Source organism: Pusillimonas noertemannii (assembly GCF_003096595.1).
GTDB classification, from domain to species: Bacteria; Pseudomonadota; Gammaproteobacteria; order Burkholderiales; family Burkholderiaceae_B; genus Pusillimonas; species Pusillimonas noertemannii.
Map to the genome: position 1 here is coordinate 56,794 of NZ_QEKO01000005.1, position 57,040 is coordinate 113,833.

49 protein-coding genes and 2 tRNA genes (1 of these 51 cut by a window edge) are annotated in these 57,040 nt (G+C 63.8%); 23 read left to right on the forward strand and 28 right to left on the reverse strand.

Translation table 11 applies throughout. The features are described 5' to 3' along the window. Positions 1 to 213 carry the beginning of an ABC transporter substrate-binding protein gene (locus tag C7440_RS15545; RefSeq protein WP_116519179.1) on the reverse strand. It extends 957 nt beyond the left edge of the window, so the window shows 213 of its 1,170 coding nt (coding positions 1-213); it begins with the start codon at positions 211 to 213; its stop codon lies off the left edge, out of view. Between the two features lie 189 nt (positions 214 to 402). Beyond that, on the reverse strand, positions 403 to 2,037 hold the full coding sequence (locus C7440_RS15550; protein WP_116519180.1) for an FAD-dependent oxidoreductase: 1,635 nt from the start codon (positions 2,035 to 2,037) through the stop codon (positions 403 to 405). 207 nt (positions 2,038 to 2,244) lie between these two features. Between C7440_RS15550 and C7440_RS15555 the strand changes: the two genes are divergently transcribed. Continuing rightward, the gene (locus tag C7440_RS15555) at positions 2,245 to 3,165 is read left to right on the forward strand and encodes a LysR family transcriptional regulator (RefSeq protein WP_243410945.1); all 921 of its coding nucleotides are present in this window, start codon (positions 2,245 to 2,247) and stop codon (positions 3,163 to 3,165) included. Between the two features lie 185 nt (positions 3,166 to 3,350). Here the strand turns inward: C7440_RS15555 and C7440_RS15560 are convergent, their stop codons facing one another. Further along, a complete protein-coding gene (locus C7440_RS15560) occupies positions 3,351 to 4,010 on the reverse strand; it encodes a 3-oxoacid CoA-transferase subunit B (protein WP_017522427.1) in 660 nt (219 codons plus the stop codon). A 10-nt stretch (positions 4,011 to 4,020) separates the two neighbouring features. Beyond that, the gene (locus tag C7440_RS15565; protein ID WP_017522426.1) at positions 4,021 to 4,719 is read right to left on the reverse strand and encodes a 3-oxoacid CoA-transferase subunit A; all 699 of its coding nucleotides are present in this window, start codon (positions 4,717 to 4,719) and stop codon (positions 4,021 to 4,023) included. 192 nt (positions 4,720 to 4,911) lie between these two features. Between C7440_RS15565 and C7440_RS15570 the strand changes: the two genes are divergently transcribed. Beyond that, positions 4,912 to 5,739 (forward strand): IclR family transcriptional regulator domain-containing protein, encoded by an 828-nt coding sequence (locus C7440_RS15570; RefSeq protein ID WP_243410946.1) that lies wholly within the window; start codon positions 4,912 to 4,914, stop codon positions 5,737 to 5,739. Positions 5,740 to 6,008: 269 nt separating this feature from the next. On the opposite strand, the gene C7440_RS15575 is transcribed toward C7440_RS15570, so the two are convergent. The 7 genes from C7440_RS15575 to pcaH form a co-directional block, all read right to left on the reverse strand. After that, entirely contained in the window at positions 6,009 to 6,635 is a 627-nt protein-coding gene (locus C7440_RS15575) for a BPSL1445 family SYLF domain-containing lipoprotein (RefSeq protein WP_165832616.1), read from the reverse strand. 95 nt (positions 6,636 to 6,730) lie between these two features. Continuing rightward, a complete protein-coding gene (locus tag C7440_RS15580; protein ID WP_116519183.1) occupies positions 6,731 to 6,925 on the reverse strand; it encodes a hypothetical protein in 195 nt (64 codons plus the stop codon). A gap of 219 nt (positions 6,926 to 7,144) precedes the next feature. After that, entirely contained in the window at positions 7,145 to 8,434 is a 1,290-nt protein-coding gene (locus C7440_RS15585; protein WP_116519184.1) for a saccharopine dehydrogenase family protein, read from the reverse strand. A gap of 36 nt (positions 8,435 to 8,470) precedes the next feature. Continuing rightward, positions 8,471 to 9,568 carry a carboxynorspermidine decarboxylase gene (locus C7440_RS15590; protein WP_116519185.1) on the reverse strand — a complete coding sequence of 366 codons (1,098 nt, stop codon included), beginning with the start codon at positions 9,566 to 9,568 and terminating at the stop codon, positions 8,471 to 8,473. A 14-nt stretch (positions 9,569 to 9,582) separates the two neighbouring features. Beyond that, positions 9,583 to 9,936, reverse strand: coding sequence for a helix-turn-helix domain-containing protein (locus C7440_RS15595; RefSeq protein WP_116519186.1), 354 nt, complete (start codon positions 9,934 to 9,936; stop codon positions 9,583 to 9,585). A gap of 295 nt (positions 9,937 to 10,231) precedes the next feature. Beyond that, positions 10,232 to 10,870, reverse strand: coding sequence for a protocatechuate 3,4-dioxygenase subunit alpha (pcaG, locus tag C7440_RS15600; RefSeq protein ID WP_180064397.1), 639 nt, complete (start codon positions 10,868 to 10,870; stop codon positions 10,232 to 10,234). Then, positions 10,870 to 11,610: a protocatechuate 3,4-dioxygenase subunit beta gene (gene pcaH / locus C7440_RS15605; protein ID WP_116519188.1), complete on the reverse strand. Its 741-nt coding sequence runs from the start codon at positions 11,608 to 11,610 to the stop codon at positions 10,870 to 10,872. Before pcaH ends, pcaG begins: the two co-directional genes overlap by 1 nt. Positions 11,611 to 11,771: 161 nt before the next feature. On the opposite strand from pcaH, the gene pcaQ reads away from it, so the two are divergent. The 3 genes from pcaQ to C7440_RS15620 all read left to right on the forward strand — a co-directional run bounded on the left by pcaQ (position 11,772) and on the right by C7440_RS15620 (position 15,401). Next, positions 11,772 to 12,737, forward strand: a complete 966-nt coding sequence (gene pcaQ / locus C7440_RS15610) for a pca operon transcription factor PcaQ (protein ID WP_116519189.1) — start codon at positions 11,772 to 11,774, stop codon at positions 12,735 to 12,737. A 127-nt stretch (positions 12,738 to 12,864) separates the two neighbouring features. Beyond that, positions 12,865 to 14,034 (forward strand): ABC transporter substrate-binding protein, encoded by a 1,170-nt coding sequence (locus C7440_RS15615; RefSeq protein ID WP_116519190.1) that lies wholly within the window; start codon positions 12,865 to 12,867, stop codon positions 14,032 to 14,034. 194 nt (positions 14,035 to 14,228) lie between these two features. Then, positions 14,229 to 15,401 carry an ABC transporter substrate-binding protein gene (locus C7440_RS15620; RefSeq protein WP_165832617.1) on the forward strand — a complete coding sequence of 391 codons (1,173 nt, stop codon included), beginning with the start codon at positions 14,229 to 14,231 and terminating at the stop codon, positions 15,399 to 15,401. Between the two features lie 180 nt (positions 15,402 to 15,581). Here the strand turns inward: C7440_RS15620 and C7440_RS15625 are convergent, their stop codons facing one another. Continuing rightward, on the reverse strand, positions 15,582 to 17,195 hold the full coding sequence (locus C7440_RS15625; RefSeq protein WP_017522414.1) for a glycoside hydrolase 5 family protein: 1,614 nt from the start codon (positions 17,193 to 17,195) through the stop codon (positions 15,582 to 15,584). On the opposite strand from C7440_RS15625, the gene C7440_RS19755 reads away from it, so the two are divergent. Then, a complete protein-coding gene (locus C7440_RS19755) occupies positions 17,194 to 17,427 on the forward strand; it encodes a hypothetical protein (RefSeq protein WP_133244302.1) in 234 nt (77 codons plus the stop codon). The two genes, C7440_RS15625 and C7440_RS19755, sit on opposite strands and share 2 nt — an antisense overlap. Before the next feature lie 105 nt (positions 17,428 to 17,532). Here the strand turns inward: C7440_RS19755 and pcaCD are convergent, their stop codons facing one another. From pcaCD to C7440_RS15640, 3 genes are all read right to left on the reverse strand, one after another. Then, a complete protein-coding gene (pcaCD, locus tag C7440_RS15630) occupies positions 17,533 to 18,801 on the reverse strand; it encodes a bifunctional 4-carboxymuconolactone decarboxylase/3-oxoadipate enol-lactonase PcaCD (RefSeq protein WP_116519192.1) in 1,269 nt (422 codons plus the stop codon). A gap of 170 nt (positions 18,802 to 18,971) precedes the next feature. After that, positions 18,972 to 20,363, reverse strand: coding sequence for a lyase family protein (locus tag C7440_RS15635; RefSeq protein WP_116519193.1), 1,392 nt, complete (start codon positions 20,361 to 20,363; stop codon positions 18,972 to 18,974). Positions 20,364 to 20,478: 115 nt separating this feature from the next. After that, positions 20,479 to 22,224 (reverse strand): methyl-accepting chemotaxis protein, encoded by a 1,746-nt coding sequence (locus C7440_RS15640; RefSeq protein WP_017522410.1) that lies wholly within the window; start codon positions 22,222 to 22,224, stop codon positions 20,479 to 20,481. Between the two features lie 144 nt (positions 22,225 to 22,368). Between C7440_RS15640 and C7440_RS15645 the strand changes: the two genes are divergently transcribed. Together C7440_RS15645 and C7440_RS15650 are read left to right on the forward strand one after the other, a co-directional pair. Further along, on the forward strand, positions 22,369 to 24,957 hold the full coding sequence (locus C7440_RS15645; protein ID WP_165832618.1) for a GDYXXLXY domain-containing protein: 2,589 nt from the start codon (positions 22,369 to 22,371) through the stop codon (positions 24,955 to 24,957). An 83-nt stretch (positions 24,958 to 25,040) separates the two neighbouring features. Beyond that, entirely contained in the window at positions 25,041 to 25,583 is a 543-nt protein-coding gene (locus C7440_RS15650; protein WP_116519195.1) for a peroxiredoxin, read from the forward strand. 19 nt (positions 25,584 to 25,602) lie between these two features. Here C7440_RS15650 and C7440_RS15655 read toward each other — a convergent pair whose 3' ends face one another. The 3 genes from C7440_RS15655 to C7440_RS15665 form a co-directional block, all read right to left on the reverse strand. Then, positions 25,603 to 28,083 (reverse strand): TonB-dependent siderophore receptor, encoded by a 2,481-nt coding sequence (locus C7440_RS15655; RefSeq protein WP_116519196.1) that lies wholly within the window; start codon positions 28,081 to 28,083, stop codon positions 25,603 to 25,605. 226 nt (positions 28,084 to 28,309) lie between these two features. Continuing rightward, a complete protein-coding gene (locus C7440_RS15660; RefSeq protein ID WP_116519197.1) occupies positions 28,310 to 29,311 on the reverse strand; it encodes a FecR domain-containing protein in 1,002 nt (333 codons plus the stop codon). After that, complete coding sequence (locus C7440_RS15665; RefSeq protein WP_116519198.1) at positions 29,304 to 29,816, reverse strand: sigma-70 family RNA polymerase sigma factor; 513 nt, start codon at positions 29,814 to 29,816, stop codon at positions 29,304 to 29,306. Before C7440_RS15665 ends, C7440_RS15660 begins: the two co-directional genes overlap by 8 nt. Positions 29,817 to 30,172: 356 nt before the next feature. Between C7440_RS15665 and C7440_RS15670 the strand changes: the two genes are divergently transcribed. The 7 genes from C7440_RS15670 to C7440_RS15700 all read left to right on the forward strand — a co-directional run bounded on the left by C7440_RS15670 (position 30,173) and on the right by C7440_RS15700 (position 36,606). Further along, the gene (locus tag C7440_RS15670) at positions 30,173 to 31,372 is read left to right on the forward strand and encodes a PepSY-associated TM helix domain-containing protein (RefSeq protein WP_165832619.1); all 1,200 of its coding nucleotides are present in this window, start codon (positions 30,173 to 30,175) and stop codon (positions 31,370 to 31,372) included. Next, positions 31,369 to 31,920, forward strand: coding sequence for a thiamine pyrophosphate-binding protein (locus C7440_RS15675; RefSeq protein ID WP_116519200.1), 552 nt, complete (start codon positions 31,369 to 31,371; stop codon positions 31,918 to 31,920). Before C7440_RS15670 ends, C7440_RS15675 begins: the two co-directional genes overlap by 4 nt. Beyond that, a complete protein-coding gene (locus tag C7440_RS15680) occupies positions 31,920 to 32,336 on the forward strand; it encodes a hypothetical protein (protein ID WP_243410947.1) in 417 nt (138 codons plus the stop codon). Before C7440_RS15675 ends, C7440_RS15680 begins: the two co-directional genes overlap by 1 nt. 254 nt (positions 32,337 to 32,590) lie before the next feature. Then, entirely contained in the window at positions 32,591 to 34,405 is a 1,815-nt protein-coding gene (locus tag C7440_RS15685) for a DUF3772 domain-containing protein (RefSeq protein WP_165832620.1), read from the forward strand. After that, the gene (locus C7440_RS20245) at positions 34,406 to 34,903 is read left to right on the forward strand and encodes a mechanosensitive ion channel family protein (RefSeq protein WP_116519202.1); all 498 of its coding nucleotides are present in this window, start codon (positions 34,406 to 34,408) and stop codon (positions 34,901 to 34,903) included. It begins immediately after the preceding gene. 118 nt (positions 34,904 to 35,021) lie between these two features. Beyond that, positions 35,022 to 35,528, forward strand: coding sequence for a sigma-70 family RNA polymerase sigma factor (locus tag C7440_RS15695; protein ID WP_116519203.1), 507 nt, complete (start codon positions 35,022 to 35,024; stop codon positions 35,526 to 35,528). Between the two features lie 85 nt (positions 35,529 to 35,613). Next, positions 35,614 to 36,606: a FecR family protein gene (locus C7440_RS15700; RefSeq protein ID WP_116519204.1), complete on the forward strand. Its 993-nt coding sequence runs from the start codon at positions 35,614 to 35,616 to the stop codon at positions 36,604 to 36,606. A 142-nt stretch (positions 36,607 to 36,748) separates the two neighbouring features. On the opposite strand, the gene C7440_RS15705 is transcribed toward C7440_RS15700, so the two are convergent. The 4 genes from C7440_RS15705 to C7440_RS15720 form a co-directional block, all read right to left on the reverse strand. Then, the gene (locus C7440_RS15705; RefSeq protein WP_116519205.1) at positions 36,749 to 37,621 is read right to left on the reverse strand and encodes a pirin family protein; all 873 of its coding nucleotides are present in this window, start codon (positions 37,619 to 37,621) and stop codon (positions 36,749 to 36,751) included. Between the two features lie 251 nt (positions 37,622 to 37,872). Beyond that, positions 37,873 to 39,240: an MFS transporter gene (locus C7440_RS15710; RefSeq protein ID WP_116519206.1), complete on the reverse strand. Its 1,368-nt coding sequence runs from the start codon at positions 39,238 to 39,240 to the stop codon at positions 37,873 to 37,875. A 67-nt stretch (positions 39,241 to 39,307) separates the two neighbouring features. Beyond that, positions 39,308 to 40,441 (reverse strand): cobalamin-independent methionine synthase II family protein, encoded by a 1,134-nt coding sequence (locus C7440_RS15715; RefSeq protein WP_116519207.1) that lies wholly within the window; start codon positions 40,439 to 40,441, stop codon positions 39,308 to 39,310. Positions 40,442 to 40,566: 125 nt separating this feature from the next. Next, complete coding sequence (locus tag C7440_RS15720; RefSeq protein WP_116519208.1) at positions 40,567 to 41,589, reverse strand: MBL fold metallo-hydrolase; 1,023 nt, start codon at positions 41,587 to 41,589, stop codon at positions 40,567 to 40,569. Positions 41,590 to 41,890: 301 nt separating this feature from the next. On the opposite strand from C7440_RS15720, the gene C7440_RS15725 reads away from it, so the two are divergent. The 5 genes from C7440_RS15725 (at position 41,891) to C7440_RS15745 (ending at position 48,124) form a co-directional block, all read left to right on the forward strand. Next, positions 41,891 to 43,813 (forward strand): serine hydrolase domain-containing protein, encoded by a 1,923-nt coding sequence (locus C7440_RS15725; RefSeq protein ID WP_116519209.1) that lies wholly within the window; start codon positions 41,891 to 41,893, stop codon positions 43,811 to 43,813. A 145-nt stretch (positions 43,814 to 43,958) separates the two neighbouring features. Continuing rightward, positions 43,959 to 44,213, forward strand: coding sequence for a Rossmann-fold NAD(P)-binding domain-containing protein (locus tag C7440_RS15730; protein WP_180064398.1), 255 nt, complete (start codon positions 43,959 to 43,961; stop codon positions 44,211 to 44,213). A 298-nt stretch (positions 44,214 to 44,511) separates the two neighbouring features. After that, positions 44,512 to 46,956 (forward strand): TonB-dependent siderophore receptor, encoded by a 2,445-nt coding sequence (locus C7440_RS15735; RefSeq protein ID WP_243410948.1) that lies wholly within the window; start codon positions 44,512 to 44,514, stop codon positions 46,954 to 46,956. A 620-nt stretch (positions 46,957 to 47,576) separates the two neighbouring features. Then, positions 47,577 to 47,825 carry a type II toxin-antitoxin system CcdA family antitoxin gene (locus C7440_RS15740; RefSeq protein WP_116519261.1) on the forward strand — a complete coding sequence of 83 codons (249 nt, stop codon included), beginning with the start codon at positions 47,577 to 47,579 and terminating at the stop codon, positions 47,823 to 47,825. Further along, complete coding sequence (locus C7440_RS15745; RefSeq protein ID WP_116519211.1) at positions 47,825 to 48,124, forward strand: CcdB family protein; 300 nt, start codon at positions 47,825 to 47,827, stop codon at positions 48,122 to 48,124. Before C7440_RS15740 ends, C7440_RS15745 begins: the two co-directional genes overlap by 1 nt. Before the next feature lie 160 nt (positions 48,125 to 48,284). Here the strand turns inward: C7440_RS15745 and C7440_RS15750 are convergent. Beyond that, a tRNA-Met gene (locus C7440_RS15750) sits at positions 48,285 to 48,361 on the reverse strand. 65 nt (positions 48,362 to 48,426) lie between these two features. Here C7440_RS15750 and C7440_RS15755 point away from each other — a divergent pair. After that, positions 48,427 to 49,419 carry an LLM class flavin-dependent oxidoreductase gene (locus tag C7440_RS15755; RefSeq protein ID WP_116519212.1) on the forward strand — a complete coding sequence of 331 codons (993 nt, stop codon included), beginning with the start codon at positions 48,427 to 48,429 and terminating at the stop codon, positions 49,417 to 49,419. Positions 49,420 to 49,578: 159 nt separating this feature from the next. Here C7440_RS15755 and C7440_RS15760 read toward each other — a convergent pair whose 3' ends face one another. The 4 genes from C7440_RS15760 to C7440_RS15775 form a co-directional block, all read right to left on the reverse strand. Continuing rightward, on the reverse strand, positions 49,579 to 50,007 hold the full coding sequence (locus tag C7440_RS15760) for a PACE efflux transporter (protein WP_116519213.1): 429 nt from the start codon (positions 50,005 to 50,007) through the stop codon (positions 49,579 to 49,581). 489 nt (positions 50,008 to 50,496) lie between these two features. Beyond that, on the reverse strand, positions 50,497 to 52,230 hold the full coding sequence (locus C7440_RS15765) for an FMN-binding glutamate synthase family protein (RefSeq protein WP_017523738.1): 1,734 nt from the start codon (positions 52,228 to 52,230) through the stop codon (positions 50,497 to 50,499). 122 nt (positions 52,231 to 52,352) lie between these two features. After that, positions 52,353 to 52,541: a DUF3008 family protein gene (locus C7440_RS15770; RefSeq protein WP_017523737.1), complete on the reverse strand. Its 189-nt coding sequence runs from the start codon at positions 52,539 to 52,541 to the stop codon at positions 52,353 to 52,355. Between the two features lie 66 nt (positions 52,542 to 52,607). Continuing rightward, on the reverse strand, positions 52,608 to 53,501 hold the full coding sequence (locus C7440_RS15775; RefSeq protein ID WP_116519262.1) for an MBL fold metallo-hydrolase: 894 nt from the start codon (positions 53,499 to 53,501) through the stop codon (positions 52,608 to 52,610). A gap of 201 nt (positions 53,502 to 53,702) precedes the next feature. Here C7440_RS15775 and C7440_RS15780 point away from each other — a divergent pair, with 201 nt between their 5' ends. Beyond that, positions 53,703 to 54,125, forward strand: coding sequence for a GNAT family N-acetyltransferase (locus tag C7440_RS15780; RefSeq protein WP_017523735.1), 423 nt, complete (start codon positions 53,703 to 53,705; stop codon positions 54,123 to 54,125). Between the two features lie 129 nt (positions 54,126 to 54,254). On the opposite strand, the gene C7440_RS15785 is transcribed toward C7440_RS15780, so the two are convergent. Then, a tRNA-Leu gene (locus C7440_RS15785) sits at positions 54,255 to 54,339 on the reverse strand. A 223-nt stretch (positions 54,340 to 54,562) separates the two neighbouring features. Here C7440_RS15785 and rnr point away from each other — a divergent pair. Next, a complete protein-coding gene (rnr, locus tag C7440_RS15790) occupies positions 54,563 to 57,034 on the forward strand; it encodes a ribonuclease R (protein ID WP_017523734.1) in 2,472 nt (823 codons plus the stop codon). The last annotated feature ends 6 nt before the right edge of the window (positions 57,035 to 57,040 follow it).

A 57,040-nucleotide genomic window follows, 5' to 3' on the forward strand; every position in this document is an offset into this window, starting at 1 on the left:
GTCCTTGAGCACGATCTCGACCTTGCGGCCCTCGAAGCTGTCGCCGTTCTGCTGCAGGTAAAGGCGTACGCCGTGTTCTATCTGCTTGCCGTAGCCCGAGAACACGCCCGACATGGGCAGCACGAGGCCGATGCGCAGCGGTTCGGCGGCAGAGGCGGTGGTGCTTGCCATGGCGCCCAGGGCCAGGGCGGCCAACAGGTGATGCAGTTTCATTGGAGGTCTCCTTGTCGTTGATTCGAGGCTTTGCCGAGGCAAGCCTTGTTGGTTCAAAGCTTCCTTGGTTCTCGAAGCTTTCCTGGTTCAAAGTGCGGGGGTCGTTGTGGCGGGGCGGCGGACGATTCAGCGCTTGGGTCTTCCAGCCGCTGCGCGTTCAAGGCTGGAGCGGCCCGGGCACATATTTGCTCACGTCGCCCCGGCGCCCCGTGCCAGGTCGAGGACGGCGGCAAAGCTTTCGTCCAGGCGGTTGCCGCGCCAGGCGATGTGCTGGTCCGGACGAACCAGCACATAGTCGGCGCCATACAGTTCGCGGGCCTGAACGTCGTCCAGGGCCAGGTCGTGCAGCGGCATGAGGGCGCTTGGCGGCGCGACATCGGTCGCCGAGGCGCCCAGGCGCAACAGGGTGAAACCCTGGCCGAAGCGGTCGAACAGCGACGAGCCGTCGTCCAGCCATACATGCGGCGCGCGATGCCCCGGGCGGCCGCAGGGCAGATAGAGATTGGCCGTATCGGGCGGCGGGCTGCCGGCTTCGGTCGCGACGATGGGCGAGTCTTCATAGCGCGTGCCCAGATGCACGCCGGGTATGGAAAACTCTTTGTAGGCGTGAAAATTCAAGTAACCGCCCAGGGCCTGCCGCGCCGCCTCGCCCGCGGGCGTGTCGTCCTCGATGTCGGCGGGAATGCGCACATGGCCTATGCTGTCGGCGAACTGGCGCGCGAAGCCGGTGTTGCGAAAGGCGGCGGGGCGGCGCTCGGCTTCATAACTGTCGAGCAGGCCGGGGCCGGCGTGGCCCTTGACGGCCGCCTCCAGCTTCCAGGCCAGGTTGGCGGCGTCTTCGATGCCGGTGTTGTAGCCCAGGCCGCCCGTGGGGGTGAACAGGTGGGCCGCGTCGCCGGCCAAGAATACACGGCCGCTGCGCATTTTTTCCGCTACCAGGGCAAAGCCCGCCGTCCACGCCGAATTGCTGATCAGCTCGAAGGGCAGGTCGGCGCCCACCGCCGTGGCGATGCGCCGGCCCACGTCGTCGTCATTGGGCTCTTCGCCTTCCTGCAGCTGGATGTTGATGATGAAGCTGCCGCGGCCGTCGACCGACACGATCAGCGAGCGCTGTTCCGGGTTCAGCGTCCAGTACTGCCAGGCGCGCTCGCCCTTCATGCGCTCGTACAGGGCCGGGGCATTGAAGTAGGCCGCCGCCATGCGTCCGCCCATGAAGCCGCGTTTTTCGCCGGCCGTACCGGCGTAGTGCAGGCCCATCAGCGAACGCACGGTGCTGCGCGGCCCGTCGCAGCCAACCAGGTAGCGGGCGCGGCAGCGCTGGCTCGCGCCGTCGGCCAACGCTATTTCCGCCTCCACGCCTTCTTCGTCCTGGCTTAGCTTTTGAACAGTGGAGAGGTATTGCACCCGGGCGCCGGCATGGCTTTCAGCCGCCCGGCGCAGCACGGGCTCAATATAAAGCTGCGAGCAGCGGTGCGGCAGTTCGGGCGTGGGCCACAGGAACTCCAGCTCGCGCAGGCGGTTTACCGCAAACGAAGACGAGGGCTGACGCAGGCGGGCCAGTTCGTGCGCGCCCAGGCGGGTGAAGTAGGCCACGTCGGTGGGGTGGTCGGGCGGCAGGCCCAGCGCGCGTATCTCTGCCGAGATGCCCAGCCGGCGGTAGTGCTCCATGGTGCGCGCGCTGTTGGCATTGGCGGCTGGATGCGTGCTGGTGCCTGGCTTGTCGTCGAACACGCGCACCGACAGGCCTCGCATGCCCAATTCGGCCGCCAGGAACAGGCCCACCGGCCCGCCTCCGGCGATGATGACGTCGCAATCGAAATTCATGTTCGCTCCACCTTGTATTTTTGGATGCCGGCCAGCCGTCATTCACAGGCCCGGCGCCAGGCGGGAGGGGTGACTCCGGCCCAAGCCGCATCGGATGCCGGAGCCTGTAGATCCGGCATCCATAGTGTGTTCTTGAACCAACTATGTGTCTATATAATGGAATGCATTAAGACTATGTTGACCATGCATAGTATGGGGAGAGACAAAATGTCCGACATGCCGCACGACCTGAACTTTCTGTACCTCGTCGACGCCCTGTACCGCGAAGGCAGCGTCTCGGCCGCCGCGCGCCGGCTCGACCTGACCCAGCCCGCCGCCAGCCATGCCCTGAACCGGCTGCGGGCGCGCTTCGGCGACCCGCTCTTCGTGCGTTCGGGCGCGGGCATGACGCCCACCCCCACCGGAGAGCGCATGGCCCGGGGCGCCGCACGGGCCCTGGCTCTTATCCAATCCGACGTGCTTGAAGAGCCCCGCTTCGATCCGGGGCAGTCCGAGCGGCGTTTCACCGTCGGCATGACCGACATGGGCGGCACCGCCATTCTTCCCAAGGTCATGCAGATGCTCGACCGCCAGGCGCCCGGCATTACCCTGCAACCCAAGGTGGCTGCTTCGTCAGAGATCGGGCAGATGCTGGAAAGCGGGGCGATCGACGTGGCCTGGGGCTATTTCGGTCAGCTGGGCCCAGGCCTGTACCAGCAAAGCCTTTTCAGGCGGGCACTTATCGGCATACGCCGCAAGTCGGGCCGCAAGTCGGCGATGACGCTGAAGACTTTTGTGAACACGCCGCACGTGCTGGCCAATGCCACCGAAGTCACCAACGAGCTGCTGCGCCAGCGCCTGAAAGAGCGCGGCCATTCTTTGAAGGTGGCGCTCGAGTGCCCCTATATTCTCGCCGTGCCGGCCATCGTGGCGGGCACGGATTACATCGCCACCGTGCCCGACGAGCTGGCCGGCGTATTCCAGCGCCTGGCCGAGATCGAGACCTTCCAGCTGCCGCTGCCCATGCCCGACATCACCGTCAGGCAGCATTGGCACGCGCGCTTCAACGACGATGCAGGCCATCGGTGGTTCCGCAACAAGGTATTCGAGTGTGTATCGGACGATGCGGGGAAGGGCCCGCGCAACTGAGTGTCGAGCGCTTGCAGCGCGAGCGCGCAGCCGCTCACAGCATGGGCGGAAGGGAAATGTGCCCCTTCATGAAAAACACCCCAAAGGTTGGATCGACGTCCAACTTTTGGGGTGCGGTTCATGGCCGGATTCGTCTCGGGCCATTGAGGCGCCATGCGGGAACGGCGTGGCGTGGATAGTGGGCCCTAGCGCGCGTCGGTCAGTGCGACCGGCGTAAGCTTTTGCAGTTCTTCAAAACTAAGGCCCGGCACGATGTCGATGACCTGGGTGCCTTCGGGGGTAAGGTCGAAGACCGCGACGTCGGTGTACACGCGGCTGACGCAGGCCACGCCCGTGAGGGGGTAGGTGCATTCGGCCACCAGCTTGGATTCGCCGGTTTTGGTGAGCAGGTCCATCATGACGTAGGTTTTCTTGGCGCCGATGGCCAGGTCCATGGCGCCGCCCACGGCGGGAATGGCGTTGGGCGCGCCCGTGCTCCAGTTGGCCAGGTCGCCGTTGGCCGCAACCTGGAAGGCGCCCAGCACGCAGACGTCGAGATGGCCGCCGCGCATCATGGCGAAGCTGTCGGCGTGATGGAAGTAGCAGCCGCCGGGCAGCAGCGTGACCGGCTGTTTGCCGGCGTTGATGAGATCGTAGTCTTCTTCGCCCTTGGCCGGCGCGGGGCCCATGCCGATGACGCCGTTCTCGCTTTGCAGGATGACTTCGCGGTCGGCGGGCAGGTGGTTGGCCACCTTGGTGGGCAGGCCGATGCCCAGGTTGACGACGGCGCCGTCGGGAATGTCGACGGCGACGCGCGCGGCGATCTGGTCGCGCGTCCAGGCGGGAGTGGTTTTCTGTTCGCTCATGACGCTGTCCTTAATCCTGTTTGAAACCCGCAGGGCCGGTGGCGCTGCGCGGCACTTTGACGATGTGCTTGACGAACAGGCCCGGCGTGACGACGGCTTCGGGGTCGATCTGGCCCAGCTCGACGATCTCGTGCACCGATGCGATGGTGCACTTGGCGGCGGTGGCCATGATGGGGCCGAAGTTGCGGGCTGTTTTGCGGTACAGGAGGTTGCCCCAGCGGTCGCCGGTTTCGGCCTTGATAAGGGCGAAGTCGGCGAAGATGGGGTGCTCGAGCACGTAGTGGCGGCCGTTGATCTCGCGCACTTCTTTGCCCTTGGCCAGTTCGGTGCCGTAGCCGGTAGGCGTGAAGAAGGCGCCTATGCCCGCGCCGGCGGCGCGGATGCGCTCGGCCAGGTTGCCTTGCGGCACAAGCTCGAGTTCGATCTTGCCGGCATGGTATAGCTCGTCGAACACATAGGAATCAGCCTGGCGCGGGAAGGAGCAGATGATCTTGCGCACGCGCCCGGTCTTGAGCAGCGCGGCCAGGCCTATTTCGGCATTGCCCGCATTGTTGTTGACGATGACCAGGTCTTTGGCGCCATGGGCGATGAGGCCGTCGATAAGTTCGGCCGGTTGGCCTGCGCCGCCGAAGCCGCCGATCATGATGGTGGCGCCATCATGAACGCTGGCCAGCGCCTGTTCGACCGAGGGAGAGATTTTATTGATCATATTTCCAATACGAACATTTCGTTGAAAACGGGTAGGGTAGTTCTTATAATGAACTTTTATTCGTTTGTAGAACTTAATGCACCTAGCATAATGACGCCCTGCCTGCTTGTCAATGACAGCGGCGGCGCTGTGCCCATATTGCACGAAAAGCCTTTTGCCCACCTTCGCGCAATGTTTTCTTGAAGGACCCCCATGAGTTCAAGTGAATCCGCATTGAAGCCGCCGACTTCCGCCCCGGCACAGGCCGAAGAGGCTCCCAAGCCCGGCGACAGCTATGTACGCTCTTTTGCGCGGGGCCTCGAGGTGCTGCGCAGCTTCGGCGCCGACGCGCCCGCCCAGACGCTTTCCGAGGTGGCCGAGCGCACCGGCCTTACCCGCGCCGGCGCCCGGCGCATATTGCTGACTTTGCTGAGCCTGGGCTATGTGTCGGCCGAGGGCCGCTTGTTCCGCCTTACGCCCAAGGTGCTGGAGCTGGGCTTCGCCTATCTCAGTTCGCTGCCGGTATGGTCGCAGGCCCAGCCCGTTATGGAAGCCCTGGTCGAAGAACTGCGCCAGTCCAGTTCGGTGGCCGTGCTCGACGGCGATGAAATCGTCTACGTGCTGCGAGTGCCTGCCCATCGCATCATGTCCATCAACCTGGGCGTGGGCAGCCGGCTGCCCGCCGATTGCACCGCCATGGGCCGAGTCCTGCTGGCCGGCCTGCCTGACGAAGCCTTGGTTCAGCGCATCGAGGCCATGCAATTGGTCGCTCATACGCCGGCCACCATTGTCGATCCCGATGCGCTCATCGATGAAATCCGCCAGGTGCGGGTGCAGGGCTGGAGCCTGGTCTCGGAAGAGCTTGAGCCGGGCCTGGTTTCCGTCGCCGCGCCCATCCGCAGCCAGAACGGCCGCGTGGTCGCCGCGCTGAACGTCAGCGGTCACGCCCGCGCCATCACCCCCGAACATCTGCTGAAGGTCTGCCTGCCCCGCCTGCTTGCCGCGGCGGCAAAGATCAACATGCTTACAAGCGCTCGTTAAGGCCCTAACAACTAGATGCGAGGGTGAGAGGCGGTATGCACTTTGCAGTTCGTCCAGCGTGCGCCGAATTTCTCTGGTTTGGTCGGGGGCTTTCGGCGACAGCCTGTTCGAATCCCGAGCCGCGTAGCGGCGAGGTTGAGTTCTGCCGCCGCCCGACCAAACCAGAGAAATTCGGGAAGCCCGAAGGGCCGCATGGTGCGGACTGCAAAGTGCATACCGCCTCTCACCCGGCTAAAGAGCCCCGATTCCGCCGCCGCCAGCCTCGTCGCTTACTTGGCCTTTTCGATGGGCGTGGCCTTGCCCCTGTCATCGATGCGATTGACCTTGGTCCCTTCCAGCGACACCCCCGCCATCAGCCCCGCATTGGTCATTACGAATCCCACCACGGGGTCACGCAGCGTATTCAGGTCCACCGAACCGTTGGCGCTGAGGTTCGCCACCGCGACCGTGGCGTCCACGCCCGCCGTCCAGCCATTGCTCGCCAGGAACTTGTCCAGCGCCTCTTGCGTCTTGAACACGAAGATGATCGCCTTCGATTGCGCGCCCGCCTGCAGGCCGATCGAGCCGCTGGACGTGCTGTAGTAGCCCTTGTTCTGTCCGCCCACCCGCAACACGCCATCGCCATGCTCTGCGCCGACGATGAAGCCGCCGCCTATCACGCGCGGAAAAATCAGCACCCCCTTCGCCTGTGCAACCAGCTCGCGCGAGTTCGGCGCCACTTCATAAAGCCGCTTCAGGGCGGCATCGGCCCGCTCGTTGATGCTGTCGCGCCGCTCGACTCCGCTTTGCTCCGAGCGCGGTACCGTGGTGGTGCAGGCTGTAAGCGCGAGCGCGCCCGTGGTCATCGCCGCCGCCACAAAAAGGCTGCGGGATATAGAGGCAGTTCTTGTTTTCATCGCTTCTTCTCCGGGTTGAGGGAATACAGCGCGGTAGCAAGCGGCATTCCCGCCGGCGCCGCGCAAGCCGCCCCGGCGGGCGGCCTTGCACTCTGTTATTTCTGCGCCGTCTTGGCCGCGTCCTGGATGTCGTCCCCGACCTTCTGAATCTCCTGTCCCGCCTGGCTGATGGCCTTGTCGATTTCCTTGCCGGCCTTTTCGGCGGGGCCTTCCTGTTCGCATCCTGCCAGCGCCAGGGCGGTAAATGCCATGGCGGCGAACTTGGTGATCGAGCGATTATTCCTGAACATGGTTTCCCCTTTCTTGATGTTGGTTCTGGTCGCCGGGGCCTTGTAATGTTAATTGGCCTTAGGTGACGCAGGCATTTTCTGCCAGATCGGGCCCATATTCAACGTCCGCAACAATTGGTCGCGCTTGTCGCTTATTTACTCATTTTTATTATGCGGGTCGCGATGCCGGCCAGGGCGCCTCGCGGCGGCGGGCGTCCAGGCGCCGCCGTAAGGGTTCGCTTATCGGGAATTGACGACCTTGTCGGTGGAAGAGCGTTCCACCACCTGTTGCTGCGGGTCGACGACGTAGTCCTGCCCGTCGTGGCGGGCGCGCGTGACCAGGCCCATGCGGTTCATCAGGGCGATGAAGGGCGCGGGGTCGAGTTCTTCGACGTTGACCATGCCGCCCACGTCCCAGGTGCCGTTGGCGATGAGCAGGGCCGCGGCCACGGCGGGCACGCCCGCGGTGTATGAGATGGCCTGGCTGCCCACCTCGGCAAATGACTCTTCATGGTCGCACACGTTGTAGATGAGCACTTCGCGCGGTTCGCCGTGCTTGCTGCCCTTGACGAGGTCGCCGATGCAGGTCTTGCCGGTATAGCCGGGCGCGAGCGAGGCGGGGTCGGGCAACACGGCCTTGACCACCTCGAGCGGCACCACCTCTTGGCCGCGGGCGGTGCGCACGGGCTGCTCGGAAAGCAGGCCCAGGTTCTTCAGCACCGTGAACACATTGATGTAGTGGTCGCCGAAGCCCATCCAGAAGCGGATGTTGGGCACGCCCAGGTTCTGCGACATGGAGTGCAACTCGTCGTGGCCCGTAAGATAGGTGGTGCTTTTGCCGGTGACCGGAAGGTCCCACTCTTTGCGATGCTCGAACATCTGGTTGGCCTTCCAGCTGTTGTTCTCCCAGGACCATACGGTAGAGACGAACTCGCGGAAGTTGATTTCCGGATCGAAGTTGGTCGCAAAATAGCGCCCGTGGCTGCCGGCATTGACATCGATGATGTCGATGGAATCGACGCTGTCGAAATAGCTGTCGATGGCATAACGCGCATAGGCGTTGACTACGCCGGGGTCGAAGCCCACGCCCAGCACGGCGGTGACGCGGGCCTCTTTGCAGGCCTGGCGGCGCTTCCACTCGTAGTTGGCATACCAGGGCGGCGCCTCGCACACCTTGGCGGGGTCTTCATGGATGGCGGTGTCCATGTAGGCGGCGCCGGTTTCGATGCAGGCCTGCAGCACCGACATGTTCAGGAAGGGCGAGCCCACGTTGATGACGATCTGGCTGCGGGTGGCGCGGATCAGGAACTTGGTGGCCTCGACGTCCATGGCGTCCAACTGGTGGGCCTGCAGCAGGCCGGGCTTGCGCAGGCTGCCTTTCTCGTGCACCGACTCGATGATGGCCTGGCACTTGGACAGGGTGCGCGATGCGATGTGGATGTCGCCCAGCTGGACATTGTTCTGGGCGCACTTGTGGGCAACGACATGGGCGACCCCGCCGGCACCGATGATGAGGACATTGCGTTTCATGGATGTGCTCTCTTTTTTCAAGTCAGGTTGATGTCGTCAGGAAAGGCTGCCGACATAGTCGTCAAAGGAAAACGCCCGTACCAGGCGCACGCTGCCATCGGCCTTGCGGATGGCGATTGCCGGCATGTCGATGCCGTTGAACCAGTTCTTCTTGACCATGGTGTAGCCGCCCGCATCGCCGATGGAGATGCGGTCGCCCACTTGCAGCGGCTGCTCGAACAAGCCTTCGCCGAAGATGTCGCCGGCCAGGCAGGTCTTGCCGCAGATCTCATAGGCATGCTCGCCGCGGCCCTGGCCTATGGGAGCGGTTTCGCGGTAGATGAGCAGGTCGAGCATGTGGGCTTCGGTCGAGCTGTCGACCACGGCCAGGTTCTTGCCGCGGAAGCCGACGTCGAGCACGCTGACCTCGAGCGTGGTGGTGTGGCGCACGGCCGCTTCGCCAGGCTCGAGATACACCTGCACGCCATAGTCTTGCGCAAAGCGCTTCAGGCGGTCGCAAAGCGCGTCGACCGCATAGCCGGGCTCGGTGAAGCTGATGCCGCCCCCCAGGCTGACCCACTTGAGCCGGCGCAGGATGTCGCCGTAGCGCTGCTCGACCTGGCCCAGCAGGGCGTCGAAGCTTTCGAAGCGGTCGTTCTCGCAGTTGTTGTGGATCATCACGCCGTCGAGGCGGTCAATAATCGACAGGATGCGCTCGGGGTCGGTTTCGCCCAGGCGGCTGAAGGGGCGGGCGGGGTCGGCCAGATCGAAGCCCGCGCAGCTTACGCCGGGGTTCAGGCGCAGGCCCTTGGGCTTGCCGCCCGCGCGCGATTCGAAGCGCAGGAACTGGTTGAGCGAATTGAAGATGATCTTGTCGCTGTGGGCCACGACCTCATCGATCTCGTGGTCGGAGAAGGCCACGCTGTAGGCGTGGGTTTCTTTACCGAATTTCTGGCGCCCCAGCTTCACTTCATACAGCGACGAAGAAGTGGTGCCGTCCATGTGGGGGCTCATCAGGTCGAATGCCGACCATGTGGCAAAGCACTTGAGCGCAAGCAGCAGCTTGGCGCCGGAGCGTTCGCGGATGCGGTCCATGACCTGCATGTTGCGCATCAGGGCTGATTCATCGATCAGGTAGTAAGGCGTTGGAATCATTGATTGTTGAAAAGTCAGGGTGAGTCGAGGCCGGCCGGCTTGCGGCCTCGTTTCTTGGGATCCATGTGCATTTCGCCGCGATGGTCGATGACCATGGGCGGCTGGTCGGGAAAGGTGGCTACCAGTGTGAGCTGGCCGCCGATGCATTCGACGTAGTGGCGCAGGGTGGACAGCAGCATGTCGCTGCGCTTTTCCAGGCGCGAGATGGTGTCCTGGCCCACGCCCAGCGCCGCCGCCAGCTCTTCCTGCGTCTGGCCGGCGCGCTTGCGCAGTTCTTTCAGCGTGGTGAGCGCCATGGGCTCGGCTAGCGCCAGCCCATTGTCATGGGGCGCCTGGGTTGCGGCCGCGTCTTTGTGCTTCTTTGCCATATAGAGTGGGTCTCGTTTTGGACAAGGGGGAGATTATGTCTTAAAGGCCATATGGTGTCAAATGCATATTTGTCTTGCGATGCGGAAGGGCAAATCATGCTTTTACAGGAGTCCGGCCCATGCTCTGGTTCGGAAGCAGCAGGCAGGGCGAAGAGGCGAGGAGGGTGGAGGGAAGTGAAGGAGGCGGCAGCGATGTAAAGAGAAACGCCCGCCGCGTCGGGTGGACGCGGCGGGCGCGGGGTGAGCGGTTGGGGCCTGTCGGACAGGCCCGGAGCCGCCCGGCGTCTTCAGCGGATCAGACGTCGAAGAACACGGTTTCGTCCGGGCCCTGGATATGGACGTCGAACTGGTAGACCACCTGGCCGTCTTTCTCGGTGCGCTCGGCAATGAGGGTCTTGCGGCGCTCGACCCATTCGATGCCGTTCAGGATGGGGTCCTTGGCATTGGCTTCCTGCTCGTCGGAGAAGTACACGCGGGTGTGCAGGCCGATGTTGATGCCGCGCGCCACGATCCACACATTGATGTGCGGCGCCATGAGCTTGCCGTGCCGGCCCACCACCGCGCCGGGCTTGACGGTGTCGAAGCTGTACACGCCGGTCTGGAAGTCGGACGTGCCGCGTCCCCAGCCGCGGAAGCTGGGATCGATGGGCTTGTCTTCCTGCTTGTCGGCGGGATGGTTGTAGCGGCCCGCCGCGTTGGCCTGCCAGATCTCGAGCAGCACGTCGCGGATCAGCGCGCCGCTGCCGTCGAACACCCGGCCCTCGAGGCGGATGCGCTCGCCCTTGGTTTCAGGCGTGACCAGCACGTTGCCGAAGTTGTTTTCGAAGATGTCGAAGCCGGCCTGCTTGGGGGCCAGGCCGATGTGCACGTATGGACCCGCGGTTTGCGAAGCGGTTTCCTTCAGGTAGAAGGGCTTGTTGAGTTCCCTGAACATTATTTCGCTCCTTGGATGGTGTTTTCGAACAGGGTCGCGCGGCTGCCGCGCACCACGATGTCGAAGCGGTAGGCCCGGCTGTCGAGCGCGACGTAGGCGCCGCGGTCGAGCTGGGCGATCAGGCTGCGCACCGCTTCTTCACTGGGAATGGAGCGCACGATGGGACAGTCGGGGATCATCGGATCGCCCTCGAAGTACATCTGCGTGATGAGGCGCTGCGCAAAGCCCGAGGCGGAGATCGAATAGTGGATGTGGGCCGGACGCCAGTCGTTGATCTGGTTGCGCCAGGGGTAGGGGCCGGGTTTGATGGTGCGGTAGAAGTAGTAGCCGTTTTCGTCGGTCAGGACGCGGCCACAGCCACCGAAGTTGGGGTCGATGGGGGCGATGTAGGTGTCGTTCTTGTGGCGGTAGCGGCCGGATGCGTTGGCCTGCCAGACTTCGACCAGGGCGTTGGGCACCGGACGGCCGTTTTCGTCGAGCACGTAGCCGTGGACCAGGATGCGCTCGCCGATGGGCAGGCCTTCTTGGGCGTAGTTCAGGATAAGGTCGTTGTCCAGCGGGCCGAGCTCGTCGGGAGAGAAGCGGGGGCCGGTGATTTCGGACAGCGAGTTCTCGATCGAGATGAGCGACTTCTGGGGCGAACGCAGCACGCTGGTCTTATAGCCCGGCGTATAGGCGGGCGGGTGCCAGCTGCGGTCGCGCTGCAGGAACTCGCCGAATTGTTCGGTAGGGGTGGTCATGGGAATCTCCTTGTGGTCTTTGCTGCGTCGTGCAACGACTCAGTGCCGCCATGGTAAGCGTTGGTAATAATCATGTAAATTGAATTAAACGCCAATATTTGATAACTTGAGATTATTGAATATATCCGGGGCCGCTCTCTGGAAAGAGGCGGGCAAAAGCCATGGCGTCGATCGACACGCAGCAGTTCAACAGCCGCATTCGCCTGCGGCACATCCAGTGCTTTGTCGCGGTGGCGCAAGAGCAGCACTTGCGCAAGGCGGCCGAGCGCCTTCACCTGAGCCAGCCGGCCGTGTCCAAGACACTGGCCGAACTCGAAGAGTTGATGGGCACACGCCTGATGGAGCGAGGCCGCTTCGGCGCCCGGCTTACGCGCGACGGGCAGTCCTTTCTGGCTCACGCGCTGTCGGTGCTGGAAGCCCTTGAAGGCGCGCGCCGCGCCATGCTCGACGAAGCCACCGGCACGCTCGAGGTCGTTCGCGTGGGGGCTCTGCCCACCGTCGCCCCCGACCTGCTGCCGCTGGCGCTGGCCGAATTCCGGCATGTCTGGCCCGAGGCCAAGGTCGACATCCAGATTGCGGCCAATGCGCCCCTGCTCGACAAGCTGCGTTCGGGCGAGGTGGATTTCGTGCTGGGCCGCATGGCCGACCCCGAGGCCATGGTGGGCCTGTCGTTCGAGCTGCTGTACGTAGAGCCGCTGGTGGCGGTGGCGGCCGCCGGCCATCCTCTGTTCCAAGAGGCCGACGCGGGCTTGCACCGCATTCTCGAGTTTCCCCTCATCGTGTCCACGCGGGGCACGGTGCCCCGCCATAACACCGAGAGCTTCTTGCGCTCCCGCGGCCTGGACCTGCCGTCGAACTGCCTTGAAACGCTCTCTGTATCGGTGGCGCGGCTGGTGGCCATACGGTCCGACTCTGTGTGGTTCACCCCCATGGGGGCGGTGCGCGAAGACCTGGCCCAGGGCCTGCTGCGCCGCCTGCCGCTGGTTACGGGCGGCACCGAAGAGCCCGTCGGCCTGCTGCACCGAAGCGAAGCCCAGCCCGGGCGCTGCGCTGCTTCGTTGATGAAGATCCTGCGCGAAACGGCCGAACTCAGGCGAGGCTCCGGCGGGGCCTGGACCCTTGTTTGACAAACTGCCCCCGGCCTTCTAACCTACCGCGTATGTGTTCTTTACATGAATAAAAGTTCGCATAACGAACAATTTAATGGGCCGAAAGGGCGTTGCCCCCAGGCTGTTTTACCGCGGGAGTTTCTCAATGCGTATCCGTAAAACCTTTCTGGCCGTCGCCCTGGCGCTCGGCGCAACCGGCGCCGCGCAGGCCGCCGATGACCTCAAGATCGGCATGGTGCTGCCCATGTCGGGCCCCTTCGCCGCCTATGGCGAACAAATTCTGGCAGGCGCGCGCCTGTACCTGCAGCAGCACGATGAAAAGCTGGGCGACCGCAAGGTAGAACTCGTCGTCAAGGACGACACCGGCGTTGCGCCGGCCGTCAGCCGCCGCGTTGCACAGGAACTGGTCAACCGCGACAAGGTCGATGTGCTGGCGGGCTTCGGCCTTACCCCTTCGGCCTTTGCCGTGGGCCCTCTGGCCACGCAGGCCAAGGTACCCATGGTCGTCATGAATGCGGCCACTTCGTCGGTGACCGAGAAGTCGCCCTATATCGTGCGCACCTCGATGGCGCTGCCCCAGATCACCGCGCCCATCGCCACATGGGCGGTTGAAAACGGCATCAAGCGGGTCTACACGGTGGTGGCCGACTACGGCCCCGGCCACGACGCCGAGAAGCAGTTCATCGAAACCTTTACCGAGGCGGGCGGCGAGATCGTGGGCCAGGTCCGCACTCCGGTCGCCAACCCCGACTTTGCCCCGTTCTTGCAGCGAGTCAAAGACACCAAGCCCGACGCGGTCTTCCTTTTCGTGCCTGCAGGCGAGCAGGGCGTGTCCTTCCTCAAGGGCTACCAAGAGCGTGGGCTGGCCGACGAAGGCATCAAGCTCATCTCCACCGGCGACCTGACCGATGAAGACGTGCTCGACGCCATGGGCCAGTCGGTAGGCGTGATGACCTCGTTCCATTATTCCGAGGCGCACGATTCCGAGCTGAACAAGCAATACGTGCAAAGCTACTACAAGGCCTACCCCGGCAAGCGTCCCAACTTCATGTCGGTGGCCGGCTATGACGGCATGCACCTGATAGACGCCGTGCTCAAGAAGACGGGCGGCGATGCCAGCGGCGACACCTTCATCGAAGCCGCCAAGGGCCTTGCGTGGGAAAGCCCGCGTGGCCAGGTCGCCATCGACCCTGAAACCCGCGACATCGTGCAAGACATCTACATCCGCGAAGTGAAGGAAGTGGACGGCAAGCTGCAAAACGTCGAGTTCGACCGCATTCCCGAGTTCAAGGATCCGGTCAAGGCTAAAAACTAGGCATTTCCTGTCGTAGGAATGGGCCTCGGCGTTTCGGCGCCGAGGCCTTTTTTTTGGCGCCGAGGCCTATTTTTTGTTGGCGTAAACCCTAGAGTTTGCCTTTAAGCATTGACAAAAAGTAACCCGCTTTTTAGCCTTGCAATGTACATTACCGATCATTCGTAAATATCTCGATAATCCCCGGAGGAGTCCCGATGCGTTTCACTAAAGTCCTATTAACCGCTGCCATGTCGCTGGGCATTGCCGCTTCCGCGCATGCGGCCGACGACCTGAAGATCGGCTTCGTGCTGCCGATGTCGGGACCGCATGCTTCATACGGCTTGCAGATCCTCAACGGCGCAAAGCTGTACATGCAGCAGCATGGCGATACGGTGGCGGGCCGCAAGGTTCAAATCCTGGTCAAGGACGATACCGGCGTGGCGCCCGAAATCAGCCGCCGCGCGGCTCAAGAACTGGTCAACCGCGAGCACGTCGACGTGCTGGCTGGCTTCGGCCTTACGCCTTCGGCCTTTGCCGTGGCTCCGCTGTCGGCTTCGGCCAAGATGCCCATGGTCGTCATGAACGCGGCCACTTCCTCGGTTACCGAAAAGTCGCCCTACCTTGTGCGCACTTCCATGACGCTGCCGCAGAACTCGGCCCCCATGGCCACCTGGGCGCTGGCAAACGGCATCAAGCGCGTCCACACGCTGGCTGCCGACTACGGCCCGGGCCATGACGCCGAGAAGCAGTTCATCAAGACCTTCACCGCAGGCGGCGGCGAAATCATCGGCGAGGTGCGCACGCCTGTCCAGAACCCCGACTTCTCTCCCTACCTGCAGCGCATCAAAGACGCCAAGCCCGACGCTATCTTCATGTTCGTGCCTTCGGGCGAGCAGGGCGTGTCCTTCCTCAAGAGCTACGCTTCGCGTGGCCTGGCCGAAGAAGGCATCAAGCTCATCGCCACGGGCGACCTGACCGACGAAGACGTGCTCGACGCCATGGGCGATCCGGCTCTGGGCCTGATCACTTCCTTCCATTATTCCGACGCCCACGATTCGGAGCTCAACAAGCAGTACACCGAAGCCTATGCCAAGGCCTATCCCGGCGTGCGTCCCAACTTCATGTCCATGGGCGGCTACGACGGCATGCACCTCATCTACGAAGTGCTCAAGAAGACCAACGGCGATGCTTCCGGCGACGCTTTCATCGCGGCGGCCAAGGGCATGTCCTGGGAAAGCCCGCGCGGCCCGATCACCATCGATCCTGAAACGCGCGACATCATCCAGGACATCTACATTCGCAAGGTCGAGCGCCGCAACGGCCGCCTCGAGAACGTGGAGTTCGACGTGATCAAGCAGGTCAAGGATCCAGGCAAGGCTGATAAGTAAGCCGTGCAGGCTTGAAGCCCAAACAAAAAAACCGCACGTTTTTTCTGACGTGCGGTTTTTTATGCGCTCTGTGGCGGCCTGGCGGTATTAAACCCTCGCCGCCGGTTCATTTTTCAGGAGAACCCGCAGTGCGGGAACTGAGTTCGGGGCTGTGACAGCCGTTCGGTGCGGGGACTGAGTTCAAGGCTGTGACAGCGCCGCTTCGCGGATCTGCTCGGCGTTTTTATAGATATCCTTCAGAACATCCAGCAGCTCGGTCTTGGGCGTCAGTTTGTCGACTTGTACGTTGGAGCCTTTTTTCCATGCGGCATCGGCATAGACCTGCTCGGCGGAGCGGTCTCCGAGTGCGATGGAATACAGGCCAAAGCCTTCTTCATCCCAATGCTGCTGAGGGAAATAGTCCACCCGGGCGCCGCCTTCCTGCTTGATGTCGGAGCCGCCGCCTTGCTTCCACCATTCGTCGCTCCATTCGAAATAGAACATGCCGGCCACGACAGGATGCTTGAACGCCTGCGGAATGACTTTGCCGACGACTTCCGCGGTTTTCTTGATGCTGGCTTCGGTGGAACGGATGGGGGGCAGGTCGCCGCCGCCGTCGCGGACGGTGGTGGGCAGGCCGTACTCGGTTAGAAGAATCGGGCGAGCCGTGTCGGATTGAGCGGATTGCTTCCAGGGGTCGAGCGTGGTGGCCAGCTGTTCTACCTGGAACGCGTTGATGCCGTAGAAATCGATCGCCTTGGCATATTGCCTGCGGTAGTCGAGGGTTTTGGAGGCGAACTGCGGGTCGTCGAAATACGCCCAGCCCACCAGCTTGTCGGGAGCGATGCGCTTGGCCCGTTCGGCATAGTTCTGGACCTGGCCCCAGAAGTGCTGGGCCTTGGCGGCATTGTCGGCGTAGCGGTCGGCGCCTCCGCCGATTTCGTTGAATATGGTAAATCCCAGCACCGCAGGGTGGTTTTGCATCTGCGTGACCGTAGCGGTGAAGTTGTTGTCCCAGTACTCGATTTCTTTGGCGTTGGCGGTGTTGTCGAAGTAGTTTTTATCGAATATCACCTCGGGCATGGGGATGCCGACGATGACGTAGATGGGATCGACGCCGTTGTTCCACGCTTCGTCGAGAAACTTCTTGTGCTCGCGCACCAGAAGCGAATCGGGGCTATTGATGGCCGCCTGGTCGGGGATCGTGCCGTCGTCGTTGATGAAGTTGGCGATGAGCGAGTAGGTGCGCACGGCGTTGAACCCGTGCCCGCGTATCACTTCAAGGTCGCGCTTCCAGACGTTTTCGAAATCAAGAAACCCGCCGGGCGTGTCCCAGAACACGTCGCCGAAACTGGGCCCGTTCTTGTTTGAAAAGCCGATGGGCGCCGGTGAATAGCCCACCCCTTTGGTCAGGAAACTCTGTGCCGTGCCGCCTTCGACCGCCACGGTGAAACGGGCGTTGCCCTGGGCGTCGATGCCGCTATTCCATTGGGTGGTGGACGGCGCGACGCCGGCCGGTACGGGGCTGACTGAGCTGACGGCATCGTTCCAGACGATGTCCTCGTCGTCGCTGGCCAGGGCGTAGCCGCCATTGCGCAGGTAATCCACCGTGAGCGAGCTTGCGTTCAGTGGAACGCCCTGTATGGTGACTTGCGGGGCCGCCTCCACCTCTATGGGTCCGTACAGCAATTGGCCGGCGGAATCCCTGAATTCAACCTGCATGGCGTTGACGCCGTCGGGAAGGGGGGCGTGATCCTGGACAACGTCCGTTGCGGCCGGAATAGCCGCGGCAGCCTGTTGGCTTGAATGCGCCATGGCACTTGCCGAACTCGCGCCATGCGAAATGGTGACGTCCCCCGTTGTAGGGGGATCGTCGGAACCGGAACTGCCGCCGCATCCTGCAATGAAGACGGTCGCCATGGACGCAGCCCAAAGCTTTTGCCGGGTGGATAAGGTATGGATCATGATGCGGCCGCCTCCTTTGATGTTCGTCGTGATGGCGATGCAGAGCCGCCATCACTATAAGCAACCTATTGTAATTATTTGATTCTTATTATAGGTGTGCATCTTCCAGGCGCAAAGCCGCCCCCGCCGCGGCATCCAGGCCCGCGGCGTTGGATCGGTGCAGTATGGACGGGGGCTTACCGTTCGATCAGGCGGGCAACTGGCTCAGGAACTCTGCAACGGCCTGCTCGAACGCCTTGGGCTGTTCGGCCACGGCCAGGTGCGAGGCGTTTTCGATGACCACCAGCTTGGCGCCGGGAATCTGTTGGGCCATGGTCTCGGACATCGAGACGGGCGCGCCCTGGTCTTGTGCGCCCGCGATGATGAGCGCGGGCGCTTTTACCTGGGGCAGGCGGCCGGTGGTGTCGACCGTGCCCACGGCATTGCAGCAGCCCACATAGCCTTCGGCGTCCGTCGTGACCAGGCGCTTGCGGAAGGCCGCCACGGCGGCGGGTTTTTCCTGGCGGAAGCCGGCATGGAAATAGCGCTCCATCACCGCATCGGCGATGGCCTCGATGCCCTTGGCCCGCACGGTTTCGATGCGCTGCTGCCATGCCGCGCGCACTTCTTCCGGATACGCCGAGGTGGAGTTCGCAACGACCAGGGCCGAGACCAGTTCCGGATGGCGGATGGCAAGCTCCTGGCCCACCATGCCGCCCATCGAAAGCCCTATCCACACCACGGGGCCGCAGTCCAGTTCGCGCAGCAGGCGGGCGGCGTCTTCGGCCAGCTCAGCCATGCTGTACAGGCCTTCGGGGGCGTCGGAGCCGCCGTGGCCGCGATGGTCGTAGGCGACGACGTCGCTGTCGGCGGCCAGCACATTGGCCAGGCCGTCCCACATGTCCAGGTCGCAGCCCAGGGCATGGCTGAGCACGACGGTGCGGCGGGCCGCGCCGTTGCGGGCGCGGCGCAGGGTGTAGTGCAAGGCGGGCTTGCTGCGCGTGGACGACTCCTGCCCGATGCCTGGATGCGCGGCGGCGGTGATGTCCGCCGGTTCGAGCGTGTAGCCGATTTCGGGCCCGATCTCGCGCAGTATGGCCATGGCGTGGGTGAAGCCCGTGTTGGCGGCGGGCACGCCGGCGTAGATGGCGGTTTGAATCAGTACTTCCTTGAGTTCGTCGGGGGTGAGGCGGGTGTCGTCCTGGCCGCCCAGCAGGGCGGCGCGCACGTGCAGCTCGAATTCTTCCCAGCGGCCCAGGGCCATGGTAATGGCCAGCACCATGGCGCGGCGGGTTTTCTTGTCCAGGCCGGGACGGCCCCAGATTTCGTTCCAGGCGAAACGCGTGATCAGTTGCTGGAACTCGGCATTGAAGTTGTTGGCGCGCGAAAGGGAACGGTCCACCCAGGCGTCGCCAAGGATTTCACGGCGGTTCTTAAGCCCTCGTTCCAGGTCGTGATTGATGCGATCAAAACTCATATTGTTGGCTCGTAGAAGAAGATAAAAGGAAACTGGCTGATCGATATTGATGAAAGACTGCAAAGCGGGCGGTAAGGTTCGAACTCACGACAACCGGAATCACAATCCGGGACTCTATCGGCCCGACGCCGCCGTGGCGGCTTCGTTGGAACGGCACAGGCGTGACGCTTCTATGGCTGGCTGGTTGGAGAGCCCGGCTCGTTCAGCGCCTGGCGCAGGCTCGCCATCTGGGCGCGGGCGAGTTCGGCCGCGTTGGCGTTGGCTACGCGCGGGTCGAACAAGGCCTGCAGCGCATCCAGGTCGAGCCGGCTATCGAGCTGTTCGTCCCGGCGCACGGCCTCGATCACCACTTCGCCCAGCGGGCGCGACTCGGACACGGCCCGGCCGGTGAGCTCTTCCATCAGCGTGTGCGCCTGCGGTTTGCCGATGGCCCCGGCCAGGTAGATGGACACCGCCTCGGCATAGACCAGGCCCTGCAGGGCGTCGATGTTGCGCTGCATGCGGGCGGTGTCGATATGCACGCCCTCGATGGCTTCGCGCATGGCTTGCAGCGCGCCGTGGGTGCTGATGAACAGGCCGGGCCATTCGGCCAGTTCGGCCTGCCAGTTGCCCAGGCCGCGTTCGTGTTCCTGGCCCATGTTGGCCAGCAGGGCGGCGGCGCGCTGGGGCACGCGCCCGGCGGCCGCCAGGGCCGTCATGCAAGAGACCGGGTTGCGCTTGTGGGGCATGGCGGTAGAGCCGCCGCGGCCGGCGCCCGCGGGCTCGGCCAGCTCGGCGATCTCGCCCTGGGCCATCAGGCTGAAGTCGGTGGCCAGCTTGCCCAGGCTGCCCGCCAGCACGGCGACCTGCAGGCCCAGGCGCACCCATTCGTCGCGCTGCGTGTGCCAGGCGGCGTCGGGCACCGCCAGGCCCAGCTCGGCGGCTGTGCGGCGCACCACCGCCGGGCCTTTGTCGCCCATGACGGCCAGGGTGCCTACGGCCCCGCCCAGCTGCAATTGCAGGGCGCGGCCGGCGGCCGCCTTGAGATGGCGGCGGGCGCGCACCAGCGGCGCGGCCCAGGCCGTGAACTTGAAGCCCAGGCTGGTGACCTGCGCAGGCTGCATCAGGGTGCGGGCCAGCACGGGCGTATGCAGGTGCTGGTCGGCCAGGTCGAGCAGGCGTTCGGCCAGAGAGAGCAGGGTGGTGTCGATAAGCCGCAGGGCGTCGCGCGTGGCCAGCACCATGCCGGTGTCGATGACGTCCTGGCTGGTGCTGCCCCAGTGCACGTGAGTGGCCGCGCTTTTGTCGTCGTCGCCCACGGCCTTGGTCAGCGCCTTGACCAGCGGGATGGCCATGCTGCCCGCGCGGCGGCTGGCCACGATGATGGCCTGCACGTCGTAGGCGGCAATGTCGCCGTGGCGGGCGATGACCTGCGCGGCTTCGGCGGGAATGACGCCTTCCTGGGCCTGGGCATTGGCCAGCGCCACTTCGAAGCGCAGCATGGCTTGCAGGACCGCCTCGTCGTCGAACACCTGGATGATTTCGGAGGTGGTCAGGAAACTGTCGAAAATGGAAACGCTCACCGTGGGCTCCGGCAGGTGAAAATGGAGAAAAGTAAAGAAGAAGGCCGGCTTGCAGGCCGGCCCGGGTATTGTAGCGGCTGGGCACCGCGCATGTAAGGCGGCGCGGCCGGGGGCGCTAAGAGGAGGCGATCGCGCGGCGCCTGGCTTGAGCCAGCGGTTCGGGCGCCGTGGGCTCGTTGGCCGCCGGACCGGCGCGCCGGGCTTCGGGGCGGGCTTCGGCGCGGGTTTGGCGCGGCCCGCCGCGGCGCGCATCCAGCGAGGCGGGGCGGCCTTCTTTGCCCAGGCCGGTATTGAGCACGCCGATGGCCTCGCCCAGGTTCTCGGCCTCGGCCGAGAGGGTGCGCACCGTTTGCCCCAGGTCGTGCACCAGTTCCGCATTCTGCTGGGTGACGCCGTCCATCTGGCCGATGGCCTGGTTGATCTGCTCGAGCCCGCCCGACTGCTCGACCGAGGCGGTGGATATCTCGCCCATGATGTCGGTGACCCGCCGCACCGAGTCCACGATTTCCTGCATGGTGGCGCCTGCGCGGGCGGCCTGCTCGGAACCGGCGGTGACGCGCGAGGCGGATTCGTCGATCAGCGTCTTGACCTCTTTGGCGGCCTGCGAGCTCTTGAGGGCCAGATTGCGCACCTCGCCGGCCACCACCGCAAAGCTCTTGCCCGCCTCGCCGGCGCGGGCCGATTCCACTGCCGCGTTCAGGGCCAGGATATTGGTCTGGAAGGCAATGCCTTCGATCAGGGTGACGATGTCGGAGATCTTGCGCGAACTGTCGCGTATGCCGTCCATCGTCTCCACGACCTCGGCCACCACCTCTCCGCCCTGGCGGGCGATGCGCATGCTGTCGTCGGCCAGGCGGGCGGCCACGTGGGCGTTGTCGGCGTTCTGCTTGACGGTGGAGGTAAGCTCTTCCATGGCGGCCGCCGTTTCCTGCAGCGAAGAGGCCTGGTCTTCGGTGCGGGCCGACAAATGGGTATTGTTGGCGAACAGGATCTGCGCGGTATGGCCCGTGGCATGCACGCCGATCTGCACGTCGTCGCTGATGCTGATCAGGCTCTTGCGCATGATGTCCAGGTAGAAGCTCAGGCGGTCCAGCTCGTCGTGCTGGCTGGCATGGCCGATTTCCGCGCCCAGGTTGCCTGCCGAGATCTGCCGCGCGGTCTCGGCCAGTCCTTCGAGCGAGCGCAGCACGCGCCTGGAAAGGGTCCAGCCCTGGACCAGCATGCCCGCTGCAAGCAGGCCCAGAACGGGCCACACCGTCCATTGCCACTGCGGCGGCACGCCGCCGGTGGCGGCGAAGTAGCCGCCCAGGCCGATGGCCAGCAGGCCGGCCAGCGCCATGCGCACGATGCTTGTCCTGACGCTGCTGCGGAAGGGCAGGGCCGCCACGTCGGCCAGGCGGCGCCAGCCCTTTCGCGCCCGCTGCCCTTGCACAATGCCGTAGCCGCCCGCGCGGCCCGCGTTGACGGCGGCGTAGAAGGCTTCGGCTGCGCGTATCTGTTCATCGCTGGCCTTGACCCGCACCGAGGCGTAGCAGCTGACTTCGCCGTTCTCGATGACCGGATAGGCATTGGCCAGCACCCAGTAGAAGCCGCCGTCCTTGCGGCGGTTCTTGACCAGGCCCAGCCAGGGCTTGCCCGCCTTGAGCGTCTTCCACAGGTCGGAGAAGGCCTCGGGGGGCATGTCCGGGTGGCGGATGACATTGTGCGCCTTGCCGATCAGCTCGTCGCGATGGAAGCCGCTGACCTCGATGAAGGCCGGGTTGGCGTAGATGATCCGACCTTTCATGTCGGTCTTGGAGATCAGGTACTGATTGTCGCGTACCTTGGTTTCGACATTGTTGACAGGCAGGTTCTTGCGCATGATGGGCCGTATAGAAGTAAGAGTCCACATCCGCCGCGGTTGGAGTTGGCATCCACGGTCGGTCAACGTCTTTACGGCTGCTTGCTGGCATACTTTAGGATGCCGATAATGGGCGTGCGGTCGTATGGACGGAGGCGGTGCAAGGTGACGAAACAATTGCGGGCGGGCACAGAAAGCGCGAAAGGCCGGTTGAACTTCCTATACCGGGCCGCCGCCGGGCTGGCTTGCCTGCTGCTTGCCAGCGCGGGCATATGCTGGGTGGCCGCCAACTGGGACCAGGCCTCGAGCGTGCAAAAGCTGGCGGGCGCCCAGCTATTGCTTGCGGTGCTGGTTCTGGCGGCGCTGTGGCGCGCGCGGGGCCGGCACGCCCGGCATGCCGGCGGGGCTGGGCGGGGCAATCATAATTTCACGGCCACGGCGCATCTGGCAGGCCTGGCCGGCGTGGCGGTGGGCGCCTTGCTGGCCCTCATCGGCCAGATCTATCAAACAGGCGCCGATGCCTGGCAGCTTTTCCTGGCCTGGGCGATTCTGCTGATTCCCTGGCTGCTTACCCAGCATACGGTGTTTCTGGGCCTGCTCTTTGCCGTGGTGCTCAATGCGGCGCTGGGCCTTTACCTGGGCGTGCATGACGGCGGAATCTGGCACAGTTTCGGCGGCTGGGCGGGGCCCGCGCTGCTGGCCGCCCTGCTGAACGCCTTTCTGCTGGCGGGCTGGGAGCGCTTCATTGCCTATTTCGGCGATGGCTGGCGCATCGGGCCGCGGGTTTTGGCCACCGCGATTGCGGCCTGGCTGGTGGTGGCGGCATTCACCGGCATAGAGTCGCGTTCGGGCCCCATAGGCCTTTCCGTCATCGGGTGGGCGGCGCTGGTTGTCATGTACCTGGCCTACACGCGGCTGCGGCATGACCTGGCCATCGTCAGCCTGGCTGCGCTCGCGGCCTTTGTCCTGCTGGTGCTGCCCCTATTGTATTGGGTGGGCTCCGAGGCCGGGCTGCTGCTGGTGGTGCTGGTCCTGCTGGCCGCCATGGCCGTGGGCCTGCGCAAGCTGGGCCAGCTGCTGCGCGCCAGGGCGGTAAAGTCCGATCCCTGGTATGTCAGCGCCTTCCGCCTGGTGGCCATGGGCATCACGGCGGTGCTGCTCATCGTCTTCTTGCTGCTTACCCTGGATTTCGACGTCGAGTTCCTGTGGGTGCCGGGGCTGGCGCTTTGCTTCATCGGCATCGCCGCCTGGCGCTGGGGCGGCTCGGACGTGCTGCGCGAACTGGGTCTCACCGCGATGACGGCCGGCCTCTTGCTGAGCGGAGGCAGCTTCTTCGCCTTGCACGAAGACGGCTCCGGCGTGGCCGTGTATGCCTTGCTGGTTCTGGGCGTCGCCCTGTATTCATTGGCGGGCAATGCCGCCTTCCGCTTCATCGCGGCCTTCTTCGTATTGGGCATGGTCACGGTCATGACCTGGCCGCATGGTTCCTGGGAAGACGCCTTGTTCGACGCGGGCCGGGCGCTGGGCGAAGCGCCATTGCCCGCTTATTTGCGCATGTGGTGGTTCAGCCTTGGCGGTGCGCTGGTGCTGCTGCTGGGGCGGGGCGAGCATACCGGCCGGCGCTGGCGGCCGCTGGGCTGGGCGCTGGTGTTCCTGGCGCAGATCACCGTCTGGCAGACGCCCGCGCCGCAGCCGGCTTCCATCGCCCAGGCCTGGCAGCTCGATCCTTCGGTGGTGGTGATCTGGCTGGCGTGCGCGGCCCTGCCGGTCGCAGCGCTGGCCGCAGTGGTGTGGCGCAAGCCGGCGCTGCCGATGGCGATACGCATCGGCGCGCCGCTGGCGCTGGCCATTGCCGCCGCGGGGTGGATGGGCGCGCCGGGCGTCTCGCTGGCCCTGCTGTGGCTGGTCATAGGCTTTGCCATGAGCCATCGCAGCCTGATGGGCTTCGGCGTGCTGGCCTTGCTGGCCTACCTGGCGCATTTTTACTATTTGCTCGATTCCAGCTTGCTGCACAAGTCATTCGTGCTGGGGGCCACGGGCGCCTGGCTGCTGGCTTCGGCCTGGGTATTGAGGCGCAGTCAGGGTGCGCGCCGCGATGCGTTGACCCGCGCCGATTCGGCGGCGGGCGCGGCTGCCGGGGTTGCCGGAGATGCGGGAGGTGCAGCTGGTGCAGCTGGTGCCGGGGCGCCCGTTCACGGAAAGGCAAGCATCCTGTGGCGGCGCGGCGGACTGGTCACGGGCCTCCTGCTCGTACTGGTCGTGGCCAACGCGGGCATCTACGAACGCGAGCAGATACTGGACCACGGCCGGCGCGTGGTGCTGGAGCTTGCGCCTGTCGACCCGCGTTCCCTCATGCAGGGCGACTACATGCGCCTGAATTTCGACGTTGCCAATCAAGTCCAGGCGATGCTGGCGCGCACGTCCGATCCGCTGCTGCAGGACATCGAGCGCCGCCGTGGCGGCCTGCTTGTATTGAGGCCGGACGCGCAGGGCGTGCATCAGCTTGTCGCCATCCGGGCCGCGCAAGGGAACGGCCCCGCACAGGAAAATGGCAATGGCCAAGAGGATGTATTCTTGGAGTTCCGCCTGCGTGGCGGCCAGGTCCGCGTGGTGACCGATGCCTGGTTCTTTCCGGAAGGACAGGCCGCGCATTTCGAGCAGGCGCGCTATGGCGAGTTTCGCGTGGATGAAGAGGGCGCCGGCCTGTTGACCGGCCTGCTCGACAAAACGCTGCAGCCCTTGGCGCGGCGCTGAGCCAGGCGCTCGGAGCGGCCGGCTTGCTTTGCAGTCCGGGTTTTATGGACGGGCCGCCGCAAGCCTTGAATCAGGAGAAAATCATGTTGCACAAGTCCAAGTTTTTTCTGTCCATGCTGGCCGGGGCCTTCATGGCCCTGGCGGCGGTTCCGGCTTTGGCGCTTCAGGCGGGCGACCCGGCCCCCGACTTTGCCTTGCCGGGGTCCGACGGGCAGACCCACCGCCTTTCCGACTATCGCGGCAAGCAGGCCGTGGTACTGGCCTGGTTTCCCAAGGCCTACACTTATGGCTGCACCATAGAGTGCAAGTCGCTGGCCGAAAACGGCCACCTCATCCGCGAGTACGACGTGACCTACTTCATGGCCAGTGTCGATCCCTTGCTGGACAACAAGGGCTTCGCCCACGAGACCGGCGCCGATTTTCCCCTGCTCAGCGATGAAGACAAGGCGGTGGCCAGGGCGTATGGCGTACTGCACGACAAAGGCTATGCCAAGCGGCACACGTTCTACATCGGCAAGGACGGCACCATCCTGAAGATAGACACGCGCGTCAACCCCGAGACCTCGGCCGAGGACATGGCGAAGACGCTGGGCGAATTGGACGTGAAGCGGACGGCGGGCAAGTAGCGCGAAATTCGCCGCCAGCCTACCACTGCTTGCGCAGGTTCAACAGCACCGTCCGGCCCTGGCCGTAGAAGCATTGCAAGTCGTTCAGGCAGTAGCTGACGTACTTGCGGTCGGCCAGGTTGCTGGCGGTCAGCGACAGCTTGAAGCCGCTCAGGTTCGGGTTGGCCTTGCCCAAGTCATAGTGGATGGCGGCGTCCCAGAAGGTGTTGGCCGGCAGTTCCAGGCTCGCGTTCGTATCGGCGTAGTTGGCGCCGATGTAGCGCACGCCTACGCCGGCCGACAGCCCGGCCAGGCCCAGGTGATCGAACTCGTGGTTGACCCACAGCGAGGCCATGTGACGGGGCACGCGCGGCAGGGGCAGCCCTTCCAGCGAGTTGCCCGAGGCGTCCGGGTTGGCCTTGGTGATCTTGGAGCGCGTATAGGCGTAGGCGCCGATCACGTCGGTGTTGCCCCATAGCCGCGTGCGGGCTTCCAGGCTGATGCCGCGCGATCTTACCTCGCCGGTCTGGATGCTGAAGAACTCTCGTCCCGGCTGGGTGTCGGGGGTCAGCATGTTCTTTTGCGTCAGTTGGAAGGCCGAGAGGGTGACAAGCGTATCGGAACCCCCGGGCTGGTACTTGATGCCCAGCTCGGCCTGCTCCCCCGTCATGGGTTCGTAGGGCTTGCCGTCGAAATCGGTGCCGGCCAGGGGTTCGAACGAGGTCGAGTAGCTGGCGTAGGGCGCCAGGCCGTTTTCGAATACATAGTTGATGCCCAGCCGCCCGGTAAAGGCTTCGTCGCGGCGCGGCGTGCTGCTGCCGGCCGTCCGGTTCTCGGTGTCTGCATCGGCGCGATCGTAGCGGCCGCCGGCCGTGATCACCCAGCCGCCCGCGCGCATCTGGTCCTGCACATACAGGCCGCTTTGCCGCATGGTCTGCAGGGTGCTGATGCGCGGAATGAGTTCGGGAATGTCGATGCCGTACACCGGGTTGTACAGGTCGATGGGCGCGGCCATGTTGGAGGCGAAGCGGTAGTCGTCCTTCTGCCTGACGTAGTCGAAACCCATCAGCAGGGTGTGGTCCAGCGCGCCGGTGGAGAAGCTGGCCTGGGCCTGGGTGTCGATGCCCAGGATGCTGCCCGTGCCCAGGCCCTGCGTGGCCACGCGGTAATAGTTGCGTTCGTCGGCGTCCAGCATATAGCCCGGCGTGCCGCGCGCATCGATGTCCACGTGCGTGTAGCGCATGTTCTGGCGCACGGTCCAGGTGTCGTTGAAGCGATGCTCGAAGGCATAGCCCAGCGCGTACTGTTCGCGGCCCATTCTTTCGTGCGAGGGCTCGCCGGAAAAGCGCGAGCGGGGCAGCGTGCCGTTGATGTTGTCGCGCAGCGTGCCCTTGGCGGGCAGGCCCTGGTACTGGGGAATGGTCCGGTCGCGCTGGTAATGGATCAGCAGCGTCAGCGAAGTGTCGGCCGAAGGGCGCCAGGTAAAGCTTGGGGCGATCAGGGCGCGCTTTTCTTCCGAAAAGTCCGTCATGCCGTCGGCCTTCCTGGCCAGGCCGGTGATGCGGTAGAGCAGCTTCTGCTCGGCGTCCAGCGGGCCGGTCGAGTCGAAGGCCAGCTTGCCGCCGGCCGGGTGGCTGCCCTGCAGCCACAGCTCGTGCTGCGGGTCGGCCTGGGGCCGGCGGCTGACCATGTTCAGGATGCCTCCCGGCGTGGTCTGGCCGAACAGGCCCGAAGAGGGCCCTTGCAGCACTTCGATGCGCTCGAGCATATAGGGGTCGAACTGGGGCACCGAAACACTGTAGGCGCTGAACGGCAGCACGATGCCGTCGAGGTACTGGCGCACGAACAGGCCGCCGCGCGCCTTGACCACGTCATAGCGGCTGTCGGTGCCGCCGAAGGCCGCGATCACGCCGGGCGTGTAGCCCACCGCGTCGTTCACCGTCTGGGCGCCCTGCATCTCGATCTGGTCGCGCGTGACCACATTGATGGTCTGGGGTGCTTCGAGGATGGACGTGTTGGTCTTGGTGGCCGTGGCCGTGCGCTGGGCCGTCAGGCCGGCCACGGGGCCGTAGGGGTTCTCCAGCTGCGCCGTGACGACGACGGGCGACAGCGTAGATACGTCGGTGCCCGAAGGAGGCGGCGCGGCCCGCAGCGAATAGGCGCCGTTGGCGCCCTGGATGACCTGAAGGCTTTGCCCTTGCAGGATGCGGGCGAAGCCTTCATGCACATTGAAGCTTCCTTGCAGGCCGGGACTGTGCTTGCTTTGCGTCAGCGACGAGGCAGCCGAGAGCTCCACGCCGGCCGCCTGGGCGAACCGATTCAGCACCGTGCCCAGCGGCCCAGCCGGGATATCGTAGCTGCGCTGCGCCTGCTCTTGCGCCTGGGCTCGCGCCGGCCCCGCCAGGGCCAGCGGCCCCAGCGCCAGGCCCGCGCATAGCGCGGCACGCAGCACAGAGGGAAGAAAGCGGGAAACTGCTTGGGTATGCCGGTGCGTATTCGTGTCGGTGGAAGGCAGGGCCATGAAAATAATCCTTATTGTCCGGAAACCCCCCGGGACCGTGCCGGGCGGGAAGCGCTTGCCATACACGGCGCGGCGCGGCCTTGCCATGTATTGCGGTATTCATCATCTATTCCGAACAAGAACGGCAAGTCCTCAATGCCGCGGCGGATTATTTTGTAACAATGCTATGGAAGGGGCTGGTTTCGCGGCTGCGATCGCTGGCCGGCACGAGCCCCGCCGTGGTCCTTCAGCGCGGGTTCACAGTGACCCAGTAGCGGCTGCGGTACGAAGCCTGGACGGGTAGGGCAAGCTCGAGATTGGCCAGCGCCCGATCGGTGTCTGCCAGGGGGAAGACCCCGGTAACCGACAGCTTGGCGACTTCCGGCGAGCAGCGCAGCAGCCCGGGCCGATAGCGGCCCAGTTCGCGCAGGAAGTCTTCGATGCGCATGTTCTCGGCCACCAGCAGGCCTTGCGTCCAGGCCGCTTCGCTTTCGAAGGCGCGGCTTGCGGGCTGCGCGTGGCGGCTGGAAAACGCGCTGCGCTGGCCCGCGTCGAGCTGCAGCGCGGATGCATGGCCGGGTTGTATGCGCACCGCTCCTTCGTAGACCGCCACGCGCGAGGCATCGCCGTCGAGCCGCACCGTAAAGCGCGTGCCCAGGGCGCGTATGGTGCCGTGGGGACTGCGCACCACGAAGGGCCGGGGCGGCGTGGCGGGGTCGGGGCTGGTCGTGACCAGGATCTCGCCCGAGCGCAGCACGACCTCGCGCAGGTTTTCGTCGAAGCGCAGGTCGATGGCGCTGGCGGTGTTCAGCAGCAGCCGGGTGCCGTCGGCCAGCGCGATCTCGCGTATTTCGCCCACGCCGGTGCTGTAGTCGCTGGAGATGCCGAGCCAGGCCTGGCTGTCGCGCAGAACGGGCAGGGCGCCGGCCGTGAGCGCCGCCACGGCCAGAACCTGCAGCGCCCGGCGCCGCGACGGTCCGCCCTTGGCGGCGGGTTCCATCAGTACGGGGGCGGCGTGCTGCGGCAGGTTCTGCAGCTTGTCGTCGAAGACCTGCAGGCGCCGCCAGGCGCGCTCGTTGTCGGGATGGGCCGCGCGCCACCTGCGACAGGCGGCGTGATCAGCCTCGCAGGCGTCGTCGGCCCAAAGCCGCGCCATCCATTGCGCGGCCTTTTGAACCACGGCCGGGTCCAGGGCCTGCCGCCGGTCAGGCTCGGGCGCAACGGGCAGGGAGGCGGGATGTTCAGCCATGGTTGCCAAGCGCCAGGCAGCAGGCCTGGAGCCCGCGCGCGATGTATTTTTCAACCGACGACACCGAGACGTTCAATTGCGCGGCGATCTGGCCGTAGCTCAAGCCTTCGAGCTTGCGCAGCAGCAGGGCGCGCCGGGCCTTTTCGGGCAGGCCGTGCAGCGCGGCGTCGATCTCGACCAGGGCTTCGACGGCCAGGGCGCGGGCCTCTTCGGACGGCGCTTCGGGTTCGGGCAGCAGGCTGATGGTATGCAGATAGGCCGCCTCGATGCGGCGCCGACGATACAGGTCTATGACCAGGCCGTTGGCCACCCGGGCCAGATAGCGGCGCGAGTGGCGGGGCTCGGGCAGGCTGCCGCCGCTCAGGATGCGCACATAGGTGTCGTGGGCCAGGTCGGCCGCGTCGAAGGCGTTGCCCAGCTTTCGGTGCAGCAGGCCGCGCAGCCAGCCGTGATGGTCGCTGTAGAAGGATTCGATTTCCTGCGGCGGAGACTGGACCGTGGCCATAAAAGGGAAGAGCGGGCAGGATGCCCTGGCTGTAGGCGGAATTTAACTTCGATAATAAGAATTAGTCGCATTATAGTTATAATGGCGAAAATTGCCTATATGGCCTTGCGCAGCCAAGGGTCCGCGGGCCCCTCTCTGCGCAAGGCCCGCATGTGGCAGGGCCATGTGGCATCGGCGGCAAACGGCCGGCCGACAGGCTCCTGAATCAGGTTGTTACAAAAAAGGGAAGTCCGGAATTACGGGTTTCGCGGCTTCAAACGTCTTAGATAGTAAGAGGCGAATTTCATCGCCGGATGAATCGTGCGCGCGGATGGCGCCCGCACGGCCCATGCAACGGAAGTCAAAGGTACACAGGCGTGACTCAAGCAAAAAAAGTCTCTAAATCGAAGCTCTGGTTTCTGGTGCACAGCTGGCTGGCGCTGCCCCTGTGGGTGTTCGTCTTTTTCGTGTGCGTCACCGGCACCATTGCCACGGTAAGCCAGGAAATCGTCTGGCTGGCCAACCCCGCGGTGCGGGCCAACGCGCCCTCCGACGATGCGCAGATGCTGGGCTACGACGCCATCCTCGAGGTCATCGAGCGCGAGCATCCCGGTGCGGTGGTCGAGTTCATTTCCCGGCCGGTCAAATCGCAGTTTGCACTCACGGCTCGTGTCGCCTATCCGGACGCCACCGAGGCCTCGCTGTACGTCAACCCCTACACGGGCCAGATCCAGGGCAGCACCTCGGGCTTCAGCTTCCAGCAGTTCATGCGTGCGCTGCATGGATGGCTGCTGGTGCCTTTCACTGAAGGCTTCAGCCTGGGCTGGTATATCGTGGCCTTCCTGGGCATACCGATGCTGGCTTCCCTGGTTACCGGCCTTGTCGTATACAAGCGTTTCTGGCGCGGCTTCCTGAAGCCCAAGCTGCGCCTGCGGCAGGGCGGGCGGGTGTTTTGGGGCGACTTCCACCGGCTGGCGGGCATCTGGTCGATTCCCTTCATCGCCATCATTGGGGTCACCAGCATCTGGTTCCTGATCCAGGCGGTGCTGTTCGACAACCAGATCTCCTTTTCCACATTCGGCGTGCCGCCCATCGTCGCCCGTGAAGACATTCCCGTCGTCGCGGCGGGCCAGCCACCACCGGGCATCACGCTCGATCGCGCGGCGCAGATCGCGCAGCAAACCTTTCCCGACCTCGAGGCTTCTTTCGTCAGCCTGCCTTCCAACGCCTACGACCATATCCGGGTGGGCGGCCGCGGAGCCTACCCCCTGCTGTTCGAAACCATGAGCATCAACCCCTATACCGGGGTGGTGGAGCACACGCGGCGCGTCTCCGACCGATCGACGCTCGAGCTGGTTACAGGCTCGATGCGTCCCTTGCATACGGGCGACTTCGCCGGAACCTGGCTCAAGCTCGTGTATGCCTTTTTTGGCCTGCTGCTTAGCATGATGGTCTTCAGCGGCATGCTGATCTGGACCAAGCGCACGGCCAAGGAAACCGTGGCCGAGGTCAAGCGGCGCAAATCGGCCCGCGCCGCGCGCGCGGTGGTGGCCACTGAAGGCGGGAGTTCGGCATGAGCAAGGCTGCTGCGGCACAAACCCAAGCGCCGACGTCGTGGTTCGCCCTGAAATGGAAGCGCTGGCGCTTCTATCTCAGCGCCTTCGTGCTGATCGCGCCGCTGGCCTACCTGCCCACGTATTTTGAAGACCTGGCCCTCGAGCGCGGCGACGTCGGCCTGGGCCAGCGCGACATCGGTGAAATCACCGCCGGTCCCTGGAGCGTGCGCCTGGCCGAATGGCAAATCGGCGCGCCCGAGCGCGAGGGGCTGGCGGGCTACGCAAAAGTCTTTACCCTGGCCCAGTGCCGGGAATGCATCGGGCAGATCAAGGCCATCTACATGCGGGTGGGCGAGCCGCGCAGCCTGCGCACGGCGGGCTCTTTGTTCGCCGGCAGCCCGTACCGGCAGATGGCCGAAGTCCTCATTCCGGAGCAGGCCTCGCCCGAGGCGCAATTGTGGCTCACGCTTGAAGGCTGGGACGGCGCCGTACACCAGGTGCGCGTGCCTTTGTCGGACGCTTCGCCTTCCACCGTTCAATGGTTGAAACAACGCAACAGGAGGCCCTGATGGCCGGATTCGATTTTTTTGCCGCCAAGCCATCGCAAGGCCGGAAACTCCACTCCGCCAGCGGGCAGGCCGTCTTGGTCCAGCGCGGCGCTGGGGCGCTTTCCGCCGCCTTGCGGCTGGCTGCGGGCGTGGGCCTTTGCGTGGCGTCCGCCGCAGCATGGGCGCATTTCCCCGTGGGCCAATGCAAAGCGCTCGACGAACACACCATACAATGCAAGGGCGGGTTCTCCGACGGCAGCAATGCGCCCGGGCTTACGCTCGAGGTGATCTCGTACGACGAGAAAACCCTGGTGTCCGACAAGCTGGACAAGAATTCCAGCATCACCTTCAAGCGACCGGCCGTTCCGTTCTACATTCTGTTCGACGCCGGCGCCGGCCACACCGTCGAAGTCGACCATACGCAGGTCGGCTCTTAACTCTTAAGGCTTTGCCTCCTGGTCCTTGAGCCGGGCGCTTGCCGCCCGGCGCCGCGCATTGCAGCGGCTTGGCAAGCTGCTTGCTGGCGTCTGATTCCGAACTCTCGTTTCCACGGGGCAGGCTTAGGATGACGCGCGCGTTACGGCCTTGGTTGGCCGCTCTTTGCTTGTGCTGCCTGGCGTTGTCGCTGGGCCTGGGTGTTGCTGCGTCCCAAGCGCTTGCCCAGGCTGCTGCGGCGCCCGCGATCGAGGACGTGAGTACGGTCCTGGACAAGACCCAGGCGGCGGTCACCCGAATCCAGGAGCGCCTGAAGCAAAAGCCGCAGGGCATAGAAGATACAGAGCTGGTCGCGATGCGCGACACCCTGCAGGAAGCTCAGTCGCGAGCCGACGACATCGCTGCTCAGCTCGAGCCGGAACTGGCCGGCGTTCAGGCGCGCCTGAAAGAGCTCGGAACGCCCGCCCCCGACGCTCCAGAGCCTCCCGACATCGCCCAGCAGCGGGCACAATTGACGAAGCGGCAGTCCCTGCTCGATTCCCAGATCAAGCTGGCCCGGCTGATGGGGGTGGACGCAAGGCAGGGCCAGGACCAGATTTCCGTCTTGCGCCGGGCCCGCTTCCAGGCCGAGCTGGGCGAGCGCACGCAATCGTTGCTGACGCCCAGCTTCTGGCGCAATGTCATGCGGGACGCGCCTCGGGACATGCGGCGGCTTGACGGCTTGCTGGACGAACTGGGCGACAGCTTGAGGGCCGTGCCCACCCACGTGTGGTCCACGGCGCTGGCCCTGGCAATGTTGCTGCTGCTCGGCGGAGAAGTGGGCCGGCGCGGCCTGGCCACCTCTACCGTCAGGCACACCCAACCCGCCCGCCTGCGCCGGTCGATTTTCGCGGTATTGACGGTGGTGCCTTATACCGTGGTGCCCGGCCTGCTCGCCACCATCCTTCTTTTCGTCCTGCGGTGGGGGGGCGAGCTGGGGGCCGATCTAAGCGCGTTCCTGCAGCAAAGCGTGATAGTCGTCTACCTGGCGGGAGCCATGGCGGGCCTGGGCACCGTGCTGCTTTCTCCCGCGCGCCCCAGTTGGCGATTGCCGGCCCTGACCGACGGGCTGGCCAACACGCTGGCCTGGGTTCCCGCGGTCTTTGCCGTGACCTTCGCGCTGGCGTGGACGGCCCAGCGGCTGCTGGAGCTGATCAACGCCTCGCTAAGCACCATTCTGCTCGTGAACGGCGCCATGACGGTCGCGCTCAACATCTTGATCGGCTTTACAGCCCTGAGCCTGCGGTCCAGCCTGCGCGGGCAGGCGCAACAGGCGTCGGCGCAGGCGCCCGCCGCGGCCTCGCCGGTGCTTTCCTGGGCCAGGGCCGTGCCCTCGGTACTGGTTTTTGTCATTTCGGTGAGTCTGGTGGCCTTCTTGCTGGGTTTCATCGCGCTAAGCAGCCTGGTAGCCCAGGAAATAATCTGGTTGGCCGTCATTGGCAGCATCACCTATCTTCTGGTGGTGCTGATTACCGATGTGTTCGACAGCCTGGTTGCCAAAGTGGGCAGGGAGCAGGCGGCCGGCCTGTTGAGCGCGCAGCAGGCGCGAACCCGCTGCCAGCTGCTGGTGCTGATATCGGGCATGCTGCGGCTGATGCTGGTTTTAAGCGCCATTGCCCTCGTTCTCTTGCCCTTCGGAGAAAACCCCGGCGAATGGCTGCAGCGCCGGCTGGGCTTCCTGACGAGCGGTTTCAAGGTGGGCGAGGCGCAGATCAGGCCGGCTTCCATCGCCTCGACCATGATCGTGCTATTGGCCGGCGTCTATGCCGTCCGGGTCCTGAGGACGTGGATATCCGACCAGTTCCTGCCCGTGACGCGGCTGGACGAGAGCATGCGCACCTCGGCCGCCAATCTGGTCGGCTACCTGGGTTATTTTGCCGTCGTCATGATGGCGATTTCGTCCCTGGGCATCGGCCTGGAGCGCATGGCGTGGATCGTCAGCGCCCTGTCGGTCGGGATAGGGTTTGGCCTGCAGGCGGTGGTGCAGAACTTCGTGTCAGGCGTGATTCTTGTGGCAGAGCGGCCCATCTAGGTGGGCGACTGGGTCAGCCTGGACGGCGGCGTCGAGGGCAATGTGCGCAAGATCAGCGCCCGCGCAACGGAAATCGAAATGTTCGATTGCTCGACGATGATCGTCCCGAATTCCGAGTTCATCACCAAGAAGGTGCGCAACGTGACCATGGCCAACCCCCTGGGTGTGGTCACGCTTAAATTCAACATGCCGCTCAATGTCAACGCCGACGTCGTGCGCGACATCATGAAGACGGCCATGGACACGCAGCAAGAGGTCCTCGACAAACCGGCGCCGGCCGTCACGCTGGAGACCTTCAGCGAGGTGGTGCTGACTTTCTCGGCGACCTGCTACGTGTCTTCGCCACGTCATGTCGGCAGGGTGCGCAGCGAACTGATGTTCGACATACTGGGCGCGCTGCGCAAGCGCGACATCAAGACGCACGCCATGCCGCCGGCGGGCGATGCCCCCGTGCCTGCGGGCAGCGCCGCACCGCCGCCAGATGCTCCGCCGCTTTAGGCGGCACGCATGGCGGGCGTCCATGACGGGACGAATCGCCCCAGACCATGCGGCCCACATCTAAATGAGAATTATTGTTAGTATTGCGTCTTCTCAAGATTAATCGTCTGCCTTCGCCATGTCCCGCCCACCTGCGTCAAAAAAAGGCTGGCTCGCTCATTACAGCGAGCTGGTCGGCACGTGGGCGCGGCGGGCGGACAGTCCTCAGGACGCCGAAGACGCCACGCACGACGCCATTCTTCGGGTGCTGGAGAACGACGCCGCCGCCCTGGCCAACCCACGCGCCTATCTGCATCGCAGCGTGCGCAATCGCCTGATCGACAAGCATCGCCAGTCCCGGCTGCTCGACGTGGTTCCCTTGCACGAACTGGAGGAATACGAGCACCCCCTGTTGACGGACCCCGATGCCCAGGCGCGTACGGCGCAATTGCTGGCGTCGCTCAAAGAGGCGCTCGCCGAACTGCCGTTCAAGTGCCGCCAGGTATTCTTGTTGCACAGGCTCGAGGGCCATACCCAGGAGGAAATTGCGCAGAAACTGGGTATTTCGGTCAATATGGTTGAAAAGCACATGACCCGGACGGTCAGGCATCTTCGAGAAAGGTTACATAATCATGCGCCCAATTGATTCGGGTTTTTTGCCTTTTCACTCGTCTTATTCAATGAAAGGGTAGAACAACCGCCGGCGCCCGTGCGCTGGATAGCCACTTGCCATGAACACAGAACACCCGAACCTTCCCACCGACCCTCGCGACGCAGCCGCCTACTGGTTTGCCCGCGTGCATTCGGGCACATTTACCGTGGCCGAGCGGGAATGGTTCGCACAATGGCGCCAGGCCGACAGCCGGCACGAGCGCGAGTACCGGGCGCTGGACGAAATCTGGCAGGCCACCGGCATGCTGCCCGAAGATGAGCTGCGCGAACTGCTCGAGGCGCCCGAGCCTCTTGCCGAGCGGCGCCGGCAGTCCCGCAGGCGCTGGCTGGCGGGGGCGGGCGCGGCCTGTACCGCGGCTGTCGTAGGCGGCGTGCTGTTCCACAGCTATGGAACGGAAACCCCTGATCACGTCCAGCGCCTTGCTACGGCCCTGGGCGAGCGGCGCAAGGCGTCACTGTCCGATGGTTCGATCATCGATATGAATGTTTCCACCGAACTCATCGTCAGCTACTACGCTACGCGCCGCACCGTCGAATTGCTGGGCGGCGAAGCGACGTTCAGCGTTGCGGCCAATTCGGGCAGGCCGTTCTTCGTGAACGCGGGCGATGTGGACGTCCGCGTCACCGGCACTGTCTTCAATGTCCGCCGGGAGCCGGATCATGTTTCCGTGGCGGTGCGGGAGGGGTCTGTGGAAGTAGCTTCGGGCCGCTGGTGGAATCGCGCAAGGGCCGTGCTGACGGCCGACATGGCGGCCAGCGCGCGGCCGGGCCATCCGCTGCTTGCCGAGCGGGCCGATGTCGCCGCGCTGACAGCCTGGCGGCAGGGCAAGGTGGTGTTCAAGGACCAGCCGCTTGAAGAGGTGCTGCAAGAAATGAATCGCTACCTCTCCCACCCCATTCACCTGGCCGACAGCCGGCTCAAGCGTCTGCGCATGGCGGGCGTCTTCAGCATAGATGACGCCGAAGGCTTCCTGCTGGCCTTGCAGGGGCAATTGCCTATCGCTGTCGTGCGGCGGCCGGATGGCGGGGTCGATCTCTCGCTGCTGCGCTGACCGCCGGAATGCGGAGCGGCCGCCTCAGGGGCTGGTCCGTGGGCGCGGGCGTGCAGGCGCAAAGCAATCTTCATTCCAGCGATGTGTATCAGGGCGGGTACTACGTTGCGCCGCGCAACGCGCTGCTGACGGTCAAATATCGTTATTGAGCCCTGATCCGGCCGAAGCGCCCGCTGTTGAAATCCTCGAACGCCTCGAGGATTTCAGCATCGCTGTTCATGACGAAGGGGCCGTGGCCGACGACGGGCTCGTCGATAGGCTCGCCCGCCAGCACCAGCAGCGTCGCGTCATTGTTGGCCTCGATCTCCAGGCCTTCGCCCTCATGGCCGAACTGCACCCATTGGCCCTGGCGCGCCACTTGGGTGCCATTGACCAGCACCGTGCCGTGCAACACGACAAGCGCCAGCGTATGGCCAGGCTTTGTGTCGAAGCGCGTGGCGCCGCCCCGATTCAGCCGCACATCCCATACGTCCATGGGCGTGAAGGTGCGCGCCGGGCCGCGATGGCCGCCGAACTCGCCGGCGATGACGCGGACACGGCCCGCGCCTTCGGGCAACTCTACTGACGGAATGTCGCGATTCAGTATCGTCTGGTAGCCGGGGTCGGACATCTTGTCCTTGGCGGGAAGGTTGACCCAAAGCTGTGCCATCTCAAGCTGCCCGCCCTGGCGGGCAAAGGCGTCGGAGTGGAACTCTTCGTGCAGGATGCCGGACGCCGCCGTCATCCACTGTACGTCGCCGGGGCCGATGATGCCGCCCGCGCCCGTGGAATCCCGATGGGCCACTTCGCCTTCGTAGACGATGGTCACGGTTTCGAACCCGCGGTGAGGGTGCGTGCCGACGCCGCGCCGCTCGGCGGTGGGCGAGAAGGCTTGGGGGCCGGCATGGTCCAGCAGCAGGAAGGGGCTCAGGGTCTCGCCGTGATCGTTGTAGTTGAACAGCGAACGCACCGGAAAGCCATTGCCCACCCAATGAGGGCGGGGCGCTTCATGAATACCCAGAATGTGCCTGAACATGGCTGATCTCCCTGGAACAGGATCAACGGCCCGTGAAGCCGGGGCGCGATCCGTTGACCATGACTATGAGTATGAGCCCGGCGCGTTCGATTGAATAGATCGCCTGTTCAGTCTCTGTATTCTGTTATTGGAACAATGGCGCGCCCGTGCGGGCCCCGGGGTTCCAAGAGAAAGGGCCGGAGCTTGCGCGCCGGCCCTTCTGGATTGCCCCGCCCATGTATCAAGCGCGGTGCATGGCCAGGGCCCCGTTGTCAGACCCCCATCGGAAACACGCGGTGTCCCGGGCTGTCTTTGCGGCGGCGCATTTCTTCGGGGTGGTCAAGCCAGTTGACGCCGCGGTTTCTAAGCAGGAACAGGTAGACCAGCAGCGAGCCGACGATAAGAATGGTGACGTAGGCGATGAACCAGGGCTCTTGGTTGGCTTTGACGGCGGCCGAATAAATCACCGGCGCGGTGCCGCCAAAGATCGAGTTGGCGATGGCGTAGCCAAACCCCACGCCCAGGGCGCGCACGTGGGTGGGAAAGAGTTCGGCCTTGACCACCGCATTGATCGACGTGTAGCCCGTCAGGAAAATGAAGCTGATGGTAAGGATGGCAAACGAAAGCCACGGATTGGTGGATTGCGGCAGAACCGTGAAGATGACCCACGTAAAGAGCGTGCCGCCCACGCCGAAGAACACCAGCAGCGTGCGCCGCCCGATGCGGTCTGAAATATAGCCGCCGACGGGCTGCAGCAGCATCAGGATGGTCAGCGCAACCAGCGAAACGACCGAGCCCATGACAGGACTGCTTTGGGCGAAAGTCGACTTGATGATGTTGGGGCCATTGATGGAGTAGGCGTAGAAGGCAACGGTTCCGCCCATGGTAACCAGGAAGCAGGCCGTCAGTTCCTTCCAGTAGTTGCTGACCAGTTCGACCATGGAGCCCGAGCCCTTGTCTTTCTTGGCCGACTTGATGGCCTCCTGGCTCATGGACTCGTCCATGGTGCGGCGCAGCCACAGCACCACGATGGCGCCCACGCCGCCGATGGCGAACGCAAGGCGCCAGCCCCACTCGCCGATGTCGGCCTTTGAGGTGGACAGCATGAGCGCCAGGAACAGGGCCTGGGCCAGCACGTGGCCGCCCACCAGCGTGACATAGTGGAATGACGCAAGAAAGCCGCGATGCTTGGGCACGGCGGCTTCGCTAAGATAGGTGGCCGAGGTGCCGTACTCGCCGCCGGTGGCAAAGCCCTGGAGCAGCCGGCACATGATCAGGATTATTGCGGCCCATTCGCCGATGGCCAGGCGCGTGGGGGTGACGGCGATCGCGAACGAGCACAGCGACATGATGGTGACCGACAGGGTCAGCGCGGCGCGGCGCCCCTTGCGGTCGGCATAGCGGCCAAAATACCACGAGCCGAAAGGCCGCATCAGGAAGGTAAGGGCAAAAATGGCCCAGATGTAGATGTCGGCGTTCTTGTCGTCGGGACTGAAGAAATGGTGCTCGAACGAGGCGGCGAAAACAGAGTAGACATAGACGTCATACCATTCGACCAGGTTTCCGGCGGAACCCTTGAGAGTGTTGGAAACTGAACGGCGCAAATTGGACGGTAGGTTGGGGGCGTCGATGTCTGCCATATCGTCTTCCTAAGAGGGTGTGAATGCTGAGTGAAGCATGCCGTAGTTGACGTTTTCCTGAACGAAATTACCGAACCGGCGGGTGCGCAAGGCGTTCCGCGCCTTCGCGGAGCGCCGCGAGCTTCATCCACGTTACGGCCGGATCGATCTTGCCATAGTTGGCGAACGTTCCAAAACCGCAGTCGGTGCTTGCCAGCACGCGGTCTGCTCCCATGAACCCCACATAACGCTCAAGGCGCTGGCGGATCAGTTCGGGATGCTCGACATAGTTCGAGCAGCTGTCTATCAAGCCGGGGGCCAGGATCTTGTCGTCGGCCAGCTTGGCGTCTTGCCAGATCTCCCACTCGTGTTCATGGCGGGGGTTGGCGGCCTCGAACAGAATGGTCGACGGCCTGGCGGCCAGGATGGGGCCAATGACCTTCTCGAGCGCGATGTCGCAGTGGTGCGGGCCCTCGTAGTTTCCCCAGCAGATGTGCATGCGCATCTTCTCGGAAGGGATGTTGCGGGTGGCCGCGTTCAGCGCTTCGACGTTCTGCCATGCCCGCGCGGCGAACTCGGTTTCGCTCAGGTTCTGGAAGCCCGTATGCGCCGCCATCGCCAGGTCGGGGCAGTCGAGCTGAAGATCGAAGCCGGCCGCCACGATGGCCTCGTATTCGGGACGCATCGCCTCGACCAGGTCGGCCAGATAGGCCTCGTGCGTGGGGTAATGCTTGTTCGGCTGGAAGGCGGTGACCAGGCCGGGCGATGCCGCGTTCATGAAGCCGCGACCGCCGCCCCCATGCTGCTCGATGGCCGACTTGAAGCGGCGGATGTCGGCCAGGCACGGCTCGAGCGTGCGCAGCTTCACCGGGCCGATGCAGGCCGCCCGCACGAATTCCTGGCTTCCCATGATGGCGCTGAGCTTTTTCCGCAGCTCGGGGAAATCGGCCAGGTCTTTCGCGGGCGTACGGTCGACATGGCCGCCAAAGCCCTCGAGCCGTTCCGTAATGTATGTGGCATAGCCCACCTTGCCCAGTTCGCCGTCGCTCATGACGCCCACGCCGGCTTCGACCTGCTTCTGCACGGCATGATCGATCGCCGCCTGGACGACCCGCTCGAAGTGCTCGTTGTCGACCTCTTGGCCGTGATCGCGCGCCAGCAGCAGTTGCGCCAGTTCGTCGCCGCGGGGAAGACTGCCGACATGGGTGGTTGGAATAGGCATCACGTTCCTTGTTTGTGTTCTTATGAGAAACCGCTAGTTTATCCAACTTGCCGGGGTCGAGGCGGGGTTGCGCTTGCGCTGAGGGCCATTGCCGGTTCAAGGCAGGCTTGCGCATGCGCTGAGGTTCAGTCTGACCGGACTCTGAACCCGTATTGCCCCTTGTCGCCATTGACGATGACGGCGTCTTTCTCAATTGTGAAGCGCATGAGGTCTTCGCCCACCACGACGGGCCCGTCGTAGGTCTTGCCTACCTGCTCGAGAATAATGCTGGCTGCCGGCAAGTCCAGCTGCTCGCCGGCCAGGCGGACGACCAGGTGAGTAAATGCGGCAAGCTTGGGTTTTGCCTGGCTGAAGATCCTGCCCGCTTCTTCGGGGCTGGTATGGTGCGCCGCCACGGCCTTGTAGATGGGTTTTTTCTCCATCAGTTCGGGGGTGATGTAGGCGACTTCGTGCAATAGCAGGTCGGCCCCCATGCCCGCCTTGGCCACTCTTTCATCGTAGGTGGTGTCGCCGCTGATCACAGCCTTCTTGCCGTCGTACTCGATGATGTAGCCGAAATTGGGCTGGATGAGTTCGCCGTGGTTCGTATCGAAGGCGGTGATCTTGACGCCGTCGTGTTCGTAGCTGAATCCGCCCTCGATATCATGAGCGTCGATTTCAATGCCCGAAAGCGGCTCTTTTTCGTCCGCGTGGCGGATGCGCGTGTTTTCCGAGAACGCCAGTTCGAGATGCTTGGCCATGTTTTCGGTGCCCTTAGGGCCGTACAGCACCATGGGTGTAGTGCGGCCGCCATAACCCGTGCCTATCCATCCCGTCATCCAGAAATCGGCCAGTCCGTTCAGATGGTCGGAATGGGAGTGGGTGATGAAGCTGGCCGCGATCTTGCCCATGGGGATCCCGAGCTGAGCCAGGCGGATGGTAACGCCGCGGCCCAGGTCGATCAGGTATTTGCTGGAGCCTGCCTCGACCAGAATCGACTGGCTGAACCGTGTGGCATTGGGCGCTGGGCTGCCGGTGCCCAGCAAGGTGATGACAAGCGGCTTGGCGTGCGCCATGAGCGGCGCGGCGGCGAGCGCCAGCACCGTCAAGGCGGTAAATGCCGTCTTGCGCGCGGCGGCGAGAAATAGGCTTGGACGAAGTGTCGGCATTGCTGTCCCCTCCAGGTGGAATTCGACTTGATTTTTTTCCGCGATGGGCGCCGCGGCTGTCGCTACATGACACGACGCTGGCCGCGCGGCCTGTTCGTTTCCAGGCTCGGGCGCTTCCTGCGAGCATAGCAAGAAAGAATTTCCAGTTGAACGGTTCGCATGTGTCGTATCGTTACCGTGGGCCCGGGGCAGCTTCTTCATCCGCGCTGGTAGGCGCGACGTGACAAATAGTAAGGCGCTGCTACTATGCCTACGTTGGGAGATGCCAATCGGCCACGCCCCCGCAACCGGAGAAGCCCCGATGCAAGCACCGTCCGCCCCCATCCCTACTTGGCCCGTGTCTTCCAGCCGGCGGCAATTCCTGGGTTATGGCGCTGCCGGCATGCTGGCGGCGGTCCTGCCTGGCTGCGACGCCGACGGCGGCCCTCCGCACGCCGCCTACTCGCAGACAATAGAGTGGGGCAGCCAAGAAATCGCGCGCGCCCTGGCCGGCGATCCCGACAACGTGGCCGCAGTCTCGATTGCCCTGCTCAAGAACGACACCGTGGTCTGGCAGCAGGCCTTCGGACACGCCTCGGTACAGGACAACCTCGCTGCCACCATCCAGACACGCTTCAACATCGGCTCGGTCAGCAAGGTGCTGGCGGCGTTGGCCGCCATGATCCTGCGGGACCGCGGACTGCTGGACCTGGATGCGCCGGTAGCGCACTACCTGCCCGGCTTCACCATGCTGTCGCCCGAGTATGCGCAGATCACGACCCGGCATCTGCTTTCGCATTCATCGGGCCTGCCCGGTACCAGCATGCGCAACGCCTTCACCTTCGAACCCATACCGGGCTACGCGGTCAACGCCGAAGCGGCATTGGCCGACCAGCACCTGAAGCACTTGCCCGGGATGCTGGCTGTCTATTGCAATGACGGCTTCACGATGATCGAACGGGTGGTGGCGGCACTGGCCAAGCAGGACTACGCCTCTTTCATCCAGGCCAACGTGCTGGATCCCCTGGGCATGACCGATTCCGGCTTTCTGACAAAAAGGCCGGCAGGCGGCTCGTTTGCCCTGCCTTATTCCGGCGGCCGGCAATACCCCCAGGAGTTCGTCAGTCCCTTGGCCACCGGAGGCCTGACCTCTACGCCGGGCGACATGATGAAACTGGCGCGTTTGTTCCTCGATCGGGGCACCTATCAGTCGCGAAGCATCGTGTCGGCCGACGGCATCGCGCAGATGGGCGCCGACCAGACCACGGGCCTGATCATCAATCCTTCGCCGCAATGGGTATGGGGGCTTGGCTGGGACAGCGTGCGGCATCCCGGGCTGGCAGCGGCCGGCGTTCAGGCCTGGCAGAAGAATGGCGGCACAGCATTTTTTTCGAGCGACTTCTACGTACTGCCGGACCAGCGGCTGGCCCTGATGGTGACGGGCAACACGGGCGATGCGCAACGCGCCGACACCTACCGCGCCGGCGCGCTGGCCGAAGGCGTGCTGCTGCGCGCCTTGCTCGAAGAAGGCTCGATACATACCCTGCCGCCGCTGGTGGCCCATACTGCGCCGCCCAGGGCGACACCCCCCGACCTGGCTGACGCCGTGGGTGTCTACGCCAACTATAACCAGCCCATGCGCGTCACCGCCAACCAGGACGGCAGCTTCTCGCTCTCATCCTGGAACGGCAGCGCATGGCAGCCCATGAACGCCAGCTACAGCTACCGCAGCGACGACTGGTGGTGGAGCAACGAGGCCCCCATCAGCTACCGCTTCGAGGTCGTGTCTGGCACCGACGCGAACGGACAACCCTATCGCAACCGCTACCTGATGCTGCGTGGTCCCCTGTTCGGTGCTGGCTACAACGAGACAACACTGCCCATGGGGCAGCAACTGCTTCCGCTGGCCCCGTTGAGTGCCGCCTGGCAGGCACGGATGGGCAAGACCTGGACCGTCACCAACGAATCCCCGGCGACTGTTCCGTCCACCCTGAACGGCACACCCTACGCCACGCTGAGCAGCCTGCCCGAACTGCCGGGCTACATCCTGGTGCGCAACAGCAGCTACGACGATGGCTTGCCTGAGTACCAGTTGCTCGCCCCGCTAGCCGACGACCGCGCGGGCATGACCGTCAAGATTCCCGCCAACGCCGGACGCGACCTGTATGAACTGCATTTCACAACGGTCGGTGGCAACGAGACGCTGACTATAGGCAGCTGGGTCTACGAGGCGTCGGTGGGTTAAGGGCGGACAACTAGCTCGGCGCGCAGGGCAAGGAAAGATTGCTTCTGCCGCACGAGCCGATTACGCAGATGCGGCGGTGGCGGTACTGACGACTGCCGGTCACGAGGGTAAGACCTACGAGTTGGCGGGCGATAATGCATACACTTTGACCGAGCTTGCTGCAGAGATATCCCGCCAGACAGGCAAGGACATTCCTTATAAAGACCTGCCTTCAGCCGACTACACGGCGGCACTTACGCAGGCAGGGCTTCCCGCCCCCTGGCCCGAGGCACTGCCTTCATTTGACGTCGAAGCGGCCAAGGGCGCCCTGTTCGACGATTCGCGCCAACTATCGAAGCTTATCGGGCGGCCTACCACGCCACTAAGCGACTCCGTCGCCGTTGCGCTACAGCAAGCCTAAGAGCGCAGGCTGCTGCGCTGACCGCTCTGGGCGCGTTCCCTGTGCCCTGGCTACCGCTCCTCCCACGATCGCAGATGTGCCGCCGGACCCGGCTGGCATGTGCTCGCCTGAACGTTCGGGAACGATAATCATTTCTGTTACAAATTAGTTTGGGATTTCATTCAGGGTTTTTCTGGATTCGTCCGTCGTACTCAATGAAGGGGATATTTTCGCAACGCAGTTGCTCCCCGTCAGGAACCTTTGGCCAAAGGGATGCAGCGACGCGCGCGCTTGACCGTATTTACCAGGAAAACTTTTCGTGATTGATAGGATCTCTCCCGCTGCCCTTAGGGTGAACAGCAAGAAGTGTCACACTCCCGCAGTTATTTCGGCGACCTTGTCCAGCTTGGCGATTGCCATTTCCCTGGCGTTAATGGTCGCGCCGCAGCCGGTTCGTGCGCAGGAAACCGCCACACAGATCCATATCCAGCAACAGTCGCTTAGCGACGCGCTGCTGCAGCTTGGACAGCAGACGCCATTGCAGTTTGTTTACATAACTGAATTGGTACGAGGCATCCCGGCACCGCCAGTCAGCGGTCGAATGACGCCGGAGGAAGCGTTGCGGCGATTGCTGGCCGGTACGGGGATCGAGTATTCGCGTACGGGGAATACGATCAATCTTTGGAAAAGCGGAGGCGCGACGCAGTTGGCGCCCGTGGTAGTGACAGGCTCCTACAGTGCGCAGACTGAGGGTTCACAGTCCTACGCCGCCAGCGCGGCGACCATTGGCAAGACCGAACAGGCGCTCAAGGACATTCCGCAATCGGTTACGGTGGTAACGCGCCAGCGTATCGACGACCAGAATCTGTCCACCATCAGCGAGGTGCTGGAGAACACCACGGGCGTGACGATCAGCGAGGTGGCCGACGGCGGGCGCAATTTCTATTCGCGCGGGTTCAAGATCACGAATATCCAGTACGACGGCGTGCCGCTGTCGCGCAGTTTCTATGCGGTGGGCAATAGCTTTACCGGCAGCACGGCGCATCTGGATCGGGTGGAGGTGTTCCGCGGCGCGCAGGGCCTGTTCGAAGGCGCCGGCCAGCCTGGCGGCTCGATCAACTTGGTGCGCAAGCGCCCGACCGCCGAGACGCAGGTGTTGATGGAGGCGCGCGCGGGCTCGTGGGACCATGTGGGTGGCATGCTGGATGCGGGCGGGGCCTTGAACGCGGATGGCAGCCTGCGGGCGCGGGCGGTGCTGGATCTGGATTCCAAGGGTTCGTTCATCGACGTGGTGAAGGAGCGCAACAACAATCTGTACTTCGCGCTGGATTACGACCTGTCGCCCAGCACGACAGTGGGCGCGGGTGTGCTGGTGTCGCGCCTGCGGTCCACGCCGTTCTTCGGTGGCCTGCCGCGGTATAGCGACGGCAGTTCGCTGGGGCTGAAGCGGTCGACCTTTCTGGGCGCGGACTGGAACCAGTGGGACCGGGACGAGACGCAGGTGTTTGCCGACTTGACCCATCGCTTCAATAGCGACTGGCGCTTGAACGTCGCCGCAACGTATGCGAAGGAGACAAGCCTGACCTATATGCTGGACGCGACGGGCGCGGTGGATCCGGCAACTTTGACGGGTACGATGCGCAACGCATGGAATTACGACAAGTCGGCGGAGCACATCGGTTTTGATGCGAATGTGAACGGGCGCTTCACGGTGCTGGGCATGGCGCAGGACCTGACAGTGGGCGTGAGCATGTCGCGGCTGACGTCGACGGACCGCATCGCATACGCCTCCAACTATCTGCCGCTGGACGTGTTCCATCCCAATCCGCATGTGCCCAAGCCAGACAGCTTTCCGGATTCTCAGCGCACGTCGCGCTATGATCCGCATGTGCAGAAAGGCATCTATGCGCAGCTGCGCAGCAGTCTGACGGAAGACCTGACGCTGGTGTTGGGCGGGCGTTTCAGCTGGTTTGAAAGCCGCTATACCACGCAGGCCGCCACGTGGGACGATGTCAGTACCGCCAAGGCCAGCGCGGAGTTTACGCCCATGGTGGGGCTGGTCTACGCGCTGACGCCGCAGTGGTCGGCCTACGCCAGCTATGCGGATATCTTCGAGCCACAAACGGCCACCACGCTGGACGGCAGCATCTTGAAGCCCATCGTCGGCGCGAACTACGAAGTGGGCGTGAAGGGCGAGCTGATGGACGGCAAGCTGAATACGTCGTTCGCCCTGTATCGCATCGACCAGAAGAACCGCGCGGTGCAGGACTACGAGGCCGGGCCGGTGTGCAACGGCGGGTATTGTTCGCGCGCGGCGGGCAAGGTGCGCAGCCAGGGCTTCGAGGCCGAGATTAGCGGCGAGATCTTGCCGGGTCTACAGGTGGCGGCGGGCTATACCTTCAACAGCAATAAGTTCCTGAGCGATCCGGACCGCGAAGGCCAGACTTTCAGCGAGGAAACGCCGCGGCACCTGTTGCGTCTATGGAGCCAATACCGCTTGCCCGGTCAGTGGAACCGCCTGAGCGTGGGCGCGGGCGTGAATTGGCAGAGCGCGCTGACCAACAGCATCTCGAAGGTGCGCCGACCGTCGTACAGCGTGTGGAACGCGCGGGTCGCGTATGACGTGACGTCGAATTGGACGGCGGCGTTGAACGTGAACAATCTGTTCGACAAGGTGTATTACGAGTACCCGGGTTATGTTGAGAACCGCAATAACTACGGCGCACCGCGTAGCGTAATGTTGACTCTGCGTGGACGATTCTGACACCCGCGTGAGCGGGGAGACGGTCAAGGCGCCACATAGCGACAAACATCCAGCCTGGCGCCAGGATGTTTCCGACAGCCTGGTGCGTATCGACTTGCCTTAGAGTGGTCACGGCGCAGTTGCCTGCAGTGCCTTGATACCGGCAACGAGCATCGGCTCGACAAGATACAGTCCGCGCGTGGTATCGCGGCGCTATGCCGCTCGCATGGCTTCAGGTTGCACGATTACACGCTGTCGATCCAGGTCCGGCGCGCGACCAGCGCGCCAGCCGGTCGCGGCGCTGTCAGGCGGATACCCCGATTATGGAGTGGAGCCGAAATTTCGGACACAGTTCGGACACGAAGGGGCCAGAAATAGAAAAGGGCTTAGCGGGTCATCGCTAAGCCCTTGATATTCCGGGTGGCGCATCCCTGATGCTGTTAATTTGTACAGTTATACGTCAATTCATATTGATTATCAATGGCTTGCAAGCTGCTTGGGGCAAGTGTAGCAGCGGTGTGGAACAGGTACCAAGGGAAATCGATTACGAAATTGTGGTCATAATTACCCAGGCGTGCCATGTGCATATAATGTATTGAGCTTGATGCGCATCTTTGCGCCACATGATTTGGGAGAAAGCCATGCTGACAACAAGCCGCCCACGCGCCGCGAGCAAGCGTGCGACGAATGTTTCACTACCTGAAGATCTGCTGGCCGAAGCCAAGGCGCTGCAAATCAACATCTCACAGGCCGCCGAAGCCGGCGTGACTCAAGCTATCACTCGCGCACGCAGCGAACTCTGGCTTGCTGAAAATCAGGAAGCCATCGAGAGTTCCAATGCATATGTTGAAAAACACGGCCTTCCATTGGCGAAGTACCGGATGTTCTGATGAGCCGCTACGACGTCTACCCGAATCCGTCAGGACCAGGCTATCTTCTTGATGTCCAGGCGGACATCCTGCAGCAGATGAGCACGCGGGCGGTTGTACCGCTACTTCCCCTGAGCGAAGTGCTCAAACCCGCGAAAACGCTTAATCCAGTGTTTGACATCGCCGGTGAGCCGCACGTGATGATGACTCAGTACCTCGCAGCGGTTCCGGAGCGGGAGCTACAGACCCCGACGTGTAGTCTCCAGCATCAGCATGACGACATCGTCGCCGCCGTCGACTTTTTGTTCCACGGATTCTAGGGGCTTCGTGCTGGTTGGGTGTGTTTCCTGTGGCTATACGTTGAATGTCGCCAGTACGCGGACCGCCTGTAGCTCACCCCTTATCTGTACCCGTGATGTGGCGCCCAAATGGAAAAAGGCCGGAAACCCGCGTATTTGCTGGCTTCCGGCCTTTCGTATCTGGTGGCGCATCCCTGATTCGAACAGGGGACCTGCGGATTATGATTCCGTCGCTCTAACCGGCTGAGCTAATGCGCCAAAGACCGAGACTATACCATAATTTTTTGGCTTGTTTTTACCCTTTGCGCCCCCAGATGAGTACGATGAACACGATACCTTTTTCCATACTCGACCTGTCTCCCATTGCCGAGGGCAGCAGCGCCGCGGAGTCGTTCCGCCATACTTTGGACATCGCCCAGCATGGCGAGCGCTGGGGCTACAAGCGCTACTGGATGGCCGAGCACCATGGCATGCCGGGCATTGCCAGCGCCGCCACGTCCATCCTGATCAGCCACGTGGCGGCCGGCACCTCTTCCATCCGGGTGGGGGCGGGCGGCATCATGCTGCCCAACCATTCCCCGCTGGTCATCGCCGAGCAATTCGGAACGCTCGAATCGCTGTACCCGGGGCGCATCGACCTGGGCCTGGGGCGTGCGCCGGGCTCCGACCAGACCACGGCGCGGGCGCTGCGCCGCAATCTTGCCGCCAGCGCCGACGAGTTTCCCCAAGACGTGCTGGAACTGCTGGATTATTTTTCAGACGAACCGCGCCAGCCCGTGCGTGCGGTGCCGGGCACGGGCCTGAACGTTCCGGTGTGGATACTGGGCTCCAGCCTGTTCGGCGCCCAATTGGCGGCGGCGCTGGGCCTGCCTTATGCATTTGCCTCGCATTTTGCGCCCCAGCAACTGATGCAGGCCATACAGGTGTATCGCAGCACCTTCCAGCCTTCGCAATATTTGCAGAAGCCCTATGTCATGCTGGGGTTCAATGTATTTGCGGCCGACGACGAAGACGAGGCGCATTACCTGGCGTCTTCATGGCAGCAATCATTCGTCAGTCTGCGCAGCGGCCGGCCCATTCGGCTGCCACCGCCGGTAAAAGGTTATCTGGACAACATCGGGCCGCAGGCGCAGCACCTGATCGATCATGTGTTGTCATGCGCGGCGGTGGGCGCGCCCGACACGGTGGCGCGGCAGCTGAAGGCCTTTATCGACAAGACGGGCGCCGACGAACTGATGATCACCTCGAACATGTACGAACACAAGGCGCGCCTGCGTTCGTACGAGATTGCCGCCCAGGTTCGCGAAAGGCTGTAGGCAAACTCGGGCCGTGCCCATCGTTCGATTTGGCGCGGCCCGTCTGCCCGGTTCCAAGGGCGGGCACTGCCTCGCGCGGCTATTCATCATGCGTGGCGTTATGAGCCGTGCTGCCTGGGTGTCAATGCCGCCGCCCGACGCGAGGCGGCAGGCTTGCGTTCATGAGGCAGGCAATGCCGAGGCGGGAAGGCCGAAGATGCGGTCGAAGGCCAGGTTGAACACGAAGGTGTAGGCCAGGAAGAAGGCGATCAGGCCCAGGTCGAGCACGAAGGCCTGCCAGAGCGACACCTGCAGCCACCAGGCAAACAGCGGCACCAGCATGATGACCAGACCCAGTTCGAAACCGAAGGCGTGGGCGACGCGTCGCAGCAGGCCGCGGCCGCGCACTGTCTGGCGCGCTTCCCAGTATTCGAAGAGGGTGTTGTACACGAGGTTCCACAGCACCGCGATGGCGGAAGAGGCCACGGCGGCGACGCTTGCGTGGCCCAGTTCCTGGCCCGCGAGCTTGGCCAGCCCGAAGCTGGTAATACCTATTGCGATCAGTTCGTACAACGAAACATAGACGACTTTGCGCTTGATGCCTTGCACTGCGTTCGATTCCTGAAAAAATTGCGGGCGGGACGTGCCCGCGAATTGGGGTTTACCCCGAACCCGTAATCTTAGACAAGTTTCAGGGCTTCTGCTGGCGCCATGGGCCATGCCCGCCTGGTGTGAGGCAAATACCGCGATCCGCATCAAAGAAGGAAGGGCAACGACTGACCGGCTGCCAAATATCGGCAGGCGCAAAATGGGGAGCGGGCAAAGGGCTGGCCCAGGGGCGGCGCAAGCTTGTGTTACAAGCGGCGTGGCCGGAGGGAAGGCGCAAGTCGGGAAGTTCTTGCCCGGAAACTGAAAGGCCCCGCCTTCTGGCGGGGCCTTACTGCCTAGTTGGGCAGAGACACTTACGTTCACGTAGTGTAGATGGACTGCCTTGGAGGCAGCGGTCTGCCTGATAAGCAGTGACTTCAGAATAGTCGATCAGACCGGCCTTTAGAACTAGGGAAAATACCCATTCGGGCCCGCCAAGGGCCGCATGGCTCAGGCCGGGGCGGCAGAGTTCGTGCCGGCTTCGGGAGAGGCGTTTGCGCGCGGCGAAGAAGCGGGTACGACGGTTGGGCCGGAGTCTTCATGCGGCGGGCCGCCCAGGCCCGAAAGCGCCGCACTGAGGCTGTACAGGGGGGCGAAGGATTCGGCCTGGGCCATGGGCCACGTGACGCGGAAGATGGTCTGGCTGTACTTGCCCTCGAGCAGCTCGCCCTTGGCCAAGTCGGGAAACAGGGCCGACAGCACGCTGACGCGGCTGGCTGAAATGCGGCGCACGATGTGGTGGGGGCGCAGGTCGCCGGGGTGCTCGACGCCGGCCGCCGCAAGCAGCTCGGCCAACGCCTTGAGCGTATTGCCGTGGTAGTTGGCGACGCGCTGCGCCTTGTCGCCCACCACCAGGCCTTTTTGCCGGCCGGGGTCTTGCGTGGTGACGCCGGTGGGGCATTTGTCGGTGTGGCAGGCCTGGGCCTGGATACAGCCCACGGCGAACATGAAGCCGCGCGCGCTGTTGCACCAGTCGGCCCCCAAAGCCATGGTGCGCGCCATGTCGAAGGCGCTGATGATCTTGCCCGAGGCGCCCAGCTTGATCTGTTCACGCAGGCCGATGCCCACGAGAGTGCTGTGCACAAGGCGCAGGCCCTCGCGCAATGGAGTGCCCACATGGTTGACGAACTCGATGGGCGCCGCGCCGGTGCCGCCCTCGGCGCCGTCGACCACGATGAAGTCGGGCGTGATGCCTGTCTTGAGCATGGCCTTGGCGATGGCGAACCACTCCCAGGGGTGGCCGATGCACAGCTTGAAGCCCACCGGCTTGCCGCCGGAAAGCTCGCGCAGCTTCTGCACGAATTCCAGCAGCTCGATGGGGGTGTCGAAGGCGCCGTGCCGAGAGGGGGAGTCGCATTCGCGCCACACCGGAATGCCGCGCGCCTCGGCAATTTCGGGCGTGACCTTGCTGGCCGGCAGAATGCCCCCGTGGCCGGGCTTGGCGCCCTGCGACAGCTTGATCTCTATCATCTTGACGTTGGGATGGGTGGCGCGCCGGGCGAACAGCTCTTCAGAGAAGCGGCCTTTTTCGTCCCGGCAGCCGAAGTACCCCGAGCCGATGTTCCAGATGAGGTCGCCGCCGTGCATTTCGTGATAGCGGCTGATGCCGCCTTCGCCGGTGTCGTGGGCGAAGTTACCCAGCGCGGCTCCCTTGTTCATGGCCATGACGGCATTGGCCGACAGCGCGCCAAAGCTCATGGCCGAGATATTGAATACCGAGAGGGAATAGGGCTGGGTGCAGGCCGGGCCGCCGACGGTAATGCGAAAGTCGCTGTCTTTGGGCTTGGTCGGGCTCATGGAATGGTTGATCCATTCATAGCCGTCGCCGTAGACGTTTTCTTGCGTGCCGAAGGGGCGCTTGTCTATGGTGCGCTTGGCGCGCTGGTAGACCAGCGAGCGGTCGGAGCGCGAGAAGGGCAGTTCGGCCGAGTCTTCTTCCAGGAAGTATTGGCGGATCTCGGGGCGGATGAATTCGAACAGGTAGCGCAGATTGCCTATTACCGGGTAATTGCGCCGTATGGTGTGGCGGGTCTGGGTAAGGTCGCGCACGCCCAGCGCCGTCAGGGCGCCGAACACCAGGGCGGGCGCCAGCCACCATATGCTGAAGGCAAAAGTGAAAACCAGGCTGGCCAGGGCTGCGAGGATGACAAGATAGAAAGCAGTATGGCGCGACACAAAGGACACCGGCGATTCCTTCTTTGATTATTCTTGGTCTACAACCATACCAGAACATGGTTTCCGGATGTAGGGGAATCGCCATGGGGTGGCCGGCCTTTACCCCATATTCGGGGATAAGGGCCCGGCGTTCAGTGCTTGGACTTGTGCTCGGGCTTGCCCTTGCGCTTGGTCGAGGCCATGTCGTCCAGCTCTTTTTCACTCATCGACTTGTACATGGATTTCGAGGCGCCTTTCAGTTCGCCCACTTTCATGTCTCCGCGCTTGGCGGCCAGGGCGGCGCCGGCTGCTTTCTGCTGGGATTGGGATTTTGCTGGCATGTCAATTCTCCTTGCGGGTTGTCTGCAATGCCCGGCAGCAAATCCCATGCCCTGGCGGCTCGGTGTTCATGTTCCCGCAGGGTTTTCACGCGGCGACCCCAGGTCGAGTGGAATCTTCAGGTAGCGCCGGCCGTTGTCTTCGGGCTCGGGCCAGCGTCCGGCCCGGATGTTGACCTGGATGGACGGCAGCAGCAGGGTGGGGGCGGTCAGTGTTTTGTCGCGCTCTGTGCGCATCTGTACGAACTCTTCTTCGGACACCCCGTCGTGCACGTGCACATTGCCGCGCCGCTGGGCCTCGATGGTGGTTTCCCAGGCGAAGTGATCGCGTCCCTTGGCCTTGTAGTCGTGGCACACGAACACGCGGGTGGAGGGCGGAAGCTCCAGCAGGCGGCGTATGGACCTGTACAGGGTTTGTGCGCTGCCCCCCGGGAAATCGGCCCGCGCCGTGCCGTAGTCCGGCATGAAGAGCGTGTCGCCGACAAACACCGCGTCGCCGATCACATACGCTATGCAGGCCGGCGTATGGCCGGGCGTGTGCAGCACGCGAGCCTGCAGGGCGCCCACCGAAAATGTGTCGCCGTCGCGAAACAGCTCGTCGAACTCGCTGCCGGTGCCCGACACATCGGGCAGGTTGAAGACAGGCTTGAATATCGTCTGCACGGTGCTGATGTGCTCGCCGATGCAGACCGGCGCGCCGGTGCGCTCTTTGAGAAAGGGCGCGGCGCTGAGGTGGTCGGCGTGCGCATGGGTTTCCAGGATGCGCACCACCTTCATGCCGGAATCGCGGGCGGCGGCCAGCATGCGCTCGGCCGATTCGGTAGAGACCCTGCCGCTGGGGTGGTCATAGTCCAGCACGGGGTCGATGAATACCGCTTGGCGGGATTGCGTGTCGGCCACCATATAGCTGACCGTGTTGGTGGCCTGGTCGAAGAAGGCCTGGACGCTGGCGTGATCAGTCATGACGTCTCCCGTCTGTTCGGCTGGTTGGTACATGTTAGCGTAGTGTTGCGCGCTATCTGTTCCTGATGGCGCGCGACACTACACTGGTAGTTAGCGGGCAAGGCGTATGCCATTCTTCTCCTTCGGCACCGGGCTTTGGTGCTATCGTCGCAGGGGAAAACCGGGCCCGCATGGGCCCGAAGAATCGAGGATGGGGCGGCAATGCGGAAACTGGAGGTATTGGTCGGCGACTGGGCGCAGCTGGGAAAGCGGGCGGCCGCCTTGCGCCATGAGGTCTTCGTGGAAGAGCAGGGCGTGCCCATCGAACTGGAGCTGGACGAATACGACGCCATCGCCGTTCATGCGCTGGCGCTCGAAGGCGGCACGCCTGTTGGAACCGGGCGGCTGTTGCCCGACGCCCACATCGGCCGCATGGCTGTGCGCCACAGCCATCGCGGGCAAGGGGTGGGCGGCTTGTTGCTGGGAGCCCTGGTAGACGCAGCGCGGCGTCGCGGCGACGCTTCTGTGGTGCTGGCGGCGCAGTGCCATGCCCGGGGTTTTTACGGCTTGCACGGTTTCAGGGCCGAGGGCCCGGTGTTCATGGACGCCGGCATCGAGCATGTCTTGATGCGCAAGATCTTGTAAGCGCCGAAAACGGCGTGCCGCCGATGGCATTGCGGCGTATCCGTGCACTTGTCCAGCGCCAGCGAAATTCAGAACAAAAAGAAAAAACCCCGTAAATCATGGATTTACGGGGTTTTTTTGGAATAGGGGTGGTGCCCAGAAGAGGACTCGAACCTCCACACCTTGCGGCACATGGACCTGAACCATGCGCGTCTACCAATTCCGCCATCTGGGCTTAATAAGAGTATGCTACTGTTTTGAACTTATGCATGCACAGGTGATGCATGCAGTTAAAACGCTCAATACCAGCTCTTCTCTTATTTTACTGCTTTAATCTTCGGTGCCGCCGCATCTGCTTCTGCTATCCTGCTTCTGCTATCTGCTTCTACTATCTACATCTGCCTGCGTCAGCGAAGATTCGTAGTATAACCTATTTTTTCATCAAACGGAAAGTTTCTTTGGCAAAGCGAACAAAAAACGAAAAAGACAGTCAGACTTCCAACAACGCGCATTCACTGCCCCCCGATTTCGACCCCAACGTTCCCAGTCGCGAAGATGTGTTGGAACTGCTGCGCGCCACAGGCCAGGCATACGACGTGCAGGGCTTGGCCCAGGCATTGGGCGCGGGCTACCCTTTGTCCGTGGGGTTCGATCGGCGTCTCAAGGCAATGGAGCGCGACGGACAGATTTTCTACAACGCACAGGGACAGATTTTGGCGGCACCCAAGGTTGATTTCGTAGCCGGTCGGGTACAGGGCCATCGCGATGGCTTTGGTTTTCTCTTGCGCGACGACGGCGGGCCCGACCTGTTCCTGGCCCCGCGCGAAATGCTCAAGGTGCTGCACGGCGACCGCGTGCTGGCCAAGCCCGACGGCGAGTATCGCGGCAAGCCCGAAGCGACCATCGTCGAAGTGGTCGAGCGCCGCACGGACAAGCTGGTGGGGCGCTTCCTGCGCGAGCCGGGCATCAGCATCGTGGTGCCCGAAGACCAGCGCATCAAGCACGACATCCTCATTCCGTCGGGCGACACGGCCGGCGCCGAGCATGGCCAGGTGGTCACCGTGCAGATCATGCAGCAACCCACGCGTCATACCCAGCCCCTGGGCCGGGTCACCGAAGTGCTGGGTGAAATCGACGATCCGGGCATGGAGATCGAAATCGCCGTGCGCAAGTTCGACGTCCCGGTCGATTTTTCCAAAGCGGCATTGGCCCAGGCGGCCAAGCTGCCGTCGGCCGTGAAGCCCGCCGAACTCAACGGCAGGGTCGACTTGCGCGACATGCCTTTCATCACCATCGACGGCGAAGACGCACGCGATTTCGACGACGCGGTATTTTGCATGCCCATCGACATCGGCACCGAGAAGCGCCGGCGGCCCGCATGGCGGCTGTTGGTGGCCATCGCCGACGTCAGCCACTACGTCACGGCGGGTTCGGCGCTGGACGACGACGCCTTCCAGCGCGGAACCAGCGTTTATTTCCCGCGCCGGGTCATTCCCATGCTGCCCGAGTCGCTGTCCAACGGCCTGTGCTCGCTCAATCCCAGCGTCGATCGGCTGGTGCTGGTCTGCGACATGGTCATTCCCGCCAGCGGCACCAAGGCGGGCGTTGTTTCAGCCTATCAGTTCTACAACGCGGTCATCCACTCGCATGCCCGCACCACCTATACCGACGTGTGGGCCGCACTGCAGCAGCCCGGCGGGCCGGCGGCCCAGAACATGCAGCACGTCATGCCGCACGTGCTCGACCTTTACGAGCTCTACCGGCTGCTGTCCGAATCCCGGGCGCGGCGGGGCGCCATGGAGTTCGAAACGGTCGAGACCAAGATCATCTGCAATCCCTTGGGCCGCATCGAACGCATCGTGCCCTACGAGCGCAATGACGCCCACCGGGTCATCGAAGAATGCATGCTGGCCGCCAATACCTGCGCGGCCGACTTCACCAAGCGCAACAAGCGCATAAGCCTTTATCGCGTGCACGAGGGCCCCACTCCCGAAAAGCTCAAGGCGCTGCGCGACTACCTGCGCAACGTCGGCCTGGTGCTCGAGGGGGGCGACGAACCGACCACGCACGACTATGCGCGCCTGCTGCAGGCGGCCCGCGGCCGGCCCGACTACGAAGTGCTGCAGACCATGTGCCTGCGCTCGCTGCAGCAGGCCATCTACAGCCCCGAAGAATCGGGTCACTTTGGCCTGGCCTACCAGCACTATGCGCATTTCACTTCGCCCATCCGGCGCTACCCCGACCTGCTGACGCACCGGGTGATCAAGTCCATATTGCAGAACAAGCGCTACGTGCCCGACATCGACGACGTCAATGCGGCGGCCGAGCTCACCCCGGGCGAGCGCCAGCACGCCATCTGGGAAAAGCTGGGCTTGCTGCTGTCGGCGCGCGAGCGGCGGGCCGACGACGCCTCGCGCGACGTCGAGGCCTGGCTCAAGTGCTGGTTCGTCAAAGAGCACGTGGGCGAGGTCTTCAGCGGCCGGGTCACGGGCGTGGCGCCTTTCGGCCTGTTCATCACGCTGGACACCCTGTTCGTCGAAGGCCTGGTGCATGTGTCCGAGCTGGGCTCCGATTATTTCCAGTACAACGAAAGCCTGCACGAACTGCGCGGCGAGCGTACCGGCATACGCTATCGCCTTACCGATCCGGTGCAGGTGCAGGTGGCCCGGGTCGACCTCGAAGCGCGCCGCATCGAGTTCAGGCTAGTCAAGGGCACCACCTTCAAGGCCTTGCAGAAGGCGGCGACCGAGCCCGGCAACCCGCCCGCACGGCGCAGCAAGAAGGCGGCGTCCACCAAGCCCGAAGCGCTGAAAGGCACCACGGCGCGCGAGCGCAGGGCGGCCGAGAAGCGTGCCGCGAAGGCGCCCCGCAAGGCCGCCGGCAAGGCGCCTTCCAAAGCCAGCAAGGCGGCGCCGCGCAAGCGGCGCTGACGGCCC

Bases quoted from the DNA above. Each gene is read 5' to 3' on its own strand.
- C7440_RS15550 (WP_116519180.1), bottom strand. From the start codon at position 2,037: ATGAATTTCGATTGCGACGTCATCATCGCCGGAGGCGGGCCGGTGGGC.
- C7440_RS15555 (WP_243410945.1), top strand. From the start codon at position 2,245: ATGTCCGACATGCCGCACGACCTGAACTTTCTGTACCTCGTCGACGCC.
- C7440_RS15560 (WP_017522427.1), bottom strand. From the start codon at position 4,010: ATGAGCGAACAGAAAACCACTCCCGCCTGGACGCGCGACCAGATCGCC.
- C7440_RS15565 (WP_017522426.1), bottom strand. From the start codon at position 4,719: ATGATCAATAAAATCTCTCCCTCGGTCGAACAGGCGCTGGCCAGCGTT.
- C7440_RS15570 (WP_243410946.1), top strand. From the start codon at position 4,912: ATGAGTTCAAGTGAATCCGCATTGAAGCCGCCGACTTCCGCCCCGGCA.
- C7440_RS15575 (WP_165832616.1), bottom strand. From the start codon at position 6,635: ATGAAAACAAGAACTGCCTCTATATCCCGCAGCCTTTTTGTGGCGGCG.
- C7440_RS15580 (WP_116519183.1), bottom strand. From the start codon at position 6,925: ATGTTCAGGAATAATCGCTCGATCACCAAGTTCGCCGCCATGGCATTT.
- C7440_RS15585 (WP_116519184.1), bottom strand. From the start codon at position 8,434: ATGAAACGCAATGTCCTCATCATCGGTGCCGGCGGGGTCGCCCATGTC.
- C7440_RS15590 (WP_116519185.1), bottom strand. From the start codon at position 9,568: ATGATTCCAACGCCTTACTACCTGATCGATGAATCAGCCCTGATGCGC.
- C7440_RS15595 (WP_116519186.1), bottom strand. From the start codon at position 9,936: ATGGCAAAGAAGCACAAAGACGCGGCCGCAACCCAGGCGCCCCATGAC.
- pcaG (WP_180064397.1), bottom strand. From the start codon at position 10,870: ATGTTCAGGGAACTCAACAAGCCCTTCTACCTGAAGGAAACCGCTTCG.
- pcaH (WP_116519188.1), bottom strand. From the start codon at position 11,610: ATGACCACCCCTACCGAACAATTCGGCGAGTTCCTGCAGCGCGACCGC.
- pcaQ (WP_116519189.1), top strand. From the start codon at position 11,772: ATGGCGTCGATCGACACGCAGCAGTTCAACAGCCGCATTCGCCTGCGG.
- C7440_RS15615 (WP_116519190.1), top strand. From the start codon at position 12,865: ATGCGTATCCGTAAAACCTTTCTGGCCGTCGCCCTGGCGCTCGGCGCA.
- C7440_RS15620 (WP_165832617.1), top strand. From the start codon at position 14,229: ATGCGTTTCACTAAAGTCCTATTAACCGCTGCCATGTCGCTGGGCATT.
- C7440_RS19755 (WP_133244302.1), top strand. From the start codon at position 17,194: ATGGCACTTGCCGAACTCGCGCCATGCGAAATGGTGACGTCCCCCGTT.
- C7440_RS15625 (WP_017522414.1), bottom strand. From the start codon at position 17,195: ATGGCGCATTCAAGCCAACAGGCTGCCGCGGCTATTCCGGCCGCAACG.
- pcaCD (WP_116519192.1), bottom strand. From the start codon at position 18,801: ATGAGTTTTGATCGCATCAATCACGACCTGGAACGAGGGCTTAAGAAC.
- C7440_RS15640 (WP_017522410.1), bottom strand. From the start codon at position 22,224: ATGCGCAAGAACCTGCCTGTCAACAATGTCGAAACCAAGGTACGCGAC.
- C7440_RS15650 (WP_116519195.1), top strand. From the start codon at position 25,041: ATGTTGCACAAGTCCAAGTTTTTTCTGTCCATGCTGGCCGGGGCCTTC.
- C7440_RS15655 (WP_116519196.1), bottom strand. From the start codon at position 28,083: ATGGCCCTGCCTTCCACCGACACGAATACGCACCGGCATACCCAAGCA.
- C7440_RS15660 (WP_116519197.1), bottom strand. From the start codon at position 29,311: ATGGCTGAACATCCCGCCTCCCTGCCCGTTGCGCCCGAGCCTGACCGG.
- C7440_RS15665 (WP_116519198.1), bottom strand. From the start codon at position 29,816: ATGGCCACGGTCCAGTCTCCGCCGCAGGAAATCGAATCCTTCTACAGC.
- C7440_RS15675 (WP_116519200.1), top strand. From the start codon at position 31,369: ATGAGCAAGGCTGCTGCGGCACAAACCCAAGCGCCGACGTCGTGGTTC.
- C7440_RS15680 (WP_243410947.1), top strand. From the start codon at position 31,920: ATGGCCGGATTCGATTTTTTTGCCGCCAAGCCATCGCAAGGCCGGAAA.
- C7440_RS15695 (WP_116519203.1), top strand. From the start codon at position 35,022: ATGTCCCGCCCACCTGCGTCAAAAAAAGGCTGGCTCGCTCATTACAGC.
- C7440_RS15700 (WP_116519204.1), top strand. From the start codon at position 35,614: ATGAACACAGAACACCCGAACCTTCCCACCGACCCTCGCGACGCAGCC.
- C7440_RS15705 (WP_116519205.1), bottom strand. From the start codon at position 37,621: ATGTTCAGGCACATTCTGGGTATTCATGAAGCGCCCCGCCCTCATTGG.
- C7440_RS15710 (WP_116519206.1), bottom strand. From the start codon at position 39,240: ATGGCAGACATCGACGCCCCCAACCTACCGTCCAATTTGCGCCGTTCA.
- C7440_RS15715 (WP_116519207.1), bottom strand. From the start codon at position 40,441: ATGCCTATTCCAACCACCCATGTCGGCAGTCTTCCCCGCGGCGACGAA.
- C7440_RS15720 (WP_116519208.1), bottom strand. From the start codon at position 41,589: ATGCCGACACTTCGTCCAAGCCTATTTCTCGCCGCCGCGCGCAAGACG.
- C7440_RS15725 (WP_116519209.1), top strand. From the start codon at position 41,891: ATGCAAGCACCGTCCGCCCCCATCCCTACTTGGCCCGTGTCTTCCAGC.
- C7440_RS15740 (WP_116519261.1), top strand. From the start codon at position 47,577: ATGCTGACAACAAGCCGCCCACGCGCCGCGAGCAAGCGTGCGACGAAT.
- C7440_RS15745 (WP_116519211.1), top strand. From the start codon at position 47,825: ATGAGCCGCTACGACGTCTACCCGAATCCGTCAGGACCAGGCTATCTT.
- C7440_RS15755 (WP_116519212.1), top strand. From the start codon at position 48,427: ATGAACACGATACCTTTTTCCATACTCGACCTGTCTCCCATTGCCGAG.
- C7440_RS15770 (WP_017523737.1), bottom strand. From the start codon at position 52,541: ATGCCAGCAAAATCCCAATCCCAGCAGAAAGCAGCCGGCGCCGCCCTG.
- C7440_RS15775 (WP_116519262.1), bottom strand. From the start codon at position 53,501: ATGACTGATCACGCCAGCGTCCAGGCCTTCTTCGACCAGGCCACCAAC.
- C7440_RS15780 (WP_017523735.1), top strand. From the start codon at position 53,703: ATGCGGAAACTGGAGGTATTGGTCGGCGACTGGGCGCAGCTGGGAAAG.